The organism is Candidatus Parcubacteria bacterium (assembly GCA_023131895.1).
GTDB lineage: Bacteria > Patescibacteriota > Minisyncoccia > Minisyncoccales > JAGMDC01 > JAGLYZ01.
The window spans coordinates 1-56,959 of sequence record JAGLYZ010000002.1 but is presented as its reverse complement, the minus strand read 5'-3'; the positions used below and the strand labels follow the sequence as shown (position 1 = coordinate 56,959).

Here is a 56,959-nt window from a genome sequence, read left to right as displayed (position 1 = left end):
CAGTAAAGGGTTTAGCAAATAGAGCAGTAAGAGATGCTTTGGCTTCATATTTTAATATTTCACACTCAAAGATAAAATTGGTTAAAGGGTTTGAACAACGAAATAAAATTTTTGAAGTTAATCAATAATCTATTTTTATGGAAAAATCTATTTATGTAATTAATTTCAGAGGGGAAAGAAAGCCGTTTTCTTTAAGGAAAGTTTATCGGAGCGCCAGGAAAGCGGGCGCTTCAAAGAAATTGGCCCGAGAGATTAGCCAAGTTATTCAAATGGAAGCCTATCCTGGCATCAAAACATCAGAGATTTTTAAAAGAATAAAAGAACTTTTAAATCGAGAGTCTCTTAAATTAGGAATAAAATTTTCTTTGAAAGAAGGAATGAAAAAATTGGGGCCCAGCGGTTTTCCCTTTGAGAAATTTATTGGAGAAATTTTCTTCAGACAAGGATATAAGGTTAGATTAAATCAATATCTTCAGGGCGATTGCTTGAAATATGAAATCGATTTTTTGGCCAAAAAAGGAAATCTGGTTTATGTCGGCGAGTGTAAGTTTAGATCTTTATTAGAAGAAGGACGTATTCATTCAGAAACCGCTTTGGCTTATCGGGCTAAGACTTTAGATATAAGAAAAGGAAATGTATTTGAAAGAAAAGAGCTTAATGGCTTTAATGTAAGGCCTATTTTGGTTACTAATGCTAAATTTACCAAAGCAGCGGCTGAATATTCAAGATGCGCAGGGATTGAGCTTCTGGGCTGGAAATGCCCTAAATCAGGAGGTCTGGAATATATAATTGATAAAAACGGTTTTTATCCTATAACTATTTTGCCTTCTTTAAAGGAAGGCTTGGCTGAGGTTTTTATTAAAAGAAAGGTGATTTTAGCAAAAGATGTTCTAAAAATTAATCCTCGGAAATTCTCAAAGCAAACAGGAATTTCGGAAAAAAACTTAAATTCTTTAATAAAAGAAGCTAAAATTTTATTTGAAGTATAATTATGGAAGAGCAACAAAGAATTCAAAGGTTTTTACAGGAATTTTCTAAAAAATTAGCAGAGAGATTTAAGGAAGATTTGGATTTTATTTTGCTGTTTGGCAGTGCGGCAAGAGGGGAATGGAAAAGAGGAATAAGCGATGTAGATTTGATAATTCAGGTTAAAAGGCCGGAATTAGTGAAAGAGGTAAAAGAATATACAGACAAGATATTTTGGAGATTAGATGAGAAATATGATACAAAACTCAAAGAATCCTGCTCTGTTGGTGATAAAAAAGATGAAGTTAAAAAGGTTTTAGCCAAGACCAAACTTTATGTGCCCTATGAAGTTTTCGGACCAACAGACATAGATTGGGTAGAAGGCAAAATAAAGAGAAAGGATTTATTATTGGGAGCAATACTAGTGGCTTCCCAATCTATGCTCTTTAAGAAAATGAAATACGAGGGCAGGATTTTATGGGGAAGGGATATAAGAAAAACAATTCGGGCTAAAGCAAACTGGTGGGAGAAATTCAAAGCCATTTTAATACCATACTATATCGCTCTTTCTTCTGTTTTAGGAGCTTTGTTTGTTCCAAAAATTTGTTTGAAAATGGCTGATAAAGCAGCTATTTATTCTATAGAATCTGTTTTGTTCTTTTTAGATAAACCAATTGGAGGGGGCATAAAAAAAGCTACAGAAAAAATAAAAAAAGAAATAAAGAGAAAAGTTAGATATAAGCATAGTCTCTTAGGAACCATGGAAATTGATTTAGTATTAAATTTTGATTATCAAAAATTATTGAATTTTAATTTTGCAAAAGAAGCTATAAAACTTAAATATAATTGGGTAGAGCAATCCAGAAAATTTAGCAGATGGGAAACCTTGAAATTTTGTTGCCGGTCTTTGCTTTTCGTAAATGCTATGAACTGGTATGCTATATTCAAAGCAGATAGACATCGTATAACCTTAAAACTGTTATTTGTTTTTCGCACAATTTTATTGTTTTTAATAATCTGGTTATATTTTCATTATTTCGGATAATTTTTATGGAGTATAGCAAAGACAAAATTTTTTCTGTTTCTGAATACATTGATATTCTTAATACAGAATTAAAAAAATATAGAGCAAAAATTATAGGAGAAGTAAGCGAGATTAGTTTTGGACCAACAGGCCATGTCTATTTTTCTTTAAAAGACGAAAAAGATGGAAGTATAATAAAATGCATAATTTGGAAATCTATATATAGTATTTATGGCATTAAATTAAAGATAGGGGATAAAATTATTGCTTTTGGCTCTCCAAGCATGCATCCGTTATATGGATTTTCTTTTATAGCGGAAACAATTGAATATGCAGGAGAGGGGACTTTAGAAAAAGAGTATAAGAGATTAAAGAAAAAACTAACCGAGCAAGGCGCTTTTGCTGAAATTAGAAAGCGGCCGATCCTAAAGTATCCGCAGAAAATCGGTGTGATTACCTCGCGCCAAGGTGCTGTTTTAGCGGATTTTTTAAATAATTTAGGAAAATTTGGCTTTAAAATTAAGATGATTGATTCTCGCGTTGAGGGCCAAGTGGCAGTAGCAGATCTTTTATCGTCAATAAGGACATTCGTAAAACAGGATATTGACGTTCTTGTTATAATTCGCGGCGGAGGATCATTAGAGTCAATGATGGCATTTAATAATGAATTGTTAGTTATGGAAATAGTTAATTTCCCGGTTCCAGTAGTTCTTGGAATAGGGCACCATAAAAATGAACCGCTTGCTGCTTTAGCGGCAGATGTTTCAGTTTCTACTCCTACTGCTGCTGCGAATCTTCTTAATGAATCATGGAAGCATGCTATGCTTTTATTAGAAAAGCATGAAAGAGACACTATCGGCTTCTATGGAAATGTTTTGGAAAATGTTAATATTAGCATAAAGAACTCGTGGGAAAAATCCGTATTTGGATTTAAATCATTATTGTCAACAATCAGCCAGCGACTTGAACATTCTGTTAAAATCATTGAGCTTAATAATCCGGAGCGCCAGCTTCGTCTTGGTTACAGCATCGCCAGCCATTATGGAAAGATAATTAAGCGAGTAGATGACGCTAAAATAGGAGAAAACATAGATTTAAGAGTGATAGATGGAAAAATTATTTCAGAAGTTAAAAATATTCACCCTGTTAAATAATCGCTTTTGCGAATTTAATATGGTAAATAAAAATAACAAAAATAAAAATGACTAAAGAAAAGCTAGATGCTAAAAATTTAAACAATAATCTAAAAAATTTATCTGAAATTGCTGATTGGTTTGACAGCCAAAAGGAGATTGACATTGAGCAAGGGTTGAAAAAAGTAAAAGAGGCAATAGCGCTTATTAGGGCGAGCAAAGAGCGGCTTAAAGAGATTGAAAATGAATTTGAGGAAATAAAAAAAGAAGCGGATATTGAAGAAAACAATTAAAAACAGCTGCTTGAATCCAAGCAGCTGTTTTTTTTGCTTTAAATGACGGTTGTTTTTACCAACGGTCACTGCGGTTGTCTTTTCTAGAATCCCGATCGCCGCCACGGTTGAAATCTCTCCTTTGAGGACGAGCCTCCATAGGACGAGCTTCATTTACAGTGAGAGTGCGACCATCAAGTTCTTTTCCATTCAACATTTCCATTGCTTTTTGAGCATCTTCTTCAGAAGCCATCTCCACAAAGCCAAATCCTTTTGAACGGCCAGAAACCTTATCAATGATAATAGTTGCTGACTCAACAGTTCCGGCTTTAGAAAAAGCATCTTTTAACCCATCTTCGGTAGTATCGTAAGACAAACCGCCAATATATAATTTTTTGTTCATCTGTTTCCTTATATGAATATATGAATTTATTTATGTAAGACGACCTTTTCTCATTTTAATTTTTTTTCCTAAATATTCGTATAAGGAAAGAAAAAATTTATTGAGATAACTTACATCTAAATTGAATTATAAACTATTATAATAAAAAGTCAATCTGTGGACTGTATCCTACGGACATATTCACTTGTTTCAGTGTTTATTTCTATTATATCGTTTTCTTTGATAAATAAAGGAGTATTTATTCTTGCTTTGGTTTCTAAGACAACATTTTTTAATCCTGGTTGTGAGCGGTTGCCTTGGACTCCTGGCGGCGCCTCAATTACTTTTAAATTCAGTTTTATCGGCAAAGAGATATTAATAACTTTATCTTGAAACAATATGGCATCAACTATTAAATTTTGTTTTAAAAATTTACTGCTTGCTCCAATATTTTTTTCCAGCAGAGAAAACCTAAATGAAGGATCATTTGCTTTTGAAAAGAAAAATTGGCTACGATGAAAATACAAAAATTTTGCTTTAAATTTTTTAATCTCTGCTTCTTCAAAGCTATCGGAAGGATGAAATGTTTTTGAAACAACAGCTCCAGTAATTAGATTTTTTATTTTTACCTGCAGAACAGAATGGCCTCTTCCTTTAAATAGGCGGGAGGCCTCTAAAATTTCATACGGCTGCTTATCTATAATAATTGTTATCCCTTTGTCTAATTCTTTAAAATCAAGCATAGATAGATTACTTTACGATTTTCCACTCAATTTTTGATTCTTTGTCAGCAAATTCCAGCCATTGGCCGTTTTTGTCAATAACATACCATTTTCTTTTTGCCTTTGACCAAACCATTGGATCGTTTCTATAAAACGGTTTTTTAACAATCTCTTTTGGTTTTAACCTGTCTAATTCCAGCCATTTTTTAAAAACTGTTTCAATAGCATAATCCAGGTTTCTGGATTTTGCCCATTCAGCAACCGTAGACATGGCTTTTTTTGCTTTTTCTATTGAGCCAGCAAGTTCCAAAAGCTGTTTAGCCGGTTTGGTAAACCTGGAATAAACTATTTTTCTCTTTTTAGCATCTCTTTTTAAGTTTTCCAAACTCAAACCTTTTGTTTGAAAATAATAAGTAACAATCTGGCGGACAGCAGTTTCTTGTTTTAACTTCTCGTAATATTTAATCTTTCCCTTTTTCAGATATTCTTCAATTTTATCAGCAATGCTTTTTCCCACGCCTTGGATTTCCTTCAAGCCCTTAATGCCTCTTTCCTTATAAACATCAGCAATATCTTTCTCTAAATTGTCCAGAGTTAAAGCGGCTTTATGGTAAGCTCTTGGCTTAAAAGACACTCCTTTTATTTTCAACAATTCTTCTATTTCGTATAATATTTTAGCGATTTTTTTATTAGTCATGCTATTGCTCAAATTTATCTACTGTAAATTTGTAAATTATTATTTTTTCTGTTTCTGGATTTATGTTTCCTTTTTGGCAGGCAATAGAAATTTGTTTTTCTGAAGTATCCACGCCGTCTAATCCTGGTAAAAGTAATCCTGATTTATAATGAGCTCTTGGCGCAGGTTCAAAGATAACATCAGAGCCAGAAGAAAAGGACTGCGATTTTACAAGGATGCCGTATTTTTTCGGATCTAATTCATTTATGCTCTTGATTGGTTCTGGCTTGTTTAAAACATATACAGTATAAGAAAGCTCTGAAAGTTCTTCTTTCTGGATAGGGGAGAAGCGATAATCCTCAGTTGCAGCGGCAATGGCATTGTGAATCACTTCTTTAGCAATATTGTTTTTAGTTGGCAAATAAGTGCCAATACATCCTCGCAATTCATCTTTTTCCTCAATAGTAACAAAAACTCCAGCTTTTTTTGTGAAAAACTCTTTAATCAGATTTTCAGGAGCAGAAATAATCCTTGCTTCTTTAATATATATTTCCACCGCATTTTTGGCAAGTAAACTATATTGGTTCATAAAAAGTGTATTAAATGCCTATAAATTCTTGCCTCTGGTTTTATTCTACAATGATTTTAGTAAATAAAAAAGAGGAGTGATGTCTCCTCATAAGATTTCGTTTTGGTGATATTGGTGATACACAAATAAATGAATAATAGAAGGAACAATCATAACTGCCGTAGCTGCTATACAAAGATAGGGGTAAATTCCTGCTTTATCATCTAAAAAGATTGTTCCGATTACTCCTATTATTAAAAGTATCATTCCAACTACCAAACCCATTGTCCAATATTCTCTATCCATGTCCATTTTTTTATTTCACCTCCTAAATATTTTGTAAAACAGCTATAAAAAGATATACGATGCCCGAAGGAGGAATAATCCTCCGGCCTCTACCTGGTTGGGCAGCGTGCGCTTACACCATCGAGCGATATAAGGATAGCAATTTTTGTTATCTTTGTCAAACAAAATTAACCCAATTTGAAATTTACAACAAGATAGCCGACGCCGAATGGGTATTCATAAGAAAGAATTTCCGGCTGCCAAGCTTGCCCTGAGGCATCTAAAATTCCTAAAATAAAAGAAAAAGAGCGAAGACCGCATTCGCCGGCCTCTGGATACATTTCGTCTAGCTTTAAAAAGTTTTCAAGAGCTTTATTCTTTAAATATTCAATCAATGCTTTATCAAATTTAGGTCCGTCAGGATTCAAGCCATAAGGGCCGTCCTTTTTTAAGCAATGAGACATATCACCAGAGGCGATCAGGGCATATTTTTTTTCTTTTTCTAGTTTATTATAAAACTCTTTTCCTTGTTGATAATAAAAATCAGGAGTTTTGTCAGGAATAAATAATTGCCTGCTTGGAATATTTTGTTTAGGGTTTAAAAAATGAAGAGGAACATTAAAACCCCAATCAGGATGGGGAGAGGAAATAATAATAGTACTAGGATTAGATTCCTTTAATTTCTTTCCTAAAAACTTCAAATTTTCAATTGTTTTTTTAACTTTTTCTCTATCCTCTGATGAGCCAACTTCTGGCAAAAGTAGGGGAGGATGAGGAGAAAAGCAGGCAAAGGTAATCATAAAAATTTCTAAATTTTAATTTAAAATTAAATCTAATTCTCCTCTACATTTTGAGCATTTTCCATTTTTGTCAAAACGTTTTATGGCATAGCCGAGCCGCTCAATTGCCAAAGTTCCGCATTTTGGGCAATAAGTGTTTTCGCTTTCTAATCCCGGTACATTGCCAGTATAAACATACTTCAACCCAGCCCTTTTACCAATTTCATAAGCCATTTTTAATGTTTTAACCGGTGTATCAGGCAAGTGCTGCAATTTCCAGGAAATTGCTCCGGAAAATTGAGAAATATGCCAGGGCGTTTCAGCGTCTAATTCGTTTTTGATAAAATTAGCAATATTTTCAAACATTTCTTTAGAATCAGTTAAACTAGGAATTACTAAAGTAGTCACTTCCAGCCAGATTTTTTTCTTTTTTATGCGTTCTAAGGTATCTAAAACTGGCTGAACACGGCCGCCGCAGTATTTAATATAAAAATCGTCAGAAAAACCCTTCAAATCAATATTGGCAGCATCTAAAAAAGGAGAAATCATTTCGAATAATTCTTTTGACCAAAATCCATTGCTTATCCATATATTTTTTATTCCTTGTTCTTTGGCCAATTTCATTGTATTTAAGGCATATTCAGAAAAAATAGTGGGGGAGGTATATGTATAAGCAATAGAGGGCAAGTTATTCTCTTTGGCGATTTTAACAATTTCTCTTGGCGACAAATCTTCTCCTAAAATTGGTTTGTTTGGTTTTGGACCTTGGGATATATCCCAATTTTGGCAATTAGCACATCTAAAATTACATCCTACCGTAGCTATAGATAGTGATTGAGTGCCTGGTAAAAAATGAAATAAAGGTTTTTTCTCAATAGGGTCAATATTACAGGCAATTGCTTTGCCATAATTCAGGGCATAAAGTTTTCCATTAATATTTTCTCGGACACCGCAAATCCCTCGCTTTCCTTCTTCAATAACACAATAATGAGCGCAATTCTGGCATTTCACCCTGTTAAATTGCTTCGCACCACGACTTGTCGGGGATTTAACAGGGTAAACTCTTTTGTCCGCAAGTTTTTTGTATAATATTGCTTCTTTCATTATATTTTAATTTTATCACTTTTTAGATAAATAAAAAGAGGCTCGCATAAGCGAACCGAATTTTTAAAAGACCTTTACTATTATCCCCATTCTTTCTTCCATTATTCTCCGGAATTTTTCGAGTTGACTTTTTGTCTCTATTTTCGCGATTTGATTTAAAACCTCGTCTTTGTCGATTTCTGGTAATAATTTCTCGTTTTCTATTCTCTCTGTCAAAACTTCTATTTTTGGTTTTATACTAATCATCTCAAAAGTATTTTGGCAGTTCCTGAAAAACTTTTCAAAATAGTCATCTACATTTATTCCGAATTCATTTTTCAGATTTATCCTGACGCCTTTCATATTTCTTATATAAGAAATAGTGGTATTCAGTATTTTTTTCACTTTTCTTTCTATGTTTTTGTTGTTGCCAATAATCAGGTCAATTTTTTCTATCATCGCCAAATCTACCAATTCTTCCAATAATTCAATCAAAGTTTCTTCGCGGTGTTTGCTTATGTTAAATTTCTTTATTGTTTTCTCTAATTCTTCTTTTCTTGTAGATAATGCGTTTCTTAGTTTATATCTTATAAATCGATAGTACTGGGGACGATCCATTAAATATACTATACCTTCCTCGTAGAATCTCAATCTTTCTACTATTTCTTTTCTCTTTTCAAAGTCTACCATTTTTTTTACCTCTTTTCCGCCTTTTTAGAAAAGGACTATATTTACATATTACAACAAAAGAATAGCTTCGTCAAAAAAAATAAGGGAAATTAATCCCTATTCTTACTTTTGTCCAGAATATTGTCACAGGAATGTATCTATTTCCTCTATCGCTAATTCTTTTGACATTTCTTTGTATCTATTTCTTATTGTGACCTCGGTCACACCCGTAACATTCGATAACTCTTTTTGTGTACGATGCTTACCACTTATCATCGCAGCGATATAAATAGCAGCTCCTGCTATTCCTATAGGTCCTCTTCCATTGGTTAGTTCCACTTCTTCTGCTTTTTTGATTATCTCTACTGCTTTTGATCTTATATCGTCTCCCAAATCAAGCAAGGAACAGAAACGCGGCACAAAATCAGCAGGAGAGGCAGGCGAAACTTTCAAGTCCAGTTCTCGTAAAAGGAAGCGATATGCCCGGCTTATCTCTTTCTGCCCGACTTTTGATATTTCTGTAATCTCATCCAATGTTCGCGGCACACTATACTGTCTGCAGCTAATATATAGGAGAGCAGAAGTTATTGCTTCTATGCTACGCCCACGGATTAGCCGCTTCTTCATCGCTTTGCGGTATAACATAGACGTTGTCTCCCTGATATTCACCGGCAGTCTAAGCGCAGATGCCATCCGCTCAATCTCAGTTAGGGCGAAGATGAAACTCCTTTCGGTTGTATTCGCAACGTGAATTTGCCAGTCTCTCGGGCGATAGAGTCCCGGTATTTTATTTACAGATGTACTCGTACTCAATCCTTTATCATAAATTCTGTAAGTCATTGGCGCGCCAGTCCTCTCCCGTTTGGACTTCTGTTCTAAATCAAAAGCACGCCACTCAGGACCAAGGTCAACGATATTTTCTGTTATTACTAACCCGCAATCCTCGCAAAAAATTTCTGCTTTATCATAATTCCGTACCAGACCCTTAGAACCGCACTCAGGACATTTTTTTATTTGTTCAGCTTTTAATGGACAATCATTTTCTTCTTTATCTTCTTTTTCTTTCATTTTTCCCATTTCAAGTTTTTAAATAACTGTTAATCAATCTAATCAGTTTCTTGAGAAAAAGTCAATATTCTGCTATGCTAAAATTAATGAGGAAAAGAATTTTTATTGCTATAAATCTGCCTGAAGATATTAAAAGGAAACTTTCAGTTTATCAAGAAAAATGGCCAGATTTACCTATTAAATCGGTAAAGCCGGATAATCTTCATATTACTTTAGTTTTTATTGGTTCTATCCGCGATGAAGAACTGTTAGAAATTTGTAAAATTACAAAAGAAGCAGTTTCAGGAAATTCATCTTTTTCAATAAATTTGGATAGAATTTGCTACGCCCCTCCTAAAAAAATACCCCCAAGAATGGTCTGGGCAGAAGGACAAAAAGTAGAAGAATTAGCTAATCTAAAACAGGATTTGGAAAAATCTTTAATTCATACTGGAATAAATTTTATTTCAGAAAACAGGGAATTCAAGCCGCATATTACTTTAGGTAGAATTAAAGCTTGGGAATGGAGAAAAATGGAACCAGAAGAAAGACCGGAGATAGATGAGGAAATTTCTTTAAACTTTCTAGTAAATTCAATTGAAGTAATGGAAAGCGAATTAAAACGCGCAGGTCCTAAATATACTATATTAGAATCAATATCATTAAAATGAAAATTCATTTTATCGGAATTGGCGGAATTGGCGTTTCTGCTTTAGCTCAATATTGTTTAGCAAAAGGCGAGCAAGTTTCTGGCTCTGATTTAGCATCTTCTGAAATTACTAAATTACTGAAAAGAAAAGGGATTAAAATTATCATAGGTCAATACGCAAAAAATATAACCAAAAATCATGATTTAATTATTTATAGTCCGGCAGTAAAAGAAGATAATCCAGAATTAAAAGAAGCGAAAAATCTGGGCATTAAATGTTTGTCTTATCCAGAGGCATTAGGAGAATTAACAAAAAAGTATTCTACCATTGCCATAACTGGAACCCATGGCAAAAGCACAACCACAGCAATGGCTGCTTTGGTTTTAATAAAAGCCGGGTTTGACCCGACAGTAATTGTTGGAACAAAATTAAAAGAATTTGGGAATTCAAATTTTCGAATGGGCAAAAGCAAATACTTAATTATTGAGGCCTGCGAACATGAAGAATCATTTTTAAATTATTGGCCTAAGATTATTGTTATTACCAATATTGAAAAGGAGCATTTGGATTATTATAAAAACTTAAAGAATATCTTAAAAGCTTTTGACGAGTTTATATCACATTTGCCAAAAAATGGAGTATTAGTAATTAACAAAGATGATAAGAATATTGCTCAAATCTTGACATCCCAAGTCAAAAAATACACAGGTCAGACCTGTGTATTTTCATTAAATCAAAAAAAAGAAAAGGAGAAATTAAGAAAAATTCTGAAAATTCCAGGGGAGTATAATATTTATAATGCTTTAGCTGCTTTGACCATAGCTAGAGCTTTAAAAATTGCAGATAAAGTTAGCTATCAAGCATTGTCAGAATTTAAAGGAACATGGCGCCGTTTTGAGCTCACGCACGCGGAGTTACACAGAACTAAACGCGGAATTACGCAGAAAATAACAATTATATCTGATTACGCTCATCATCCAACAGAAGTAAAAGCAACTTTAAAAGCATGCAGGGAAAAGTTTTCCAAACAGAAAATTTGGTGTGTTTTTCAGCCGCATCAATATCAGCGAACTTATTATTTGTTTGATGATTTTGTTAAGGTTTTTAAAGAGGCATTGAATAAAGGCTGGATTGATAGATTGATTATTACCGACATTTATGATGTTGCCGGCAGAGAAGACAAGGCGATTAAAAGTAAAGTAGATTCGGAGAAATTAGTTAAAAAAATTAATAAAAACTTGAAAAAATATCCATATGGAGAAAAAGTCAAGTATGTCTCATCTATTAAAAAAGCAGAGAATTATTTGAAACAAAATCTAAAGAATAAAGAAATTCTAATCATAATGGGAGCAGGGGATATATATAAATTAAGTTATCCACAGATAGCTATTGTATAGTTGCTTTGTATAGTGATATAATATGATAATTCAATAAAGGTCGCGGCTTTTATTAATAATTTATTAATAATATGGAAATACTTACTTGGATAATTTTAATTCTTGTTGTAGTAGTAATCGCTGGAGTTGTTTTAATGAAAAAAAAGAAAGGAGAAAATCTGCCTCAAGGACCAACATCACAAGCGCCTCCAACTCCTGAAGTTTAGATTTGAATGTTTTGATTAAGAATCTTTAAAGCCCTTGTATGCCTTATTCAGGAACAGGGGCTTTATCTTTGGCATCTAATTTGATATAGTAAAAAATAATTCTAAAAAATATGGAAATTATACAGGAATTTAAAATCATTTGGGAATATTTAAGGAAATATAAAAAAGAGGTTAGAAGGCTCGCGGTTTTGGCTATTATCACTTCATCAATTACTGCAGTAATCCCTTATATTTATGGAAGGCTAGTTGATTTAGTATCAATACAGACAACAGAATTAAGTTTTATTTTCGCGCTTTTAGGAATTTGGCTTTTGATGAGTATTGTTACTGCTTTATTTAACAGGTTTGTAAGATTAAGAGGAAATTTTTTAGCGACTGATGCTTACAATAATTTAATGTGTGAGAGCTCTAATCATGTTATGGAGCTTCCATTAAAGTTTCATACAGAGAAAAAAATTGGAGCAATTTTTTCCAAGATTGAAAGAGCCGCAATGTATCTTCAAACAATTATAAGTAATGTTATTTTTTGGATTTTTCCAGAATTTTTAACTGTTTCTACAGGAATTTTAATTTTGTTTTTTATAGAATGGAAATTAGCAATAGGCATAATTTTTTTATGCTTGGGTTTTATTTTGATTACTCTTTATAAAACTACGCCGATTATTGAAAGCCAGAAAAAATTAAATAAGACCTCTGAAATGGTTTCAGGAAATCTTTACGATGCTTTTCTTAATATTCAAACAATTAAATCCTGCGCTGGGGAAAATTTCCAAAGGCAAAGAACAAATAAAGATTATAATCAAACATTAGGACCAGACTTTAAGGATTTTTTCAGGGCATGGAGTTCTTTGTCTCTTTGGCAGAATTTTTTCTTTTCTTTAGGTTTTATCTCTGTATTTGGATTTGCTCTCTTGCTTTTAAGAGAAAATTTAATTACCCCGGGAAAATTAGTAATGTGTTTGGGCTATTTAACTATTTTGCGCCATCCATTAATGAATTTAGCTTGGCTATGGCAAGATTTCAGAACAGGAATAACTACTATTAAAAGAGTAAGAAAATTATTAGAAATTAAGCCGGAAAATTATAATCCAGATGGTAAAATATTAGAGCAGGTTAAAGGAGAAATAAAATTCAAAGATGTTAGTTTTGGTTATAAAAGAAATCGTCTGATTTTAGCAGATATCAATCTTACTGCGCTAGCCGGTAAAAAAATCGCTATTGTTGGCGGAAGCGGCGAAGGAAAAACTACTTTAGTAGATTTAATTTCTCTTTATTTTATTCCTACACAGGGAAAAATTTTATTTGATGGTGTAGATACAAAAAAAATGAATCTCTCATTTTTGAGAAGTATTATTGCTTATGTTCCTCAAGAAATAATTTTATTTAATGATACTGTTAAAAATAATATTCTTTATGGAAAACCAAATGCCACGGATAAAGAAATTATAGAAGCAACAAAAGCTGCCAATGCCCATGGTTTCATTGAAACATTTCCTAAAAAATACGACCAAATTGTTGGAGAGCGGGGAATTAAGCTTTCTACTGGCCAAAAACAGCGACTGGCTATTGCTCGGGCCATAATTCGTGATCCTAAAATTTTGATTTTAGATGAAGCCACTTCTTCATTAGATATGGAATCAGAAAGATTAGTTCAGGGCGCATTGGAAAAATTGATTAAAAATCGAACAACTTTTATTATTGCCCATCGCTTGAGTACTGTCCGAAATGCTGACAAAATTTTGGTTTTGGAAAAAGGAAAAATTATTGAACAAGGAACTCATAAAGAACTTATAAGGAAAAAAGGCGCCTACTTTAAATTTTATTCGCTACAATTTAAAATTTAAGTTATAGCAAATCAAAGATTTGGTATATCAGACTAAAGTCTGTTATAATAAAAAAATGGAACGGATATTATCTGCTGAAACAACTGAATATCATAATAAGGAAGTTAAGCTTGCTGGTTGGATTAACTCGCGGAGAGACCACGGCAAGATTATTTTTATTGATTTAAGAGACAGCTCTGGCTTGATCCAGATGGTGTTTGGGCCAGAATTTGAAAAAAATACTGCAGCTCAAGAAATGAGGCCTGAATGGATAATTGAAATACAAGGAATAGTTAATAGAAGGCCAAAAGGAATGGTAAATCCTAAACTGGCTACCGGAAATATAGAAATAAAAGTAAAAAATTTAAAGATATTATCAAAGGCAAAAACCCTGCCTTTTTCTATTGAAGAATCTGGCTTTGAGATAAACGAAGAAAAACGGTTAAAATACCGTTATTTGGATTTAAGAAGAAAACGGTTGCAGAATAATTTGAAAATCCGCCAAAAGGTTATTCAGTTTATGAGAAACGCCTTAATAGAACAAGGATTTATTGAAATTGAGACGCCGATTTTAACAAAATCAACACCAGAAGGAGCCAGAGATTTTTTAGTGCCTTCGCGAAACCAATCAGGAAAATTTTATGCCTTGCCTCAAAGCCCACAGCAATATAAACAGCTTTTAATGGTGGCAGGCATTGAAAAATATTTTCAAATAGCTAGATGTTTAAGAGACGAAGATCCAAGAGGTGACAGACAGGCAGAACATACGCAATTAGACATTGAAATGTCTTTTACTTCTCAAGAAGAGATTTTGAATTTGATAGAAAAACTATATGTGTCTATAATAAAAAAGATATTTCCAGAAAAGAGAATTACAAAAATCCCTTTTCCAAGAATGACTTACAAAAAAGCAATGGAAAAGTATAAAACTGACAAGCCAGATATTAGAAGAAATAAAAAAGACCAAAATGAATTAGCATTCGCATTTATTACTGATTTTCCAATGTTTGAATGGCATGAAGATCCCGCCTCTGCCAAGGCTATGGCGGGCAAGTGGGGAGCCCAACATCATCCTTTTACCCTCCCAAATTTTGGTTCTCAAAATTTAGGCGGTCAAGCCAAACCTTTAAACGAATCCATTAAAGCAATGAAAAGACATCCAGAAAAGGTTTTAGCTTTTCAATATGATTTTGTTTTAAATGGTTATGAAATTGGCGGGGGAAGCGTTAGAACTACAGATTTAGAAATTTTAACTGCTGTTTTTGAAATTTTAGGCCACAAAAAAGCAGATATCAAAAAGAAGTTCAAAAACTATTTTGAGGCGTTCAGCTATGGAGTGCCGCCTCATGGAGGAATTGCTCCGGGAATTGACAGATTTTTAGCTATAGTTTTAAACGAACCGAATATAAGAGAAGTAATGGCTTTCCCAAAAACAGGGGACAATCGCGATTTAATGATGGACATTCCCGGCGATGTTACTGACGAACAATTAAAAGAACTACATATTAAAGTTGCAAAGAAAAAAATAAAATAATAAATATGAGGGGAATTAAAATCTTTTTCATTGTTTTTATAATCAGCTTGCCTTTTTGGTATGGAATAAATATTTTAGCAGAAAATTTAGAAAATGTTTTTTTCTTTGAAATCACTAAAAATAACCCTGAACTTTTTACTGCTCAAGTATATCAGCCAGATCAACTTTTCCCCAAGAAAATAAATAATTCTTTAGCAGAAACAGAATCAGAAAATTTAGAAATAAGCGCTAAATCAGCAATTTCAGTTTGGGTTGGTTCTCAAAAAAGGCAAAAAGTTCTTTTTCAAAAAAACGCTTCTGAAAAGCTGCCTATTGCTAGTTTGACTAAAATAATGACTGCTTTCATAACATTAAAAAACTATAGACCTGAACAGGAATTAATAATCACTAAAGAGGCTATTCAACAAGAAGAAGAAAAAGGCAATTTAAAACAAGGAGAGGTTCTTTCTGTAAAGAATCTTTTACACATTATTCTTATTGAGTCAAGTAATGACGCTGCATACGCTTTAGCTGAAGGAAAAATCGTCGGACAAGAAGAATGCATAGGAGAAGAAAAATTCGTGGAAATGATGAATCTCAAAGTAAAAGATTTAGACCTGGAAAGTACTCATTTTTTTAATCCCACTGGCGTAGACGAAGACAAGCCAGAGAATTTCTCAAAACATTATTCTACTAGCCAAGATCTGGCAAAGCTATCTAAATATATTTTAAACAATTATCCTGAAATTTTTGAGATAAGCTCTAAAACCTCATATGAGGTTTTTAACGTTGACGGTTCTCTTCACCATTTTATTCCAGCGAATACAAATGAACTTTTATCAGATTCTGAATGGCAGAGAAAAATTATTGGAAGCAAAACCGGCTGGACGCCTGAAGCCCAAGGTTGCCTTATTTTAGTTTTTAAAAAAGGACATGGTTATATGATAAATGTTATTTTGGGTTCAGAAGACAGATTTGAAGAAATGAAAAAATTAATAAACTGGGTAGAAAAAAATTATGACTTTATTTATTTTTAGTATAATCAAAATTTTTCTTATTTCATCTTTTACGGCAATTATTGCTATTGCTTTAGCGCCTTTGCTGATTAAATTTTTATACAAAATCAAATTCTGGAAAAAACAAGCGAGAACCAAAACTATTACTGGAGACAAAGCCGAAGTATTTTATTGTCTGCACAAGGACAGAGAAGTCACTGTGCCTAGGGCAGGAGGTTTGATAATTTGGTGTTCTGTTCTTATAGTTATTTTTCTATTTTATTTAATAAGTAAATTTTCAGATGTTTGGTGGTTAAAATCTTTAAATTTTTTGTCTCGTGGAGAAACCTGGCTGCCTTTGTTTACTTTAGTCACTGCATCTATAGTTGGACTATCCGATGATATTTTACAGGTTTTTGGCAAAGGAAGATATATTGCCGGCGGTATGGCTTTTAAAAGACGGATGCTAATGGTAATTATAATTGGAGTAATCGGCGCTTGGTGGTTCTATAGCAAGCTTGGCTGGGATTCTATGCATATTCCTTTAGTAGGCGATTTTTCTTTAGGTTGTTGGTATATTCTTTTATTTATTGTAACTATGCTTGCTTGTTGGAGCAGCGGGGTGGTTGACGGCATTGACGGCTTGGCTGGCGGAGTTTTCGCTTCTATTTTCGGCGCTTTTGCTATTATTGCTTTTTCCCAAGGAAAAATAGATTTAGCTGCTTTTTGTATTGCTATCACTGGGACTCTTTTTGCTTTTTTATGGTTTAATATCCCTCCAGCTAAATTTTATATGGGAGAAACAGGCATATTAGGACTAACCACTACATTAGCTGTAGTTGCTTTTTTAACTGATTCTTTAATTATCTTGCCTATAATTGGGGGCATATTAGTAATTGAAGTAAGTTCTGTTATATTACAGCTTTTATCCAAGAAATTTCGGAAAAAGAAAATTTGGCTCTGTACGCCGATCCATCATCACTTTGAAGCAAAGGGCTGGCCTCCTTATCAGGTGACAATGCGTTTCTGGATTATCGGAGTTGTCCTCGCCATAATCGGCACTGCCATCCGCTTACTGGGATAATTCTTCTTGACAAATTTTAAGATATAATAAAAAACATGAATAAGATTGATAGATTAAGGAAAAAATATCCGAGATTTGTTTACGAAAGTTATTCCTACAAAATCTTTAAAAATGATTTAAAGATTTTTTTTGATTTTAAAATCTCCCACTACGAGGACAGACCTCGCTCGATTTTCTTTAAACCGGAAATAATCATAAGAAATATTGATAAAAAACGATTAAATCAAATAGGGGACAAGGTATTAGATAATCTTGTTTTTCATTTGGGTTTAATGGAAATTCCCAGTTATTGGAAAGCGACTTGCTCACCGATAATTGAAATTAAAGCCGGCTATTTAAATAAGGACCAAATTAAATGGTGGAAAGATTTTATCCTTAATGGAATGGGACAATTTTTTTATGAAAACCAAATTGATTTTACAAAGCCTGATTTTATAAAAATATGTTGTCTAAGCGAAATAAACAAGAATCAAAGTAAACTCACGATCGTGAACTTACTTGAAGATAAGATTTTAATTCCAATGGGTGAAGGAAAGGATTCCATTATTACATTAGAATTACTTAAAAAATTTGAAAAATCTGGCAGGGACATAAAAAATCAAATAAATTGTTTTATTGTTAATCCGAAGAAGGGGCATTTTAAAATTTTGAAAATCGCTGGGGCGAAAAACCCTGTAATTGTAAGGCGAAAAGTAGACCTTGTTTTATCAAAGTTATATCAAAAAGGTTTTTTAAACGGTCATACTCCAATTACTGCATTAATTTCTAACTTAGCAGTTTTCGCGGCTGTTTTGTTTGGATATAAAAATATAGCAATGTCCTGTGAGAGAAGCGCTGATGAAGGCAATATAAAGTATCTTGGCAAAACGATCAATCATCAATGGTCTAAAACATTTGAATTTGAAAATAAATTTAGAAATTACTTAAAAAAATACTTAGTAAAAGATATAAATTATTTTAGTTTTTTGCGTCCTTTGTATGAAATCCAAATAGCAAAATTATTCTCTGAATTTCATGAATATTTTCCTGTATTTTTAAGCTGTAACGAAGCAAGAAAAACAAATTCCTGGACCAAAAAACCAACAGGCAAATGGTGCGGTAAGTGCTCAAAATGCTTGTTTGTTTTCTTAATTTTGTATCCTTTTATTAAAGAGGAAAAAGTTGTTGAAATTTTTAATAAAAACCTTTTTCAAGACCAGAAATTAATACCACTTATGAAAGAACTGGTAGGGGAGACCAAGTTCAAACCATTTGAATGCATAGGAACAAAAAAAGAATGTTTGATTGCTTTTTACCTTGCCCTCCGTAGCTTTAAGCAAAGGAGGGTTAATAAGAAATTGCCAGTGGTTTTGGATTATTTTGAGAAGAAAATTTTGCCGAAATACTCAAAATTGAAATTAGAAAATGACTCAAAAAAAATATTAAACTCATGGAATAAGCAAAACAGTTTGCCTAAAAAATTTGACAAAATTTTATTAAAAGGATATTATAAATAAAATAGTTCCTTTCAGTAAATAAAGGAGGTTTATAAAATGGACATACTAATAGGATATTTGATGGCAATATTTATCGCAGTAATAATAATGGAAGTGATGCTTGGAATTGCTGTACTCTTCGCTCTAAAAGAGGCATTGAAAGAGAAATTACTAAAACAAAAGGGGTGATAAAAATGGGAGAAGAAATAAAGATAGCAACAAAAGACCGGATAAGAAGGCGAATACTGCAAAATCTGAATTTGTTGGAAATATATGGAGCTAATAACATTGCTGAAGTTATAGAATGGGCTCACAGGGAAGACTTATTAAATCTTGAACTAAGAGTTGGTCTAATTGGCGAATTTCCAATGCTTACAGAAAAAGGCAGGAAGTGGCTAGAAAAACAAAAAATAAAAGAGTAAAAAATAAAAGATGGGAACGATTAGTTCCCTTATTTTTTTTGACGATTTGAGGATTTTAAGCTATGATAAAAAAAATGAAGCTAAACGAATTAGAAGACAAAACAATACTGGTTTTAGGTTTAGGAAAAGAGGGAATAGATAACTTCAAATTTTTGAGAAGGCTATTTCCGAATAAAATTTTGGGATTGGCAGACCAATTGGAAGTTAAAAGTTTAATTAAAAAAGATAAAAAAGTCAAATCATATTTTGGCAAAGGATACCTCAAAGCCATAAAAAATTACGATATTATAATTAAATCACCAGGTGTTCCAATCCTTTTGCCAGAGGTTGAAAGGGCTTTAAAACAAGGAAAGATAATTTCGCAGACCGAAATATTTTTTAAAAACTGCCCTGGAATAATTATCGGGGTTACTGGCACAAAAGGAAAAAGCACAACTGCTTCTTTAATCTATCAGATATTAAAGGAGGAATTTAACAGGGTAAATTTAATTGGCAACATTGGAAAACCAGTTTTATCTTATTTAGAAAAAGCAAAGGAAAATGATATTTTTGTTTATGAATTATCTTGCCATCAACTATATAATCTTAAAAAAAGTCCTCATATAGCTATTCTATTAAATATTTATCCAGAGCATCTTGATTATTATAAAAGTTTTAAAGAATATATTAAAACAAAAGAAAATATAACTCGCTGGCAGGCAAAAAATGATTATTTGATTTATAATGTCAAAAATAAAATAGTGAAAGGAATTGCCGCGAAATCCAAAGCCAAGAAAATTCCAATTCCTACGAATTACGAATTTATTACGAATATACAAATTAGAGATAAGATTTCTTTAATTGGTAAATTAAATCTCCAAAATGTAATGGCTGCTGTGGCTGTTGGAAAAATTTTGGGAATTTCTTCAAAAAACATTGCCAAGTCAATTAAAAATTTTAAACCTTTGCCACATCGATTAGAGTTTGTGGGCACCCATAAAGGAATTACTTTTTATAATGATTCTCTTTCTACTATTCCTGAAACAGCCATAGAGGCAATAAATGCTTTGGGCAAGAATGTTCAAACATTAATTTTAGGCGGTTATGACAGGGGATTGAATTTTAAAGAATTAGGAAAAGTAATATCAAGAAGTAAGGTGAAAACCTTAATCTTATTTCCAGAAACTGGCAAAAAAATTTGGACTTCTATTGTTTCCAAAAAACGGTTTAAAGCTTTTTTTGTTGATAACATGAAAGAAGCAGTAAAATTGGCTTATAAACATACTAAAAAAGGGAAAATCTGCTTATTGTCGCCAGCTTCGCCAAGTTTCAACATTTTTAAAGATTATCAAGAAAGAGGCGATTTATTTAAAAAATACATAAAAATGTTATAATACTAATAATGAAAAGAGATAGTTTCTTATATTCTAATTATGTCTTTTTAGGGACAATAATTACTTTAATAGGATTAGGGATTATAGTTTTAGCCGGCATTTCAGCGCCTATCTCTCAAGAAAAATTTGGTTATAGCTCTTATTATTTAATTCATCAAATCAAATATGGATTAATACCTGGAATTATTTTAGGTTTTTTGGCTTACAAAGTTCCTTTGTCTCTAATAAGAAAATGGTCTTTAGCCCTGCTTTTAGGAAATCTGGTTTTATTGGGCCTTGTTTTTATTCCTCAAATCAGCTTCCATGTTTACGGAGCTTCCAGATGGATAAATCTTGGTTTTGTTTCTTTCCAACCATCAGAATTTTTAAAAATCAGTTTTATCGTTTATTTAGCTGCTTGGTTAAGTAATTTCAGTCATGGAATTAAAAACAGCAAAGAAAAAATAAAATGGATAAAAAAATGGAATAAAGAGCAAATTACTGAAACAATATACAAAACATTGGCTCCTTTTTTAATAATTATTAGTTTAATCAGTTTGTTCTTAATCAAACAGCCAGATATCAGCACTTTGGGCATTATTCTCATAACAGCTCTTTTAATGTATTTTTCTGCTGGAACGCCTTTCTGGCATAGCATCTTTATGATTTTATTAGGAGTATCAGCTTTAATTATTTTAATAAAAACCGCTCCTTATAGGCTTAATCGAATATTAACTTTATTTGACCCGAGAATAGAACCAATGGGTATAAGCTATCAAATAAAACAGTCATTAATAGCTATTGGTTCTGGAGGCATATTTGGCGTAGGTTTAGGGATGTCATACCAAAAATTTGGATTTTTACCGCAATCAATGTCTGATTCAATTTTTTCTATATATGCTGAAGAGACCGGTTTTATTGGAGCTATGTTTTTAATTCTGCTTTTTCTATTTTTTTTCTGGCAGGGATATAAAATTTATAAAAAAACTGTTGATGAGTTTGCCAGGCTTCTAGTTTTAGGAATTTGCTCTTGGATTTCTATTCAGGCCTTAATCCATATTAGTTCTATGATTGGCATCTTTCCATTAACCGGCATACCTTTGCCATTTATAAGTTATGGCGGCTCGCATCTATTAGCAGAAATGATTGGAATCGGACTATTATTTAATATATCAAAAAACATTTAAAAATATGAAAATTTTATTCACAGGCGGCGGTACTGGAGGCCATATTTATCCAATTATCGCTATCACAAGAGAAATTAAAAAAATCTATAATAATCAGGAATTGATTTTTCATTATATTGGGCCAAAAGATGATTTTGGTTCTGCTTTGCTTTCTAAAGAAGGAATTAAGATTAAAACAATAATAGCTGGAAAAGTCAGAAGATATATAGGCATAAAAAGTTTTTTCCATAATATAATAGATGTTTTATTTAAAACGCCTATTGGAATTTGCCAGTCGTTCTGGCACATTTTTACTCTTGCACCTGAGATTATTTTCAGCAAAGGGGGATATGGCTCAATCCCAGCAGTTTTTTCCGGCTGGTTTTTGCGAGTACCAATCTTCCTGCATGAATCTGATACTGCAGCTGGGTTGGCCAACCGAATTTTAACTAAATTTTCCTTAGAAATTTTTGTTTCTTTTCCTGTCCAAAAAACTGAATTTTTTCCGCAAGAAAAATTAATTTCTATTGGAAACCCTATCAGAATTGAAATCCTGCAAGGAGATAAAAAAGAGGCGCAAAGGATGTTAAAATTAAGCGGGACAAAGCCAGTTATTTTGATTCTAGGCGGCTCTCAAGGAGCTCAAAGGATTAATGACAAAATCTTGCAAATTCTGCCAGATTTTCTAAGAGAGTTTGAAGTAATTCATCAAGTTGGTTTGAAAAATTTCAAAGGAGTTCAATCTGAAGCTAAAGTCGTTATTCCTAAGGGATTAGAAAATTTTTATCATGTCTTTCCAGTATTAGATGAAAAAACTTTAAAAAATGCTTATGCGGCTTCTGACCTTATTATCTCCAGGGCTGGCTCTGGCTCTATTTTTGAAATCGCTGCTTTGGGCAAACCATCTATTTTAATTCCTTTGCCAGAATCAGCACAAAACCATCAATTAAAAAACGCTTATTGTTTTGCCGGAACAGGCGCTTCTATAGTTATTGAGGAATCCAATTTTACGCCTCATTTCTTTTTAGAAAAACTGAAACACTTGTTTGCGCAAAGGCATGCAATGAAGGAAATGGCAGAAAAAGCAAAAAAATTCTCAAAGCCAAAAGCAGCAAATATAATTGCTGAATATATTGTTGAATACCTTAAACAATAAAATGACTAATCAAATTAGAACAAGAATTGCTCCATCGCCTACAGGACTCTTGCATATTGGAACTGCCAGGACAGCTCTTTTTAATTATATTTTTGCCAAACAAAACCAGGGGCAGTTTATTTTAAGAATTGAAGACACTGATTTAGAAAGATCAAAACCAGAATATGAAAAAAATATTATGGAAAGCCTGGAATGGCTTGGATTAAAATGTGATGAATTTTATAAACAAAGCGAAAGATTAGATATTTATGAAAAATATATCAGAAAACTTTTAGATGAAGACAAAGCATACTATTGTTTCTGCACAGAAGAAGAATTGGAAGCTCAAAAAGAATATCAAATTTCTGTAGGTCAAGCTCTTAATTATTCAGGCAAGTGCAGGGGGCTTTCTAAAAAAGAAGTTGAAAAGAAGTTAAAAGAAAAAAAACCTTTTGTTATCAGGTTTAAAGTTCCGGAAACAGCAAAAAAAATAGTTTTTGATGATTTAATCAGAGGGAAAATTGAATTTATATCCAAACTAATTGGTGATTTTATTATTAGCAAAGGATTGAAAAAACCTTTTTATAATTTTGCCGCAGCTATTGATGATTCTGAAATGGAAATTTCCAATGTTATTAGAGGAGAAGATCATATTTCTAATACGCCAAAACAAATTCTTATTCAACAAGCATTAGGTTTTTCTCATCCAAAATACGCGCATTTACCACTGATATTGGGTCCTGATAGAAGCAAACTAAGCAAGAGGCACGGCGCTTCCTCTATCACAGAATATCAAGAAAAAGGTTATCTTAAGGAAACTTTAATCAATTTTATGGCATTTTTAGGCTGGAATCCTGGAACAGAAAGAGAAATCTATGTCTTGCCTTCACTAATTAAAGAGTTCTCATTAGAAAAAATTCAAAAAGGAGGCGCGATTTTTAACATCAAACGGCTTGACTATTTAAACGGATTTTACATCCGTCAGAAATCAAATAAAAGGCTAGCTGAATTATGCATTCCTTATTTAATAAAAGCAGGTTTAATAGAACAATGGGTATCAACTATAGAGAACTGTTCTCCTAAGGAGAACAGTTCTCAAAAATTTGAATTATTCAAAGAAAAAAAACCAGAGTTTAAAATAAAAGAAACAGGCGAAATCATTGGCTGCGATTATTTAATAAAAGTCGTAAAAGCATACCATGAAAGATTAAGATATTTATCAGAGATTGCTGAATTTACGGATTTCTTTTTTAAGAAGAGATTAGAATATAATAAAGATTTGTTAAAATGGAAGGATATGACAGATAAAGAAGTTAATGATACTCTTGACAAATTAGAGAAAATATTGTCTAAAATAGAATCTAAAGATTTTAATAAAGAGAACTTAGAAAAGATTTTAATGTTTGAAGCAGGGAAGGCAGGGGATAGAGGAAAGCTTTTATGGCCATTAAGAGTGGCTCTGACAGGAAAAAAGGCGTCTGCCGGGCCTTTTGAAGTCGCTGACATTCTAGGAAAAGAGAAGTCTATTAAAAGAATTAAAGAAGCCAGAGAACTGTTCTCCAAAAATTAATTTATTGGTTTAAAATAAAAAAAAGACAGCTCTTAGAGAACTGTATATAAAAAGCTGTTTAAATTAAAACTTAGGTTTGGGGTATGTCATTTTTTTCTCGATCCTGTTTAGTATTATTCTTATGATTCCTGATAAAAATATTATAAAAGCAAGAATAATATTAAAGCAAATTTTTCGGCAACCATTACCAAGGAAGCAACACAAAATAACCCCAGTATTAATCCCATTATTAATATCAATCCTATCTTCGCCATTTTTTTTCACCTCCTATGATGAACTACTTAAAATTATACAAAAATATATTAATTTTGTCAATAGCTGGTTTAATTTTGCCGAGTTTTTGTTTTGCCCAGACAACTGTTGAAGCTCCGAGTACTTTTACAGAGGCAAAAGATTTTATAATAAGATTGGTTAAGCCATTGCCAAATATAATGAAGGATATCTGGCAAAACAAAGTTCTGCCTTTTTGGCAAAAAATGGCAGAAAAGGTTTCTAATTGGTGGAAAACATCGGTTTTGCCATGGCTAAAGAGTATCATGCCAACCCTTAGATTATGGTTTAACGAGGCAGTAGACTGGTTTTCAGGTATTTGGCATGAAACCATTAAGCCCTGGATCCAAAATATATTAGATAAAATTAAAAGTTTCATAAATGAAAAAATCATTGAAAGAAAACCAGTTATTGAGCAAGAATTTGAGAAAGAAAAACAAGAATTAAAACAAGAAATTCCTGAAGCCGGCAAAGGATTATGGCAAAAACTTAAAGACCTTATAAAATAGTGGCAGATACGGCAGAGAAGGGCTTGACACAGCCATTTGGCTGTTATATTATTAATATATATCGTGTCGTATAATGTACCTTAATGGCTATTAGCTATGAACAAAATTGACCAACCTATTAAAGTCCTCTTTTCTGACTATTTAGATTGGTTAGAGTTAGAAAAAGGTCTTTCTGATAAAAGTCAAGAAAACTATTCAAGATTTTTGAAAAAGTTTTTTGATTTTCTAAAGATAAATAAAATAGAAAATATAAAACCACATGAACTAACAACAGATCATATCTGGAAATATAGATTATTTCTTTCTCGCCAATATCTTCAGAAGGATAAAAAACCTTTAAAACGTTCAACACAAAATTATTATTTAATTGCTTTAAGGTCACTTTTAAGTTATTTCACTGAAAAAGATATTTTATCTCTTCCACCAGAAAAGATAAAACTACCTAAAGAAAAAGAAGAAAGAACTGTAAATTTTCTTACTTTAGAACAAGTCAAAAAGCTTTTAGACGCGTCTAAGACCTCAAATATAAGAGATCTGAGAGATAAAGCCATTTTAGAAACCTTTTTTTCTACAGGATTAAGAGTTGCAGAATTAGTAAATCTTAATCGAGACCAAATTAAAATAAAACCTGATACTAAGGAATTAGAGATTAGTATTATAGGCAAAGGAGGTCATCCTCGAACTGTTTATTTATCAGAAAGAACTATTAACTGGCTTAGAAAGTATTTAGAGATACGTAATGACAAAGAAAAAGCTCTATTTATAAACTATAGAGGGAAAAACCCTGGAACTCGTTTAAATGTAAGAAGCATGGAACGTACAGTTAAAAAATACGCTATTTTAGCCGGACTCCCTATAACCACTTCCTGCCACACACTTAGGCATAGTTTTGCAACCGATCTACTTATGAAAGGTGTTGATTTAAGAGTTGTACAAGAGTTTCTAGGCCATCGTAATATAGTTACTACTCAAATATATACCCACGTTACCAAGCCTCACCTAAAAGAAATACACCAAAAATATCATGGTATCAAAGATTAATTAATAAAAATAAGAAGTACCATCCTCTAAAAGAATAAAAAAAACAGAGGTTAAATCCCCTGTTTTTTTCGTAAATCAATATAAAATTTGACAAATTTATTAATTACTGTTATCATTTTGAATATAGGAGGTGTAATGAAAATGTTCTTTAAATTAAAGATGCATCTTGGAGAATTTCTTATGAAAATAGGTTATTTGGTAGAAATGACCATAATCTATTATCCAGAAATAGAACGCGGTGTGTATTTCGGAAGAACGATGAAACAGTGGCAATACGAACAAAAAATAGGCTGTAAATAAAGAGTTAAGCTCGTTTAAATCAAGATTTAAACGAGCCCCTTTTTTTCGTTTTAAACCCGGTCACAAATTAAAACGATCGTACTGATTTGTGATGAAACATTTACTCCCCGAAGCGGCGAAGGTGGCGAGAATATTCATTAATAGCTTTATCTAAATCCTTTTCAGTAAAATCAGGCCAATATTTATCAAAAAAGAAAATTTCAGAATAGGCTGCCTGCCAGATTAAAAAATTAGAAATCCGTTTCTCTTTGCCAGTCCTGATAATTAAATCAAGGTCGGATGTCCAAAGATTTTTGGAAATTATATTTTCATCAATTTTTTCTAAAGAAATTTTCTTTTTAATTATATTTTTTATTGCTTCAACGATTTCCGCCCTGCCTCCGTAGCTTAAGGCTATATTTAAAATCATTGCCTTGTTGTTCTTAGTAATTTTTTCAGCATTCTCTATCACCTTTTGAATGCCATTGGATAATTTCTCTTTCTGACCAATTACTACAACCTTAATTCCTTGTTTGTCAAGCTCTTTAAGACCTATAATGCCTTTAATCAGTTCCATTAAATAATCAACTTCTTTTTTTGGTCTTTTCCAATTTTCAGTAGAAAAAACAAATAATGTTAGAATTTTTATTCCTTTGTTTTTACAAGCCTTTATAATTTTTTTCACCTTTTCCCTGCCCTTTTTATGACCCTCAAAAACAGGCAAGTTCCTTTCTTTTGCCCATCTTCTATTGCCATCTAAAATAATGCCTAAATGATGAGGTGTCTTCTTTTTCATTTGACTAAATGATTAAAACAAAAAATCTCCTTCTATGTTAACTTCTTTTGGCAGAAGCCATGGAAAATTTCTTCCGGAAAAATAAACTGTTTTTTTTACTATTTTTGAAAAAATAATTTTAGGAAGAAAAAACTTATTGACTTCCTTTTTATATTTTATAAAATCTGGGAAATTCTTCAAGAGGAGATCAGCGCATATCAAAGACCATATTACTCCCCCGCCTGACCAGGGCTTGGTAAGGCCAATGGCATCGCCGCAAAGAGTGATTTTAGAATTTTTAGGAATAATTGGCTTGAATGTCTGCGGAATTATTCCTGCTTTTTTTCTTATTAAATAAACTTTCTTTTCTTTTAAAAAGTTATCAAAATAATTCTTTGCTTTTTTTATATCTTCTATTATACCATATTCTATTGTTTCTCCTCTAGGAATTTTCCAAATAAAACCAGAATTAGTTGCCCAAGTTTCAACACAATTAGAATCATCTTTTTTTTCTAAAAATCCTTGGATAGACAGAAAAAATTGCGGTTCTGAAAGATTGAGTTCTTTCCTAATAATGGAATTAGGACCATCGCATCCAATTATTTTGTCAAATTCTTGAGGAATATGGTCTACTTTATGATTTAAAAAAATCTCTGCGCCTGCATGCTTAGCTAATTCAGCAGCCATATTGTCTAATTTGTAATGATCCATTGCAAAAAAACTTTGCTTAAAAACCAATCTTACGGTTTTTCTTGGAAAATGGACTAATACTTCTCTTATTTCGTTTTGGATTAGTTTTCTGCTTTCTGGAATAAAATTAAGTATTCTATGGCTGAAAAGTCCTGAACAGGCCTCCTTTCCAATTTTATTCCTTTTTTCAAAAACACTTACTTTGTGACCTTTTTTCGAAAGCTTCCATGCCAGATACAATCCAGAAATACCTGCTCCGACAATAGCGATTCTCATAAAAAATTAATAATTCTTGCTCTGAAAACAAATTTTTCAAATTAGGTTAGTGAGGATTCTGAATTTTCCGAAGACGCGTCGGAGCCCTTTAGGGTAAAGCGCAAGGAAAATTTGGAATCCGAGCAAACCGTAAAAATTTGAAAAATTTGGTTCATAAAGCGATAAATTAATTGGAAATTAGAAATTGGTCATTAGTCATTTCAAACTGAATTGGTTCTTTATTTTCTTGCTTAGCCACGATATAGCCCATAGCAAAAGAAAACAAAGAAATTAAAATAACTCCAATAACTAATATAATATCTTCTCTATTTTGTTTGACAAATTGAAATAATTTTGATAACATAAAGATAGTTTAAAGTTCAAAATTAAAAGTTAAAAGTCATAGTTAAAAGTTTAAAGTTAATTTTTAATTTTTCACTTTTAATTTTTAACTTGACTGAACGAAGTGAAGGAACATGTCTAAGACAAAAGCAACTGGTGCAACAAAATTAGGAAGAGATTCTAGGCCCAAATATTTAGGGGTTAAGCTTTATAGCGGCCAGAAAGCAAATGCAGGCAGTATTATTATTCGCCAGCGCGGAACAAAGTTTCTTCCTGGAACAAATGTCAGACGAGGAAACGATGACACCCTTTATGCTGTTAAAGAAGGCATTGTTAAGTTTATTACTAAAAGAAAAATAAAGTTTGATAAAAGCCAGCGGATAGTTAAAAAGGTCAATGTAGAGACGCCTTAATAAATTCTTTGAATAATGGATGGGGATTCAAAAATCTTGATTTAAATTCTGGATGAAACTGCACACCGATAAAGAAAGGGTGTTTTTTTAATTCTATAATTTCTACCAAGTCCTTTTCTGGATTTATACCAGCCATAAGCATACCGTTGCTTTCTAAAACGTTCTTAAACTCATTATTTAGCTCGTAACGGTGCCTATGGCGCTCAGAAATGTATTTCACCATCTTGTAACTCTTCCAGCTCTTAGTGCCTGTTTTTAGCTCGCAGTTATAAGCGCCTAACCGCATAGTCCCGCCATATTTTTTTTCTTTCAAAAGAACTTTTTGTTCAGGCATTACATCAATTATTGATTTTTGGCAATGAGATGTAAATTCAGTAGATCCTGCTTTTTTTAGACCGCAGACATTCCGCGCAAATTCAATTACTGCTAACTGCATTCCTAAACAAAGCCCTAAAAAAGGGATTTTTTCTTTTCTGCAAAACTCAATGGCTTTTATCTTACCTTCTATTCCCCTACTGCCAAAACCTCCTGGAACAATAATCCCGTCATATTTTTTTAATTCTTTTAAAGATTTTGAATTTCTTTCAAAGCTTCCAGCTGCTATCCAATGAATCTCCGGCTCCCTGTTATAAAACCACGAAGCATGCTTTACTGCCTCAATTACTGAAATATAAGAGTCCATTAACGTAAACTTCCCTGTTTCAAAATACTTGCCAACTATTCCTATCTTAACTGGTTTTTTCTTTCTATTTATGATTTTTACTATTTTCTCCCATTTTTCCAAATTACTTTTTCTTGGCTTCAAATTAAACTTTTTCAAAATCTGATTGCCTAACTTCTCTTTTTCAAAATTCATTGGCACCTCGTAAATTGATTTAATATCAGGCGCAGAAATTACATCTTTAATATTTACATTGCAAAAAATTGAAATTTTTCTTTTCCTCGGTTCATCTAATGGAAATTGGGAACGGCCTAAAATAATATCTGGCTGTATGCCGGCCTCATTTAATAATCTTACTGCGTTCTGTGTTGGCTTTGTTTTCATTTCGCCGATCATTTTTGGAATTGGCAAATAACTTACCAAAATAAAAAGAACATTTTTTGGATAGCGAAGCTTTGTCAATCTTGCTGCTTCTAAAAACAACATATTTTGGTACTCGCCTACTGTTCCTCCAATCTCAACCAAAACAAAATCAGCCTTGTTCTTTTTGGCTGATTTTAATATTCTGGAAATGGCTTCATTGGGAATATCTGGGACAACTTCAACACATCTACCTCCATATTCTAAATTTCTCTCTCTGTTTATTACTGCCTGATAAACTCTGCCAGTAGTAATATAATTAATAGTTGATAAATCTGCGTTGAAAAATCTTTCGTAATTTCCAATATCCTGATCGCATTCCACGCCATCATCAGTTACAAAAACCTCTCCATGTTCAATAGGGTTCATTGTACCCGCATCAATATTAATATATGGATCAATTTTAACCGCTGTTACTCTAAATCCTTTACTTTGTAAAATTTTTCCTATTGATGCTGTAGCTATCCCTTTGCCAATGCCTGACATTACACCGCCGGCAATAAAAATAAGTCTTGGCATATTATCTCTCTTCAATGACTATTACTCTTATTTCTGCTTCTAAATTATGCTCAAGTTTTATTTTAATTGGATACTCGCCAATTTCTTTAATTGGTTCTTTCAAGTCAATTTGAGATTTTTTAATTTCAAAACCCAGTTCTTTTAATTTATCAGAAATTTTTTGAGCGGTTATTGATTCAAATAGCTGCTTCTCTTTTCCAGTTTTAACTGTAATGGTTATTTCTAATCCGTCTATTTTTGTAGCTGTATCCTGAATATTTTTAAGCTCTTCTTCTGATTTCTTTTCTAATGTCTCTTTCTGCACTGACAGCCACTTAAGATTTTTTTCTGTTGCCAGCTTAACCAATCCCTTGGGCATAAGGAAATTCCTGGCATAGCCGTCTGCCACCTCCTTAATTTCATATTTCTTTCCTATTTTTTCTATATCTTGTAGAAGAATTACTCGCATAATCGTAATAGCGAAGAAAACAGATTTTTCAAATTCTGGGGTTTGGGCGCGGCGAAGCCCGAAGGGCAAAGCCCAAAGGGCGAAGGGGGGCTGAATTTGAAAAATTTTGTTTTCGGAGCTAGAAAAAATCTCGTTTTAACTTTTTAGTTATTTTACTACATTTCTTTTAAAATTTCAACTGCCTTTTCTAATTGCGGGTCTTTTCCCTGTTCATAATCCTCTAATGTCATTTCCACTTTTATATCCGGCTTTAATCCTTTATCAGTTAAAACCTCGCCCTTTGGAGTAAGCCAACTAGCTATAGTAATCTTTAAGCTCCCCTCACTCAAATATTCTAAGGATTGAACCGTTCCTTTTCCAAATGTTTTTTCTCCAATCAGCTTTACTTGTCTATTGTCTCTTAAAGCGCCAGCCAAAATTTCAGAACCAGAAGCTGAACCCTCATTAATTAAAACTACTATTGGATATGATAAAAACTTCTCTGGACCCTTTGCTTTGTATAGTTTCTGCTCTTTTTCTTCGCCAAAATCTTCAATAGTTACAATTTGTCCTTTTTCCAAAAACCATCCAGTAATATCCTGGGCTACGGTTAAATAACCGCCTGGATTATTTCTTAAGTCCAAAATAATTCTTTCAGCAGATGAATCTAAAATCTCTCTGGCAGCTGTTTTAAAATCATAAGCAGCTTTTTCAGAAAACTGATAAAGCTTAATATGGGCAATGTCATCCTGCCTTTCATCGCTGGAAGATATTAATTCCCAAGCCAAAGACGGTATCTTTATAACGCCTCTTACAATTTTGATTTCTTTTGTCTCCCCCCAATCTTCTCTGTAAATAGTTAAAGATACTTCAGTCCCTTTTTGCCCTCTAATAAGTTTTACTGCCTCATCTATGGCTATATTAATAGTAGAAATATCATCTATTTTTATAATTTTATCGCCTGGCCTTAATCCAGCTTTTTGCGCAGGAGTTCCTTCTAATGGCGCAATTACAGTTAAACCTTTCTCTCTTATTCCTATCTCCATGCCAACGCCTTCAAATACTCCTTTCACATCTTCTTCAAATATCTTTGCTTCTTCAGGGTTGAAAAAAACCGTATAAGGATCTCCTAAGCTTTCTACCATGCCTGAAATCGCTCCGTAAATTATTTTTTCATTGTTAAAATCTTCTGGATGCGCGTATTTCTCTTTCAAAGTATTATAAACCTCCCAAAATAGAGAAAAATTCAATTCATCAGAAGGAGAAATCATCCTTTTTCCTTCAATTTCGCCAAAATAATATCCAAACCCAAAACTAAACAAAACTGCAATAATTATCAAAAATGCAATTATAATTTTTTTAAATTTTCCAATTAAAAAAGACATAATTTATATTTAGTATATCAAAATTCAGGCGAAAAATCCACTCTATTGCTTGAATTTGAACTTTTTCCGTATAGCTAATATAACAAACCCATATTTACCTATCTCTTTCTTTGTATAAAACTTATTCATTCACTTAAATACATTTTCTAAACTTTTATCAAGATTAAAAACTACATCAAACTTTTTTAATTCTTCTGGTTTAATCCATTTATATTCGGTGTGTTCCCAATCTAATTTTATATTTGGTTCATTCCTTAATTCCACCGAAACAGGACAAACAATCCAAATTTTATTTACTTCAGCATCTGTAAATTCATAAGGTTCTCCTATGTGAATTGATGAAATATTATCTTCGCTAATTCCTATCTCTTCTTTAATCTCCTCTACGATTTTTTCACGAACAGGTTTTATTTCATCAAGATATCCAGCAATTGTATTCCATTTTTCTTGATATACACGGACTTTATTACTTCGCTTCAGTAAAAGAATCTTATCTTTATATTTTATAAAAACAGTTATTACCGGAGCAATATCAGAATTTGAGTAATCAATTCTCCCATCTGGAAATTTTGGTAATTTTTTAGCAAATTCTTTTATGGTTTTTAATATTTTCTCTTCTGTTTTATCCATATTAAGTAAAATATTTCATTTCAATTCTCTTTTATCTTATTCAAATCCCCACAAAGAATAAGAGGGCTCATAGCTTCTATTTCTTCCTTGTAATTTATGCCAGGAATGGGATTTAGTAAAAATATCTTTTTACCTAAAACATAAGCAAATCCCATTTCTAAAAAAGTATTGCCTCCGATATAGTTTTTAATCCCATTTTTATCAAAATTCAAAACTAAAACCGCATCACTGTCTTTTATTCTTTCTATATGCTCATCAATCAATGATTTTTTTAGTTTCAATAAATCTTCTGTGAGATTGTTTTTCCTCATTGCGTGAAAATCCTTCATAGATACAGTATTACCGTTCACCCCAATTTCTGGCGACCAGATAAAAACAAGATGGTTATTTTTTTCTAATTCTTTCTTAATGTCATAACACTCTTTTGTAAAAAATGCTGATGAGCAAATTGTTATTTTCATAATTAAAATTTAAACTTGATTAAATTTATAACCGACTTCGGGAAGCATTTCCACTATTGTTTCCAAAGGAATGCCTCCTAAAAGATTGTAATAACTTCCTTCTATTCTTTTAACAAATGCCGAGCTGCAATGCCTTAAAGCATCATAACCTAAGGCAAAAGTATTAAAATGAGAATCTTCATTAAGATATTTTTCAATCTCTTTATCTGAAAGTTTTCTCATAAATACCTCTGTTTTAACAACTCTTGAAATTACTTTGTCCAAAGCTGTATTAATCATATAAATTCCTGTATAAAATTGATGGTTATTTCCAGACAGAGATTGTAGCCGCTGAAATTCCTCTTCTTTTGACTTTGGTTTTTCCAGAATTTTATCATTGAAATACCCGACTGAATCCATTCCAATTACAATAGCGTCTGAATGATTTTTAGCCACTGCTTCAGCTTTTAATTTTGATAATGTTTTTACTAATTCTTCAGGATTATTTCTCTTTGCTTGAGATTCATCAACATTACTCCCTTCCATTTCAAAATCAATTCCTAAATATCCAAATGCTTCTTTGCGGTGCGGAGAAGTTGTAGCTAAAATTAGTTTGGTCATATTTTATTATTTCTGAAAATATCAACAAATTTTTGAATAGCTGCTCCTAATCTTTCTGCCAAAGTTTTTATTTCAAAGTGGACTAGCAAAAGAATTCCCAATCCTGCCATAATTAAACTAAAGCATCTTACTATTAAACTAAAAGCGATACCCATATTTAAATTTAAACCAAAAATATCAAAGATTAATGCCTGGCTCCATTCAAAACTTCCCAATGCGGCTGGAATAGGAATAAAATAAACCAAATCTATTAAAGCATTAACAGATAGTAATTCTTTAAAATTTAAGATACTTCCTAAAAATAATATTATCAGCCAATAAGATAAAATTAAAAGTAAAATTTCTATCAGGGTTAAAAAAGAAACTATTATCAATTTAGCTTTTTGGTGCTTAAAAAAATAAAATATATCTCTCTCAATATCAGCAATTTTTGTTTTCATTCCATTTATTAAGCCTACTCTATCTAAACGAAGAAACTCAATAAAGAATGTGAAAAATCCTTTTTTATCTGGAGATTTTCTAATTATGCGGGAATAAAAAAGACAAAATATAAGGAAGAAAAAAAGTGTTATTCCAGAAATTATAATTTCAAAAATAAAAGGTAAATTAAAAGAAAGAAATAAAAACAATACTCCTAAAACAATGAAGAAAAACAATATACTTAGAAAAACAGCTTCGCTTATAATAATGGAAACGATAATTTTATCTAAAGAGGCCTTTGTTTTTTCCTTAATAATATATGCCTTAAACGGCTGGCCTCCAGCAAAAATAACCGGGGTGAGATAATTAATAGTAAAACCAACAGTCCTGGCTATTAAAACATCTAAAAAGGAAATTTTTTCAGATAATTGAGTTTTTAATATAATTTTCAGCCGCAGAGTTCCAACTAAAAAACTAAAGATAATAACCCCAAACACAAAAAAGAACTGGCTTATTGAAATATTGGAAAGAGCGGAAACTATATTTTCAAGCCCTATTTCCTTAAACGCAATAAAAAAAAGGATTAAACCTATTAATAGAGTGAAGGAGAAAAATATGAACTTTTTCATAAAGGTGAGAGGATCTATTCAAAGAATATTCTCTTTATTTTATTTTGATAGGGTTTTATTTTATTCTCATAAATTATATTCGGTAAAAGCAATCCCTCCATTAATGTATCTTTGATTCTCTCTTTGCCAAGCTGCCTGATTAACTTAAACGGAAGCCACCAAAATATTAAAAGCAATAAAGCAAAATAAAAAAACCACCATTCAATACCTGAATAATATTTCAATATTATTATTTCAAATAAAAATATGGAAACTATTAAAAAAAGAAAAAGGAAGAGATAGCTTCTTCCCTTGCCAATTTTAATGGCAGTAGTTTGTGTATTCCCTAAATCCTCTTCATAATCCATTATTTGATGCGCTAAAAGGACATTGGCGCTCAATATAGTGAACAGAAATGAAATTGCCAGCAAAGACATATTAATAATTCCTTGAGCTAAAAATACTCCAGCCAAAAAAAGAAAAAGTCCTAACGCAAAACCATGGCTGACTATATCAATAATATTTCTTTCCTTAAGGCGGATATAAGACATTGAATAAAGGGTAGCGCCGAAAATAGATAATAAAACAAAAATAAATCCAATAAAATTTATAAAAAGAGATAGACAAATAGAAATCATTAATAATATTCCAGACAGAGTTAAAACGCCTTTCTTGGTCACAAATCCTTGAGCTAATGGATTGCTTTTTGACTTGATTTTCTTTGGATTTTTTTTGTCTATTTCTACATCAAAATAATTATTTATTACAAAAGCGTAAGAAACAGTGCAGAAAGAGATAATTGCAATAAGAATAATGTTATTAAAAGAAACATTCGCTAATATTGCTCCAACAATAGGAATCCAGAAAAAGAATTTAACCGTATCCTTAACTCTTAACATTTTAAAATAATAATGATAGTTTCTCATTTTTGGCTTATAATCTGATCAAACTTAAAATTTGTAAACTTGTCTTTGATCAAATCAAGGCTTTTATTTTTTGATTTACGATTTTCTTTTTTCTGAATTATTAATTTTTTATAAAGATTAATGAGTTTTTCCGCGGCTTTCTCTGAAGAAAAACTATTAGCCATTTTTTCTGCTCTCTCTGAAATCCTCTTTCTTAATTCTCCTTGCTCTACTAACCTTAAAACAGCTTGGCTGAATTCATTAACATTATTAGAGGTTAAAATACCATTTTTTCCATCTATGACAGCATCTTTTATTCCGTTAGCGTTTATAGCTATAATAGGAAGGCCGGAAGCCATAGCCTCAGTGATAACAGTTGGCTGAACCTCTGAAAAAGAGCTAAAAAGGAAAATATCAGCTGCCTTGTAAAAAGAAGGGATTTTCTGCCAATCTACTTTGCCTGTAAATATAATCTTATTTTTTAATCCTATTTTATCGCTTTCAGATATTAACGCTTTTTTAGAAGGACCATCCCCTATTATTATAAAATAAACATCTGGATTTTTTAAGCTAATCTGCTTAAATGATTTTAACAAAAAAGAAATGTTTTTTTCTGGAGCTAATCTACAAACTGTTAATAACACGCATTTATCCTCGCCTATATTATATTTTTCTCTTATTGCTTTGCCATTTGCTTGAATAAATCTGTTTAAATCAATTCCGGATGGAAGAATAGTTATTGGCGTCCTTACTTTGTATTTTAAAAGAGAATTCTTAATGTCTTCAGTCGGAGCAATCACAGAATCGCAGGAATTAGCATACACAGCGCAAAGAGACAATGCAAGCGGCTTGCTTATTTCTTTGGGTAGATAAGGAACATAGTGCGTGTAATATTCATAACGGGTATGCTGTGTAAAAACCAAAGGAATATTAAACTTTTTAGCATGATACCATGCAATCTGCCCGCAAATAAAAAAATGCTGCGTATGGGCAATATCTAAATTTATTTTTTTGATTATTCTACTAATGCGAGGAGAAGAAATTATAGGCAATGGATAAGAAATTTTGTAATTAAGGTCTATTGATTTAAAACGGAAAACTCGCGGATTTTCATCTTTATAACCGCGATTTTCAGCCGCAAAAATAAAAACCTGATGGCCCTGCCTTTCCAACTCTTGCCGGTAATTCTCTATTATCGTAACAACCCCGCTAACAATCGGCAAATATATATTAGTAAAAATCCCTATCCGCATATATTACTTTTCTATTATTCTCCAAACTTTTTCTAAAAATTTATTTTTTCTAATTCTCCACTCGTATTTCATTATAAGAAGCCAAACACCGATTAAAATCAAAATACAAGGCCATGTGATACCCCAAGTTTGAGTAGTAATAATTCCCAAGTTTTTTGCAAGGAATATCACTCCTAAAAGTATAAAAATTAAAGCAAATAACATAATAAATTATATTATTATAACAAAGATAAAAATAAAAAAGAAGTATAGAAAATTCACTTTATTTTTATTATAATTTATCCATTTTCCTTGGCGGCAAATTCTTTAATTCTTTTTTATAGAAATCAATTTTATAACGAAATACGGTCGGTTTAGTTTTTTTCAAATAACTGCCAATAGTATCTGCAAATGCCAATAAAATTAGCTCTAAATAGATACTATCTAAAAATTTTTTCCTAAAATTTTTGTATTCTTTTTGGAAATTTGAATTTTCGGGGGTGATTATCTCATGAGCTAAACTGTGATTTTTGATTATATCTGCAACAATTTTAGACTCTTTTTTGGATAGATTAAATCTTTTTAATATTTTTACTGCTTTTTCCGCCCCTTTTTGCTCATGGCCAGGAAAATCCATAAAACCGTTAAAATCAATCATTGTTTCTTTTTTGCCAATATCATGAAACAATGCCGCAACTCTTAATAAATCTTTCCTTGATTTTTTTTCAACAATTTCATTTAAAACTTGCTTAGTTTCTTCTCTTAAATTGCGGATGATTTTTTCTAAATTATCTAAAACAGAAAGTATGTGATTAAAAACTGTTTCTTTATTATGCCAATAGTTGCTTTCAACAAGCTCCTTGAGTTCATAAAATTCCGGCATTAAATCAATCAATCTCCCTTTTTTTATATTATTTTTATTCAATAATGAGATATCTGCTTTATTCATATTAAAACTTATGTGCGCCCAGCAGGAATCGGACCTGCAACCACCGGCTTAAAAGGCCGTTGCTCTACCTAGTTGAGCTATGGGCGCAACGCTTCGCTAAATTAAAAACTAAAAATGAAAAACTAAAAACTATTTCTGCGAAGAAAACAAATTTTTAAATCGCAGGTGTGGGCGAGCAAAATTTGCAAAGCAAATTTTAGGGATAAGCGATTCTAAAAATTTTGTTTTCGCAGCAGGAAATTTATCCTTACTTTTTACTTTTACATTCCTTCTTCCTTCAATTTTTTTAATAATTCTTTTTGTGTTCTTGTTAATTTCTTTGGCGTTTCTATTTCTAATTCTACATACATATTTCCCCTGCCAAAGCCAGCAAAACGAGGAATGCCTTTTCCAGAAATTCGCAAGACCTTTCCTGATTCAGTGCCGCTTGGCACTTTTAATAAAATCTTTTTGCCTTCTAGGGTTGGCGCTTCTTTTTCATCTCCTAAAACTGCCTGTGAAAAAGAAATAGGAATTAAAATGTATAAATCATCGCCTCTTCTTATAAAAAGATGGTGTTTTTTCACAAGAATTCTGACATATAAATCACCTGCTTGTCCTCCCTTTTCGCCAGCATCGCCTTTTCCTTCAATTTTTATCACTTGATTGGTATCAACGCCAGCAGGAATATAGAGAATAATTTCTTCCTCTTTTTTGATCCTTCCTTGGCCTTTGCAAACATTACAAGGTTTTTCCGGCTTTGTTCCTTCTCCTCCGCATTCAGGGCAGATAACATAACGGGTTACAGAGCCAAAAATCGTTCTTTTTATCTGCTGAACCTGTCCTGTGCCGCGGCAGGTAAAACATTCTTTTACAGAAGTTCCTGGTTCAGCTCCAATTCCATTACAGCGGGAACAAACAACCATTTTATAAAGTGTAATTTTTTTCTCTTGGCTTTTTAAAACTGCTTCTAATGGAATCTCAATGTCAATTTCAATATCTTTTCCTCTTTTTAGGTCTTTCTTTCTCCTGTCTGCAGAACCTGTCCCAAAAAATTCTTCGAATATCTCCCCTATATCGCCAAAATCTCCAAATTCTTCACCACCAAACCCGGCGCCAAAATCAAAACCCGGGTCAAAACCTTGACCAGCGCCATCAAATGTTCTGCCAAAACGGTCATACTGGGCTCGCTTATCTTTATTAGAAAGAACCTGATATGCCTCGTTTATCTCTTTAAACTTTGCCTCACTTCCTCCCTTATCCGGATGGTGTTTATGAGCCAGCTTTCTATATGCTTTTTTTATTTCTTCTTGATTGGCATTCCTAGCAATGCCAAGTATTTGATAATAATCTTCAGGCATCATATAAACATATTAACATTTAAACATATTAACAAAATTCAAATTCAGAATGTTAAAATGTTTGTATGTTAGAATGTTAAAATGGATTTATTTCTCTTTATATTCTCCTTCTTCCGGCTTCTTTTCATCCTTGCCTTCTTCTTTTGGCGGTTCCTGTCCAGGCTGTTGTCCCTGCCCTGGCTGCTGTCCATACATTTGCGCTCCGATTTTCTGAATCGCCTGTGATAAATCAGATGTTTTTGCTTTAATTTCATCTATATTATCACTATCCTTAACTTTTTTCAATTCATTGGCTTTCTCCTCAATTTCTTTTTTTATATCCGCTGACACCTTATCACCAGCGTCTCTTAAGGTCTTTTCTGTAGTATAAACTAAATTATCAGCGATATTACGGGCCTCAATCAGTTCTTTTTTCTTTGCATCTTCTTGGGAATGTATCTCTGCTTCTTTTTTCATTTTTTCCACTTCCTCTTTAGATACACCGCAGGAACCCTCTATTCTGATTGACTGGCTTTTCCCAGTGGCTTTATCCTTTGCTGACACAGCTAAAATGCCATTGGCATCAATATCAAAACTCACTTCAATTTGAGGAATCCCTCTTGGCGCTGGCGGAATTCCGTCTAGAATAAACCTGCCTAAGCTTTTATTATCACCAGCCATTGGCCTTTCTCCCTGTAAAACATGAATTTCTACTGATGGCTGGTTCTCAGCAGCAGTGGAAAAAACCTGTGTTTTAGAAGTTGGAACAGTTGTATTTTTAGAAATTAAAACAGTGTTAACATTACCCATGGTTTCAATCCCCAAAGATAAAGGAGTAACATCTAAAAGCAAAACATCTTTTACTTCACCCTGCAGAATACCCGCTTGAACCGCAGCGCCTGTAGCAACTACTTCATCAGGGTTGATCTCTTTATTCGCTTCCTTGCCAAGAAGATTTTTGATTTCTTCCTGGATTTTTGGAGTTCTTGTCTGCCCGCCGACTAAAATAACCTCGTCTATATCTTTTGCCTCAAAACCGACTTCTTTCAAGGTTTGCTTAGTCAGCTCAATGGATTTGTCAATATATTCTTTAACTAGGTTTTCAAATTCTGCCCTATTCAATTTAAAAAGCAGATGTTTTGGTCCGGCGGAATCAGAAGTAATAAAAGGAAGATTAATTTCTGTTTCCATTGTGGTAGATAATTCTATCTTTGCCTTTTCTGCTGCTTCCTTTAAGCGCTGAAGGGCTAATTGGTCTTTTGATAAATCAATGCCCTGGTCTTTTTTGAATTTATCTACTAACCACTCAATAATTTTTTGGTCAAAATCATCTCCGCCCAAATGAGTATCGCCGCCAGTCCCCTTTACTTCAACTGTGTCTTCACTTACGTCTAAAATTGAAATGTCAAAGGTGCCGCCGCCAAAATCATAAACAACTATTTTTTTCTCGCCTTTCTTTGTCAGGCCATAAGCTAAAGCAGCAGCTGTTGGCTCGTTAATAACTCTTTTAACTTTAAAGCCAGCTACCTCGCCAGCCACTTTTGTCGCTTTTCTTTGGGAATCGTCAAAATACGCGGGACAAGTAATTATCGCTTCTTCTATTTTTTCTCCTAACTTTTCTTCAGCGTCCGCTTTTAATTTCTGCAAAATCATTGCTGAAATTTCCAATGGCTTATACCATTTATCACCCATTTTTATTTCTACTCCGCCATCACCCGCCTCTCTAATCTCATAAGGCATAAGTTTTTTATCTTTTTGCACCTCTTTGTCAGAAAATTTTCTTCCAATCAATCTTTTTGTGGAAAAAATCGTATTTTGAGGATTAGTAACCTGCTGGCGTCTAGCCAAAATTCCAACCAATCGTTCCTGATTTTTTGCCAATGCCACAATAGAAGGCGTTGTTCTCGCCCCTTCTTTATTTTCAATAATCTTGGGCTCGCCTGCTTCAATTACTGCCATTGCCGAAAATGTTGTGCCTAAATCAATACCTAATATCTTTGCCATAGTAAAAATAATTAATAACTAACTCCCAACAACTGATTAGGTTAATTAGAAATTAGAAATTATGAGTTAGAAATTTTTTAAAATATATTGGACCCGAGCGGATTCGAACCGCTGATCTCCTCATTGCAAATGAGATATTCTAACCAACTGAACTACGGGCCCTTAAAATTTTTGGTGGGCGTGGAAGGAATCGGACCTTCGACCTCATTCTTATCAGGAATGCGCTCTACCACTGAGCCACACGCCCCAATCAGTCATCTACCTGATATTTCTACACTGTAAAGCCGATTTTGCTTTCGCCTTCTTCTTTTGTGTCTGGCGCTTTTGCCTCTTCAATCTTGCCGAATTTATCTTCGTATTTCTTCAAGTTTTCTTCAAAAGCCTTAAGCATTCTTTTAACATGGCCTGGGCTCATTATTACTCTTGAAGAAAGAACTCCTTGCGGAGGCGAGGCTAAAAAGAAGTCAAGAATAAATTCTTCTTTTGTATGGACTACCTGCATTAGATTGGAATAAACGCCTTTTATATCCTCGTCTTTGGCTTTAATTTGAATTTGTTTTTGTTGCTGTTCCATATGTTTATATGTTTAAATGTTAATATGTTAGAATGATTCTTACTTTGCGACCTTTACCTTTGCTGCTCTTAAAACTTTGTTTTGAATTAAGTAGCCCTTTTGGATTTCTTCTACAATAATGCCTTTTTCTTTGCCTTTTGCTTCTATTTGCTCAACCGCTTCATGGAAATTCGGATCAAACTTTTCTCCAAGCACTTTCATTACTTCTATGCCATAATTTTTCAAGAAATCATGAAAATGATTTTTTATTTGGAGCATACCTTCTACATTAGTATCGTCTTTTAATTCCTGCGGCAGTTTTTTTTCCACCAAATCAAAATTATCTAAAATTGGTAAAATTTTCAGAATCATTCCCTCTTGAGAATAAAACACTATCCCGGCAATTCTTTCCATCTCCTCTTTTTTGTAATTCAAAAAATCGGCCCGGGCTCTCTGCCACCCGGCTAAATATTCCTCTTTTTGCTTTTCACATTTTTCTAACTCCTTTTTTTCAATATTTTCGGTCTTATCTTTTTCTTCAGTATCCTTTTTTTCTTCCATAAATTTATTATATCAAACTAAAAACCGAAGGTCAAGAATTCGTTGTTTCTTTTTTGCGCAATATGATAGAATATAGTAATGTTGCCAAAAAGTTCAAAACTTTTAATTTTGCTTTTATTGATTATTGCCCTAGCTGTTTTTTTCCGGTTATGGCAGATAGAGACAATTCCGCCTGGAATTTATCCTGATGAAGCTATCAACGCCAATCAAGCAATTACTGAACCTGGAAAAATATTTTACCCGGAAAACAATGGCAGAGAAGGATTATTCATTAATCTAATCGCTCTGTCTTTTTCTGTTTTTGGCATAAGTATTTGGTCATTTAAGGTTGTTTCTGCTTTTTTCGGCATTCTCACTGTTCTCGGCCTTTATCTTTTAACAAAGGAATTGTTTTCTCAATACACCGAGAACCGTTCTCGGTGTATTGCTCTTTTTGCTTCTTTCTTTTTAGCGACAAGCTTATGGCATATTAATTTCTCTCATATCGGCTTTAGGGCTATTTTAGTTCCTTTTGTCCTAACCTTTTCTTTTTATTTTTTATTTAAAGGTTTTAGAACAAAGAAGATCTCTTATTTTATAATTGCCGGCATAATCTTTGGCTTGGGCTTCCATACTTATATTGCTTTTAGATTAGCTGTTCTAATTATCCCTGTAATTCTTATTTTGTGGTGGTTGATTTACAGAAAGCAAAACCTGCAAAAAGAATTCCTGGTTTTTACTTCTTCATTTTTACTTTTTACTTTTATTATTGCCGCGCCTATTGGATTTTATTTCCTTGAAAACCCTGAAAATTTTGTAAGCAGGACTACTGGAATTTCAATTTTTTCCCAACCAGAGCCGATTAAGGAATTAGGAAAGAGCTTTATTATCCATTCAGCAATGTTTAATATTGCGGGCGATTATAATTGGCGCCATAATATTTCCGGCTCCCCTGTTTTATTCTGGCCAGTGGGAATATTATTTTTAATCGGCTTGATTTTAAGCTTTAAAAAAATCCTAAAAAAATCATTTTTTCCTTTCTCATTTCTAGTCTTTAGTTTTTTTATAATGCTGGTTCCAGGCATCTTAACCTATGAAGGCATCCCACATTCTCTAAGATGCATTGGAGCTATTCCTTTCGCTTTTATCTTTGTTGGTATAGGAGGAGAGTTTGTTTATAGAAAATCTAAGAATCTTTTAAAAGATAAAAAGAAAGATTGGGTTTATTATTTAATAATCCTAGCTTCTGTTTTATTAGTAATTTCTTTTGTCTTTACACAATATTACAGATATTTTATTTTCTGGGGGAAAAATCCAGAAGTAGAAAGATCCTTTTCAAAAGAATGCGTAGAAATTGGAATGTATTTAAATTCTGTTTCAGAAGAAACGCAAAAATATGTTATTGTAAATGAATCAGGCCCGCATCTTCCATTGCCTGTTGAGACTATTGTTTTTATTGAAAAAACAAAGAATAAAGAGATAAGGACAGGCTATGTCTTTCAAGATAATTTAAACGCGATAAAACCGGATAAAAGGCAGACAGTTATAGTTTTGATGGATAATAATGAAAAAACAATTCAAGAGCTTCAAACTGCTTTTCCTAAAGGAGAGTTAGCAAACGAGGATTCAGTTTGGGTTTATAAAATCAATGATGAATAAACAAAAACTATTATTACTTATTTTGATAGCTGTTATCAGCGTTATAGCTTTCTCAATATTTTGGGAATTAGCTTTTGGTCTTATTTTAAACTTACTATCTAATTTATTCTGAATATAAATATGTCTAATAAAATTACTTACATTATTGCCGGCATACTGTTATTTGTAATGTTTTTTACTGCTTTTTTAAGCATCAAAGATGATACATTAACCTTTGATGAAGTTTCTCATATTCCTTCCGGCTATTCATACTTAACTCAAAAAGATTACCGTTTAAACGCTGAACATCCGCCTTTAATAAAGGACTTAGCCGCTTTCCCGCTTCTCTTTTTAGATCTTAATTTTCCCAAAGACCACAGTTCCTGGATACAGGAAGGAAATCCTGTTTGGTGGCTTCAATTTGACTTCGGAAACCAATTCCTATACCATTCTGAAAATGATCCTGACAAAATCTTGTTTTGGTCCCGCCTGCCAATGATTTTACTTTTAGTTCTTTTGGGATTATTGATTTTTTTATGGACAAAAAACAGCTTTGGAAACAAAGCAGCTTTATTGGCTCTATTTCTATTTTCTTTCTCGCCTACCTTCTTGGCCCATGGAAGATTAGTAACTACTGATGTTGGAGCTGCTTTTGGAGTTGTTTTAGCAACTTGTTTCTGGTTAAAATTCTTGAAAGAACCAGTAAAAAAGAACATAGTTTTAGCCGGCTTGGCATTTGGTGTTTCAATGCTTTTAAAATTTTCTTTAATTTTATTGCTTCCTTTTTTTGGGATTATAACTTTAATTTATGCCTTATATGAAAAGAAGCTGCTTAAATATATTGCTTTATCTTTTCTTGTCTTAATAATTGGAATGATTTTTATTGTCTGGCCTGTCTATCAATACCACATTCTAAATTACCCGATTGAAAAACAGATAAGAGATACTGAATTTCTTCTTTCCACAACAACTGTTCCTAAACCATTAGCAGATTTAAACATAGCAATGATCTCCAATCCGGCAACAAGGCCGTTTTCCCAATACTTTTTAGGCATAATAATGGTTCTTAATAGAAGCACTACTGGAAATACAACTTATTTTCTTGGAGAGATTTCAGCTGCTGGATGGAAAACCTATTTCCCTGTTGTTTATTCAATTAAAGAACCCCTAACTCTTCATATTTTATCCATTATCGCTCTCTTAGGCCTGGCTTGGCATATCAGGGAACCATTTTGGAAAAAACCATTTCAAAGAATCAAAGAATGGATAAAATCTCATTTTGCTGAATTTTCAATGCTTTTATTTATTATTATTTATTGGGCAACAAGCTTAACATCTAATTTAAATATTGGAGTGCGCCATTTGCTGCCAACTTTTCCTTTTATTTTTATTTTAATAAGCATAGCAATAACAAAATATTTAAAAGAACCATTTTTAAAAATAAAATATGGCATATTGGCTGTTTTAATTTTCTGGCAGGCAGGTTCAGTAATGGCTGTTTCTCCTCATTTTCTTGCTTACTTTAATGAATTAGCTAGCGGACCTGATAATGGATATTTATATGTTACTGATTCAAATCTTGATTGGGGTCAGGACTTAAAGCGCTTGAAAAAATGGTGTGATGATAATAATGTAAATAAAATTTACCTTGATTATTTTGGCGGAGGCAATCCTGAATACTATCTAAAAGAAAAATACGTCCCATGGCATGGCACGCAAGATCTTAATGATATGTTAAAAACAAATTATTTAGCTGTTTCAGTGAACTCTTTGCAAGGCGGCAGAGCTGAACCAGTTAAGGGCTTTGACCAGCCCTCAAACCATTATCGCTGGCTTGACAAATACCAGCCTATTACCAAAATCGGCTATTCCATCTTTGTATACTACATTGAATAAATAAAATCACTTGTAATAAACTTTTTCAAATCTTAAATCAATATATTCTAATCCCTCTCTTTTTTCTTGAGGGATTTTTTTTTCTAAAACCAGTTTTAATTCAGTGAGCTGCCAATCAAGAGCTCTTTGAGTATTAAAATAAATCTGCCATCCTTCAGATATCTGAATATTTAATCTTGAAGCAGAGACAATCTCAGCTAATTCAATTTGGATTTCTAAATCATCTTCTATCCTTGATTGTATATATAAAATCTGTTTTAATTCATTTTCCGCTAAAACTTCATTGCCTAATTCTAATTCTCTATCAAACGTTAAATTTTTTATTTTAAGCATACTGTTTGATTCTGCTTTTTCATAAACAATCCCTTTTTTATCAATAAAAAAATACTCTTGGTTTTGACAAAAAACAGCTACTGGTTTTCTTTCTTCAACCTGAATTTTGATGCTTCTTGGAAAATCTTTTTCTATATAAATTTCTACAACTTCAGGAAAATTTTCTAAAATTTTATTTTTATTTTTTTCTGTATTAAACAAAAAAATATTTTTATTTTTTTCTATTAAGTTTTCAATTTGTTCTGTTTTTAATTTCTCATTGCCGGAAATCTCTATCTTGTCTATTTTAAAAAATGAATGAAAAAATAAAAAGTAAGAAAGCAAAACAACTATTGCCAGAACCAAAATTCCAATCCAAAAAAACTTGTTTTTTAGCAAAGATTTTTTTCTTTTTATCCTATGCGGTTCTCTAAAGTATTGACTTTTTTTCATATAATGAAAAATTTTTTAATGAGATTTAAGAAAACCCCTCTTCTCCTAAAATTTAAGATTAAATTTCGTCCAAAATCTCACGATCGTGAAAAAATGGATACATTTCAAAGTCCGCGTTTTGTTTTTCTTATTTTTTCAATAATATAAGTGAGCCAATATTTCGGCGATAAAACCAAATCCTGGGTTTTGACATATTCATACGCTTTTCCTCCAAATCCCATTTTAAATAATGTTGGCCCTGCCCACGGATGCCTGGGCTGGTCTTTTGGATTAACATAGCCCCAAAAATCATATAAAACACATCCTCTCTTTTTTGCTTCTTTTATCGCTTCCCATTGTAAAAGATATGCAGCCGGGATTTTGTGATATTTCGGAGATAAAGCCGCGTGATGATAAAAACCAATCTTTGACCAAAAAAGCACAAATGCTGAAGCAATTATTTCTTTATTATATTTTACAAAAAACAAAGATATTTGATTATCCTGCTGAAATGACAAAAACTCCTGCTTTAAATAATCTAAAGAAAAAGGGATAAAATGCTGGGATTTAACCACTTTTTGATAAAGTTTGTTAAAAATTTCAATATCTTTTATGTTGCTGCTTTGAATTATTTCAAGATCTTTATTTTTTTGGGCCTGTTTAATTAAATAACGGGTTGTTTTCCGCATATTCATTAAAAGTTCTTGTTCTGACTCTGAAATATCTAATTTCCAGCTCGCTTCAGGATGCATATGTATTGGCGCTTGTCTAAAACCTAAATCTTTAAAAACTTTAATATTTTCTTGATTTTTCTGAAACACCGGACTTATCCTAATAAAACTGCATTTTTCTTGTTTGGCAATCTCTTTTAATTTGTCTAATAAAGCTTTCAAAGGACGGGCTTCTGTAATTACAGAAGCCCGTCCTTTATTAATCTTAATTACGGGTCCGTGCGGCACAAGCAAAAATGATCCTCTTTTTGCCTGAATTTTAATCACCAAAGCTACTGTAAGGAGATTAGATACTTCATCCTCCTTCGCTAAAGCTTCGGCGGACAAGTAAATTCCAAAGCGCCAAATTTTTTGGCCCATTTTTTTTTGAAACTCTCCCCAATTCCAAGAATCCAGAAATGTCTTTTCATCACATCCTAAAAGAAAATCCTCCCAAATTTCTTTTTGAATAATTTCTTTGACTTTTAACATACTATTCATATATTTAATAATTCAAGCAACTCTTTTGGCACTCGGCTTTCTAAAAGTATTATATCTTCTTTTTTATCAAAATCTTTTATTTTTTCAAAAATCTTTTTCGAATCTTCTAAAAATAAAATTTGACTTTTACTGCCTACGCTAATTTTTTCAAATTTTTTAATATCATCAAAACATTCTTTTGTAGTAATAATTGCTAAATTGCAGACCTCTGCGATTTTTTTGCCAATTCTTTGATGGACTTGTTTAGACGCTTTTCCTAACTCAATTAAACAAGGCATCACTAAAACTTTTCGTCCATCCCAAGTTTTCAAATATTCTAAATGGGAAATTACACTATCAGGATTAGCGGAATATGTGGCATCAATAATATTCAAGCCATTTGTTCCCTTTTTTAGTTCTATTCCTGCAATCTTATCTTTAATTTTTCCACAGACGCTTAAAATATCTTTTTTGTTCATTCCTATTTCTTTTGCTACAGCCATAGCTCCTAAAATGTTTTCCTGTCCAGAAAAAACAGCTTCCTTGCCATAGAGTATTTTTTTAATCCGGGTTTTTTCATAAAGCTCAACACAATATTCATTTTTAGCGTTAAAAAATGCTATCCCATCTTTTGGCAAACTCTCAATCAGCTCAAATTTAGCGCGAATAATATTCTCTTGGGAGCCAAAAGTTGCTAAATGCTGTTCATTAATGCCGGTTAAAACTCCTATTTTTGGTTTGGCAATATCACATAAAAGTTTTATTCCTCCCCTATTATAAGCGCCCATTTCACAGATGAAAATCTGATGTTCTGGCTTTAAATCATTTAAAATACAATTAGAGATTCCAATCTCTGAATTCTGATGCTCTTTGGTTTTCAAGACCCTATATTTTTTAGATAAAATTGTGTATAAAAATTCTTTTGTTGAGGTTTTACCATAACTGCCAGTAATCCCAATGACTAAAAGCTTTTTAAAACTTTCTTTTTTTTTCTTTGCCTTTTCTAAAATCCTGTTTCTCAATAAAACTGTAAATGGCTGGAAAACAAAAACGATTAAAGAAACAATTACTGGAACAAGAACGTCAATCAGTAAAAGCCAGAAACAAAACCTATGTAAAGGAGGATAGTCATAAATAACCTGACTCAATGTTACTTTCTGCCATAAAAAAATAGGAATGAAAGTAAATAAGATAAAAGTGAAAACTAAAATTGGTATAGTTTTTTTAGTAAGAACTGGCTTTTTTAATTTCTTTTGAAAAAAATCTTTCAGAGTTTTAACCGCCTCAAGTAAATACAAGAAAAAAAGAATCAAAGGAAGCAATACCACAAAATTAAGCAATTGAATGCCAACGAGGACGCTGGAAAAGAGAAAACTAAGTAATAAAATAATTTTTAGAAGTAAAAGCTTGTTAAATATGAGGTGTTTTCCTTTATATGTTTGAAAATGAGCTTTAAATCTGTGAATATGATATTCTTTTAATTGCCAAAGATAAAACCAAAACAAAACAGCCTTGGTTGTCCGAATAAACCAAAGAAATGGTATTAAAAAAAATAATAAAATAAATACAGAAAACATTATTTTTTAATGAAATTCATGATTTTTTGAGCTAAAATTTCTGGTTTTTCTAAATGCGGAGTGTGGGCAACATTTTTTATAATTTCTAATTCTGAACCTTTTATTTTTTCTTTCATCAAATAAGCGTCTTTTAAGAGGGTCATTCTGTCTTTATCGCCCCAGATAATTAAAGTCGGGATTTTAATTTTAGAAAAATACTCTCTTAAATCTTCTTTAATGATATTCTTAAAAGTTTCTTGGAGATATGGCAATTTTTCTGCTTTTAAATAATCAGTTTTTCTTAAAATATATTTATAAAAAATATTTCTAAAAAAGGGAAAAGAATTTTTCAATATAGGAATTTTTAAAAATATAGATTTGACAAATTTTGCGACCGCAAGAAACGTCAAGTAGAAAATGTTTTGTTTTGGTTTTATGCCGGCAGAAGAAACTAAAATCAGGCCCTTTAGTTTTTCTGGATGCTTGACAGCGAATTTTATTGCCATTCTGCCGCCAAATGAGTGACCTAATAAATAAAACCCTTCGGCAAGCTCAGGGCAAGAGGTTTTCGAATTTTCAGAAATAAAATTCTCTAACCATTTAATATAATCATCTAAATCCCAAACTCTGTCTAATTGTGTCTCTTTCTTAAAACCCGGCAAATCAGGAATAATTACCTTAATTTCAACACACCGAGAACCGTTCTCGGTGCGTTTTTGGAGTTCTTGTTTTACGGTTTGCCATTTCTCTTTTGAACTCTGCCAGCCGTGAAGGATAACTAAAGTTTTCATTTTTTAGAAATAATTTTACAATCTAAGTATTTCTGTAAAACTTTTGGGATTAAAACAGAGCCATCTTTTTGTTGGAAGTTTTCTAAAATGGCAATTAAAATTCTTCCAATAGCAAAAGCAGTACCATTAACAGTATGAATAAACTCTAATTTTTGAGTTTTAGAATTGCGATAACGGATATTTAATCGTCTGCTCTGAAAATCTGTGCAATTTGAAGTAGAATGAGTTTCTCTATATCTATCTTCAGAAGGAATCCATGTTTCAATATCGTATTGAATAGCAGTAGGAAATGCCATATCACCACTACAATTTTTGACTACCTGATAAGGAAGATTTAATGCCTTCATTAATTTTTCTTCTAAGCTCAGAAAAAATTCATGTTCTCTCTTTGAAATGTCAGGTTTGCAAAAACTAAACATTTCAACCTTATCAAACTGATGAACCCGAAGTATTCCCTTGGTATCCTTACCATAAGAACCTGCTTCTTCTCTGAAACAAGTTGAAAAAGCTAAATATCTTTTTGGTAAGTCATTTTCTTCAAAAATCTCATCTTTATGCATTGGTCCAACTGACTGCTCTGCTGTTCCCACTAAAAATAAATTATCTTTTTCAAAAAAATATCTTTCGGCTAAATCCTCTTTTGTGGCAATATAACCCATTGCCTCCATTGTTTCTGATTTTATCATCACCGGAGGAATAATTGGAATAAAACCCTCCTTTGTTAATGTCTCAAAAGCGAAATTTATTAATGCAAACTCAAGCAAAACTGCTTCGTTTTTTAGATAACCAAATCTTGTACCAGAAACTTTGGCTGCTCTTTTGATATCAATTAAATCCAAATCTTGAGCAATTTCTAAATAATCCTTGTTTTTAAAGTCAAATTTCGGCTTCTTGCCCCCTTCTCTTAAAACTTTATTTTCTGATTCATCTTTTCCTTCTGGCACATCATCAAAAGGTAAATTCGGAACTTGGAGCATCAAAGCGTTAAACTCTTGATAAGTTTTTTTAAATTCCTTTTCTAATTTTTTAATCTGATTTTTTAATTCTTTTGCTTTCTCAATTTGGGCTTTATCTTTTCCTCCTCCTTCGCTAATCTTGTTTTGGGCAGCACGTAAAGAATCTATTTTTTGAAGGAATCCTCTTCTTTTTTTATCCAAAAGCAAAATCTGATCAATATCAACCTTGACCTGCTTTTTTTGACAACCTTGTTTAACTTTTTCTGGATTTTCTCTGATAAATTTTATGTCAAGCATAATTTTATTTTAGCGAGGGAAATGTAACTTTTATGAGCACCCGGAGCCGAGCGGGCATGGTTCGAGCGGAGCGAGAGAGCGAGGCGAGGATAGAGTGAGCGAGCCGGATGGGGTGAGCGAACGTATCCTAAAAGTTATATTTCTGAGCGTTTTTTCATCGTTGGGAATAAAATTACTTCTCGCAATGAATGCGAATTAGTAAGTAATGCAACCAAGCGGTCAATGCCCATTCCAAAACCAGCAGCTGGTGGCATACCGTATTCCAACGCCCCTAAAAAATCCTCATCTATTCTCTGCGCTTCCTCAAATCCTTTCTTAAACATTCTTTCCTGTTCCTCAAATCTTTTTCTCTGCTCTAAAGGATTATTAAGTTCAGAAAAACCCAGAGCTATTTCCCAACCAGCAATTACTAATTGAAAATTGGCTAATTTTTCTTTCCCAGAAATTTCATCTCTAATGTGCGCTGAACTACTTTTTCCAAGTTCTTTTGCCAAGGGAAAACTTCCTAATGGATGATGAATTACAAATGTTGGTTGCCAAATTTTTGGACGGCAAAACTTTTTATAAATTTCATCAGCGATTTCTGCTTTTCCTATCCCCTTATCTAATTTAATTCCCAATTGCTTTGCTTTTTTTGCCAATGCCTTTTCATTTATTTCCGACAAATTAATCTTCGCATATTTCCTAAGAAGCTGTGAAAATTCAATTCGCTGCCAAGGCGTTTTAAAGTTAATTTTTTTATTTTCATACTCAATCTCCAATTTACCAAATGTCTTTTTTAGGAAATATCCAAACATTTCTTCAAAAAATTTCATCATATCTTTATAATCAGCATAAGCCCAATAAAGTTCAAATGAAGTATATTCTGGATTATGCTCCCTATCCATGCCTTCGTTTCTAAATAATCTGCCTATTTCATAAAGTTTTTCAAAACCACCTACTAAAAGTTTTTTTAATTGAAGCTCTGGGGCAATTCTTAAAAATAAATCCATATTAAGAGCATTCAAATGGGTCTTAAACGGCTTTGCTTTGGCCCCGCCATAGATTGGCTGTAAAATAGGTGTTTCCACTTCTAAAAATCCTTTTTTATCTAAAAAACTGCGAATTTCCTTGATAATCCTTGTGCGTAAAATAAATCTTTCTTTCACTTCCTGGTTGAATATTAAATCCAAGTATCTTTTTCTATATCTTTCTTCAATATCTTTTAAGCCATGCCATTTTTCCGGCAGAGGAAGCAATGCCTTTGCCAGTATTTTATAATCACTCACTTCAAGAGTTTTTTCTTCTCTTTTTGTTTTAAATAAAATCCCTCTTGTTTCAATAAAATCACCAATGTCAAAATTTTCCAAAAAGAATTTATAGCTTTTTTCACCCAATCTGTCTTTTTTAAAATAAATCTGGATTATGCCAGTACCGTCTTTAATATGTAAAAAAGTTGAACCGCCGTGCTCACGAATAGAGCGGATTCTGCCCACTACAATTATCTCTTTTTGAGAACGGGATAATTTGGCAAAATCTTTAATTGCCGCTAAACAAGTATGAGTTCTTTTTGTTTCTAATGGATAAGCAGAAAAACCTGCTTTTTCAATAGCTTTAAGTTTTTTCAAACGTATTTTTCTAATTTCTTCTATTGTTGACATATTCGCTTCGCTCAAGTTAAAAATGAAAAGTGAAAAATTAAAAATTGACCTAATTATAGGTTATCCTATTTTTTGCTTTAAGTCAAAAAAATTGAAAAATCTATCTTGATCTTTTTATTCTTGCGGGCGAAAATACCAATCAAGTATGGCGCGGGCAGTTGGCAGTGCAGCGACCATCTCGCCTTTAACATCCTCAATGACAAGAGTTAAAACAATTTTTGGGTCATCATAAGGTGCAAAAACAGTCACCCAATTATGATAATAATCCTTTCTGCCTGTTTCAGTAGTACCTGTTTTTGCCGCTGCTTTTACTGGTAAAGAATCCAGCCAGCCAGTAGCTGAACCATTGGTAACTGCCTGCCGCATTCCTTGTCTAACAACTTCAATAGTTTCTTGGCTTATAAAATCCTGACGAATAATTTTTGGCTCAATTTCTTCTTTAATATTTTTATTTTTATCTATAATTTCTTTAACCACCCTTGGTTCATAAAGAGTGCCTCTATTAGCAATACTTACAAAAGCACTAGCTACCTGTAATGGAGTAACTTCCAAATATCCCTGGCCAATAGCAAGATTATAATTATCACCGGGCATCCACATTTGATCTATTTTATTCTTAAAATACCTTTTCTTCCATTCTTTATCTGGAATAAATCCTTTTTTTTCTTCAGGAAGATCAATATTTGTTTTTTGCGCCCAGCCAAAAAGCTCAAGATACTTTTTCATTTTATCTACTCCCAATCCTTTAATATCTTTATATCCTCCGCCAACTGTATAAAAAAAGATATTACAAGATTCAGCAATAGCTTTCCTTATATTCGTCCAATGATGGACCTTCCAATCATTAAATTGCCAAAACACTTCCTCATCCCATGGACTATTAATAATAATTTTTCCCTCACAAAAAATCTTTTTTTCTGGAGTGACTATGTTTTCCTCCAAAGCAGCAGCAGCGATTAAGGGTTTAATAGTAGAACCAGTTGGATAAGTAGCTGAAACCGCTCTATTAAATAATGGTTTATCTATGTTCTTACTCATTTCTTCCCATTGTTCAGCAGACATTCCCTGGCTGAAAAGATTATTGTCAAAACTAGGAATACTAACCATTGCTAAAACACCGCCTGTTTCAGCGTCTAAAACAACAGCTGCTCCTTTTTTAGAACCGACCTCTTCAATTATTGCTTCTAATTCTGTTTTAACTTTTTCTTGTAATTGAGAATCCAGCCAAAGCTTTAAACTGTTGCCTGGTTCCGGCTGAGAAATAATTTTTTCTGATATTATATTGCCCTGAGCATCTCTTTCAATATCAACTTTCCCTAAGTTCTCTTCTAAAAATTGGTTATAAGAATCTTCTAATCCTGTTTTTTCTCCTGTTTTTCTTTCATAACCAATAATGTGAGAAAAGATTTCTCCATCCTTATATCCTCTGACTATATTATTAACAATTTCAAATCCAGAAAATTCTTTTTTTCTTGCTTCAAGTACAATTAATTCTTCATAAGCAAGATTCTCGCTAATTAAAACTGGAGAATCATGAGATTGATTTATTTCTTGATCAAGAACAGCGATATCTTTTTCAATAACTGCAGAAATTTCCCTAAAAACTTGTTTTCTTTTTTCTCCATTCTTAGGAAGATTCTCTTTATTGCAAACTAAATCAAAACTCGCTTTGTTAAAAACGAGCTGAATAAAATCTTTATCATAGATTACTCCTCTTTGAGCTTCAATTTGTTGAACAATAAATTTGTTTGCATTAGACAACTTAGAAAAATCTTCTCCTTGAACTATTTGAAGCTGGAATGTCTTTCCAAAAAGAACAAGAATTAAGATTAAAAAAATCAAATAAATTCCCTGAAGGATTCTTTTTGAAAGAGGAACCTCAAGTTTTTTTTCAGAAACACCGCCATCTTCATATTTGCTTTTAGACAGCTTATCTAAAAAAATTTCTTGAGGTTCAATCTCTTCCTTAAACTTTATTTTTACTCTTCGGTTTTTATAGCTTTCCAAACGTAGGAATTTGAACATATTTTTTAACAATTAATTTTATAAAAATCGCTGTTAATACTAATAATAGAATTTCTGTCCCAAAAAACTGGCTTGACCAAACATCTAAAAAAAATCCAGCGACCAAAGCGCTGTAAATGCCGAGTTTCTTGTCTTGAGATTCAAAAAGATTTATAAAAATTACTAAAGCCAAGACAATATTTATAGTAAATCCCTTTATATCAAAAAAAGGCATAAAGCTTGCTTGAAATAAAGTTAAAAAATAAAAAATTAAAATGACGAGCAATATTTTTTTTAACATATCTCTTAATTTTTAAAATTCCGAAATAACAAATAAATAATTACATTCTTTAATGTCAAAAAAGAGCGATATCTCTACTTTTTGAAATGGCTCAACATCGTTTTTTTCAACTTTTTGAATTTCACCAATCAAAAGATCTTTTGGAAAAATTCCTCCTAAAATATCAGTTCTCACAATCTCTCCCCTTAAAAGCTCTTGATCTTTAGGAACCATTTCCAGAGATAATTTAGAACCCCCTTTGCCTTTCGCTTTGATAGAAATATCAAGGGAATGAATTTTAACATAAAAAGAATTTTCCTTAGCTTTATTAGAAAGCAGTATTACTTTTGAAAAACTCTCATAAACTTCTTTAATTCTTCCGACTAAAATCTTGTTTGAAGTAATAACAGGCATGCCTTCCAGAACCCCGTCTTTTGCGCCTTTGTTTATTAAAATAAAATCTTCACCTATATCTTTTCCAATTATTTCTGAAAATACTAATTTAAATTCTTTTTGTAAATTAATTTCTAACGCTTGTCTTAGTGTTTTGTTTTCTTCTTCTAATCCTTGTAAAAAAATAAGTTGTTGAATAAACTCTTGGTTTTTATATTTTAATTCGTAATTTTCTTTATTTAAATTTTTTGCATTGAAAATAGGGCTAAAGAAATTAGACACAACACTCCCCTTTTCCCAAAAAACTTTTTGAACAGGATAAGAAATATTATAAAAAACCTCTCTCACTTCTTTTGAAAGACCAGATAGATTTAAAAATAAAAAAAGTAAAAATACTAAGGCTATTATTATAACTTTTCTTTTTCCAATATTAAACCTCATTATTTCTATTATATACATTTATATACATTTTTCAAAATAAAAAAACTCCTGATATAGAATCAGGGGTTTTTAAATAGAGTTCTGCTATTTGGCGGCGACCTACTTTCGCCCAAAGGACTATCATCGGCCCTGAAGAATTTCACTTCCGAGTTCGATATGGAATCGGGTGGAACATCTCCGGTATTACCACCAAATAGCAGAACTCTATACTAAATAAAGTTTATGGTCATTAATTACTAGCCAAGAAATATTTTAATAAATCATTAGTAACACTTGGCTTAACGCCTTACGGCGCTTACACCTGTGTCCTATCAAGGTCGTGTTCTTCGACCGATTTAAAAGTCCTGATCTTGGAGCCTGCTTCGTGCTTAGATGCTTTCAGCACTTATCAGTTCCCAACTTAGCTACCCAGCTATGCTCCTGGCGGAACAACTGGTACACCAGAGGTTAGTTCAGTCCGATCCTCTCGTACAAGGACCAACCCTCCTCAAGACTCGACGCCTGCGGTAGATAGGGACCAACCTGTCTCACG

General features: G+C 32.4%; 59 protein-coding genes, 3 tRNA genes and 2 rRNA genes (1 of these 64 cut by a window edge). 23 read left to right on the top strand and 41 right to left on the bottom strand.

The genetic code is table 11. The features are described from left to right. The 5 genes in view from KAT95_00975 to KAT95_00955 are tightly spaced (at most 47 nt apart) and all read left to right on the top strand, a layout consistent with a single transcriptional unit that may run on beyond the window. Positions 1 to 128 carry the 3' portion of a DUF167 domain-containing protein gene (locus KAT95_00975; GenBank protein MCK4520426.1) on the top strand. Its footprint begins 94 nt before the window's first position, so the window shows 128 of its 222 coding nt (coding positions 95-222); the start codon falls outside the window, past its left edge; it ends in the stop codon at positions 126 to 128. Between the two features lie 9 nt (positions 129 to 137). Next, positions 138 to 989, top strand: coding sequence for a restriction endonuclease (locus KAT95_00970; protein MCK4520425.1), 852 nt, complete (start codon positions 138 to 140; stop codon positions 987 to 989). A gap of 2 nt (positions 990 to 991) precedes the next feature. Further along, entirely contained in the window at positions 992 to 2,011 is a 1,020-nt protein-coding gene (locus tag KAT95_00965) for a nucleotidyltransferase domain-containing protein (GenBank protein ID MCK4520424.1), read from the top strand. 5 nt (positions 2,012 to 2,016) lie between these two features. After that, positions 2,017 to 3,144 carry an exodeoxyribonuclease VII large subunit gene (gene xseA, locus KAT95_00960; GenBank protein ID MCK4520423.1) on the top strand — a complete coding sequence of 376 codons (1,128 nt, stop codon included), beginning with the start codon at positions 2,017 to 2,019 and terminating at the stop codon, positions 3,142 to 3,144. Between the two features lie 47 nt (positions 3,145 to 3,191). Then, positions 3,192 to 3,416 (top strand): exodeoxyribonuclease VII small subunit, encoded by a 225-nt coding sequence (locus KAT95_00955; GenBank protein ID MCK4520422.1) that lies wholly within the window; start codon positions 3,192 to 3,194, stop codon positions 3,414 to 3,416. Between the two features lie 55 nt (positions 3,417 to 3,471). Here the strand turns inward: KAT95_00955 and KAT95_00950 are convergent, their stop codons facing one another. From KAT95_00950 to KAT95_00910, 9 genes are all read right to left on the bottom strand, one after another. Beyond that, a complete protein-coding gene (locus KAT95_00950; protein MCK4520421.1) occupies positions 3,472 to 3,798 on the bottom strand; it encodes an RNA-binding protein in 327 nt (108 codons plus the stop codon). 149 nt (positions 3,799 to 3,947) lie between these two features. After that, positions 3,948 to 4,520 (bottom strand): hypothetical protein, encoded by a 573-nt coding sequence (locus KAT95_00945; protein MCK4520420.1) that lies wholly within the window; start codon positions 4,518 to 4,520, stop codon positions 3,948 to 3,950. A 7-nt stretch (positions 4,521 to 4,527) separates the two neighbouring features. Next, positions 4,528 to 5,196 (bottom strand): hypothetical protein, encoded by a 669-nt coding sequence (locus KAT95_00940; GenBank protein MCK4520419.1) that lies wholly within the window; start codon positions 5,194 to 5,196, stop codon positions 4,528 to 4,530. Between the two features lies 1 nt (position 5,197). Then, the gene (gene amrA / locus KAT95_00935; GenBank protein ID MCK4520418.1) at positions 5,198 to 5,764 is read right to left on the bottom strand and encodes an AmmeMemoRadiSam system protein A; all 567 of its coding nucleotides are present in this window, start codon (positions 5,762 to 5,764) and stop codon (positions 5,198 to 5,200) included. An 87-nt stretch (positions 5,765 to 5,851) separates the two neighbouring features. Continuing rightward, positions 5,852 to 6,049, bottom strand: coding sequence for a hypothetical protein (locus KAT95_00930; GenBank protein ID MCK4520417.1), 198 nt, complete (start codon positions 6,047 to 6,049; stop codon positions 5,852 to 5,854). A gap of 167 nt (positions 6,050 to 6,216) precedes the next feature. Beyond that, positions 6,217 to 6,828, bottom strand: a complete 612-nt coding sequence (locus KAT95_00925) for a hypothetical protein (GenBank protein MCK4520416.1) — start codon at positions 6,826 to 6,828, stop codon at positions 6,217 to 6,219. 15 nt (positions 6,829 to 6,843) lie between these two features. Beyond that, entirely contained in the window at positions 6,844 to 7,911 is a 1,068-nt protein-coding gene (gene amrS / locus KAT95_00920) for an AmmeMemoRadiSam system radical SAM enzyme (protein MCK4520415.1), read from the bottom strand. Between the two features lie 63 nt (positions 7,912 to 7,974). After that, on the bottom strand, positions 7,975 to 8,580 hold the full coding sequence (locus KAT95_00915; GenBank protein ID MCK4520414.1) for a hypothetical protein: 606 nt from the start codon (positions 8,578 to 8,580) through the stop codon (positions 7,975 to 7,977). Positions 8,581 to 8,703: 123 nt separating this feature from the next. Continuing rightward, positions 8,704 to 9,636 (bottom strand): transcription initiation factor IIB, encoded by a 933-nt coding sequence (locus tag KAT95_00910; protein ID MCK4520413.1) that lies wholly within the window; start codon positions 9,634 to 9,636, stop codon positions 8,704 to 8,706. 77 nt (positions 9,637 to 9,713) lie between these two features. On the opposite strand from KAT95_00910, the gene thpR reads away from it, so the two are divergent. The 15 genes from thpR to KAT95_00835 all read left to right on the top strand — a co-directional run bounded on the left by thpR (position 9,714) and on the right by KAT95_00835 (position 26,514). Beyond that, on the top strand, positions 9,714 to 10,277 hold the full coding sequence (gene thpR, locus KAT95_00905; GenBank protein ID MCK4520412.1) for an RNA 2',3'-cyclic phosphodiesterase: 564 nt from the start codon (positions 9,714 to 9,716) through the stop codon (positions 10,275 to 10,277). Then, entirely contained in the window at positions 10,274 to 11,653 is a 1,380-nt protein-coding gene (gene murC, locus KAT95_00900) for a UDP-N-acetylmuramate--L-alanine ligase (protein ID MCK4520411.1), read from the top strand. The genes thpR and murC overlap by 4 nt, the downstream gene beginning before the upstream one ends. A gap of 316 nt (positions 11,654 to 11,969) precedes the next feature. Further along, entirely contained in the window at positions 11,970 to 13,703 is a 1,734-nt protein-coding gene (locus tag KAT95_00895) for an ABC transporter ATP-binding protein (GenBank protein ID MCK4520410.1), read from the top strand. Between the two features lie 55 nt (positions 13,704 to 13,758). Then, a complete protein-coding gene (gene aspS / locus KAT95_00890; GenBank protein ID MCK4520409.1) occupies positions 13,759 to 15,216 on the top strand; it encodes an aspartate--tRNA ligase in 1,458 nt (485 codons plus the stop codon). 5 nt (positions 15,217 to 15,221) lie between these two features. Further along, positions 15,222 to 16,232 carry a D-alanyl-D-alanine carboxypeptidase gene (locus KAT95_00885; protein MCK4520408.1) on the top strand — a complete coding sequence of 337 codons (1,011 nt, stop codon included), beginning with the start codon at positions 15,222 to 15,224 and terminating at the stop codon, positions 16,230 to 16,232. Continuing rightward, positions 16,213 to 17,274: a hypothetical protein gene (locus tag KAT95_00880; GenBank protein ID MCK4520407.1), complete on the top strand. Its 1,062-nt coding sequence runs from the start codon at positions 16,213 to 16,215 to the stop codon at positions 17,272 to 17,274. Before KAT95_00885 ends, KAT95_00880 begins: the two co-directional genes overlap by 20 nt. 35 nt (positions 17,275 to 17,309) lie before the next feature. After that, positions 17,310 to 18,770, top strand: a complete 1,461-nt coding sequence (locus tag KAT95_00875; GenBank protein MCK4520406.1) for a hypothetical protein — start codon at positions 17,310 to 17,312, stop codon at positions 18,768 to 18,770. A gap of 173 nt (positions 18,771 to 18,943) precedes the next feature. After that, complete coding sequence (locus KAT95_00870; GenBank protein ID MCK4520405.1) at positions 18,944 to 19,171, top strand: hypothetical protein; 228 nt, start codon at positions 18,944 to 18,946, stop codon at positions 19,169 to 19,171. 62 nt (positions 19,172 to 19,233) lie between these two features. Then, positions 19,234 to 20,544, top strand: a complete 1,311-nt coding sequence (gene murD, locus KAT95_00865) for a UDP-N-acetylmuramoyl-L-alanine--D-glutamate ligase (GenBank protein ID MCK4520404.1) — start codon at positions 19,234 to 19,236, stop codon at positions 20,542 to 20,544. Between the two features lie 8 nt (positions 20,545 to 20,552). Then, on the top strand, positions 20,553 to 21,710 hold the full coding sequence (locus KAT95_00860; protein ID MCK4520403.1) for a cell division protein FtsW: 1,158 nt from the start codon (positions 20,553 to 20,555) through the stop codon (positions 21,708 to 21,710). A gap of 4 nt (positions 21,711 to 21,714) precedes the next feature. Beyond that, the gene (locus KAT95_00855; GenBank protein ID MCK4520402.1) at positions 21,715 to 22,845 is read left to right on the top strand and encodes a UDP-N-acetylglucosamine--N-acetylmuramyl-(pentapeptide) pyrophosphoryl-undecaprenol N-acetylglucosamine transferase; all 1,131 of its coding nucleotides are present in this window, start codon (positions 21,715 to 21,717) and stop codon (positions 22,843 to 22,845) included. Position 22,846: 1 nt separating this feature from the next. Next, a complete protein-coding gene (locus tag KAT95_00850; protein MCK4520401.1) occupies positions 22,847 to 24,394 on the top strand; it encodes a glutamate--tRNA ligase in 1,548 nt (515 codons plus the stop codon). A 272-nt stretch (positions 24,395 to 24,666) separates the two neighbouring features. After that, positions 24,667 to 25,173 carry a hypothetical protein gene (locus tag KAT95_00845; protein ID MCK4520400.1) on the top strand — a complete coding sequence of 169 codons (507 nt, stop codon included), beginning with the start codon at positions 24,667 to 24,669 and terminating at the stop codon, positions 25,171 to 25,173. Positions 25,174 to 25,269: 96 nt separating this feature from the next. After that, positions 25,270 to 26,214 carry a tyrosine-type recombinase/integrase gene (locus tag KAT95_00840; protein MCK4520399.1) on the top strand — a complete coding sequence of 315 codons (945 nt, stop codon included), beginning with the start codon at positions 25,270 to 25,272 and terminating at the stop codon, positions 26,212 to 26,214. Positions 26,215 to 26,301: 87 nt separating this feature from the next. After that, the gene (locus KAT95_00835; protein MCK4520398.1) at positions 26,302 to 26,514 is read left to right on the top strand and encodes a hypothetical protein; all 213 of its coding nucleotides are present in this window, start codon (positions 26,302 to 26,304) and stop codon (positions 26,512 to 26,514) included. Between the two features lie 100 nt (positions 26,515 to 26,614). On the opposite strand, the gene uppS is transcribed toward KAT95_00835, so the two are convergent. The 3 genes from uppS to KAT95_00820 all read right to left on the bottom strand — a co-directional run bounded on the left by uppS (position 26,615) and on the right by KAT95_00820 (position 28,577). After that, on the bottom strand, positions 26,615 to 27,289 hold the full coding sequence (uppS, locus tag KAT95_00830) for a di-trans,poly-cis-decaprenylcistransferase (GenBank protein ID MCK4520397.1): 675 nt from the start codon (positions 27,287 to 27,289) through the stop codon (positions 26,615 to 26,617). A 12-nt stretch (positions 27,290 to 27,301) separates the two neighbouring features. Beyond that, positions 27,302 to 28,234: an FAD-dependent oxidoreductase gene (locus KAT95_00825; GenBank protein MCK4520396.1), complete on the bottom strand. Its 933-nt coding sequence runs from the start codon at positions 28,232 to 28,234 to the stop codon at positions 27,302 to 27,304. Positions 28,235 to 28,400: 166 nt separating this feature from the next. Then, positions 28,401 to 28,577: a hypothetical protein gene (locus KAT95_00820; GenBank protein ID MCK4520395.1), complete on the bottom strand. Its 177-nt coding sequence runs from the start codon at positions 28,575 to 28,577 to the stop codon at positions 28,401 to 28,403. Between the two features lie 112 nt (positions 28,578 to 28,689). On the opposite strand from KAT95_00820, the gene rpmA reads away from it, so the two are divergent. Next, on the top strand, positions 28,690 to 28,968 hold the full coding sequence (gene rpmA / locus KAT95_00815; protein MCK4520394.1) for a 50S ribosomal protein L27: 279 nt from the start codon (positions 28,690 to 28,692) through the stop codon (positions 28,966 to 28,968). Here the strand turns inward: rpmA and KAT95_00810 are convergent. The 18 genes from KAT95_00810 to KAT95_00725 all read right to left on the bottom strand — a co-directional run bounded on the left by KAT95_00810 (position 28,949) and on the right by KAT95_00725 (position 42,622). Further along, positions 28,949 to 30,568 (bottom strand): CTP synthase, encoded by a 1,620-nt coding sequence (locus KAT95_00810; GenBank protein MCK4520393.1) that lies wholly within the window; start codon positions 30,566 to 30,568, stop codon positions 28,949 to 28,951. The two genes, rpmA and KAT95_00810, sit on opposite strands and share 20 nt — an antisense overlap. Before the next feature lies 1 nt (position 30,569). Beyond that, positions 30,570 to 31,016, bottom strand: a complete 447-nt coding sequence (gene rplI, locus KAT95_00805) for a 50S ribosomal protein L9 (protein MCK4520392.1) — start codon at positions 31,014 to 31,016, stop codon at positions 30,570 to 30,572. A 155-nt stretch (positions 31,017 to 31,171) separates the two neighbouring features. Then, a complete protein-coding gene (locus KAT95_00800) occupies positions 31,172 to 32,380 on the bottom strand; it encodes a S41 family peptidase (protein ID MCK4520391.1) in 1,209 nt (402 codons plus the stop codon). A gap of 129 nt (positions 32,381 to 32,509) precedes the next feature. After that, positions 32,510 to 33,010: an NUDIX domain-containing protein gene (locus tag KAT95_00795; GenBank protein MCK4520390.1), complete on the bottom strand. Its 501-nt coding sequence runs from the start codon at positions 33,008 to 33,010 to the stop codon at positions 32,510 to 32,512. Positions 33,011 to 33,030: 20 nt separating this feature from the next. After that, positions 33,031 to 33,471 (bottom strand): hypothetical protein, encoded by a 441-nt coding sequence (locus KAT95_00790; GenBank protein MCK4520389.1) that lies wholly within the window; start codon positions 33,469 to 33,471, stop codon positions 33,031 to 33,033. 9 nt (positions 33,472 to 33,480) lie between these two features. Further along, positions 33,481 to 34,071, bottom strand: coding sequence for a septum formation protein Maf (maf, locus tag KAT95_00785; GenBank protein ID MCK4520388.1), 591 nt, complete (start codon positions 34,069 to 34,071; stop codon positions 33,481 to 33,483). Further along, entirely contained in the window at positions 34,068 to 35,120 is a 1,053-nt protein-coding gene (locus tag KAT95_00780; protein ID MCK4520387.1) for a flippase-like domain-containing protein, read from the bottom strand. The genes maf and KAT95_00780 overlap by 4 nt, the downstream gene beginning before the upstream one ends. 14 nt (positions 35,121 to 35,134) lie before the next feature. Continuing rightward, positions 35,135 to 36,025, bottom strand: coding sequence for a UbiA prenyltransferase family protein (locus tag KAT95_00775; protein ID MCK4520386.1), 891 nt, complete (start codon positions 36,023 to 36,025; stop codon positions 35,135 to 35,137). Next, positions 36,022 to 37,257 (bottom strand): glycosyltransferase, encoded by a 1,236-nt coding sequence (locus KAT95_00770; GenBank protein MCK4520385.1) that lies wholly within the window; start codon positions 37,255 to 37,257, stop codon positions 36,022 to 36,024. Before KAT95_00770 ends, KAT95_00775 begins: the two co-directional genes overlap by 4 nt. Positions 37,258 to 37,260: 3 nt before the next feature. Next, the gene (locus KAT95_00765; GenBank protein ID MCK4520384.1) at positions 37,261 to 37,461 is read right to left on the bottom strand and encodes a hypothetical protein; all 201 of its coding nucleotides are present in this window, start codon (positions 37,459 to 37,461) and stop codon (positions 37,261 to 37,263) included. Between the two features lie 67 nt (positions 37,462 to 37,528). Beyond that, complete coding sequence (locus KAT95_00760; GenBank protein ID MCK4520383.1) at positions 37,529 to 38,185, bottom strand: HD domain-containing protein; 657 nt, start codon at positions 38,183 to 38,185, stop codon at positions 37,529 to 37,531. Positions 38,186 to 38,198: 13 nt separating this feature from the next. Beyond that, a tRNA-Lys gene (locus tag KAT95_00755) sits at positions 38,199 to 38,272 on the bottom strand. A gap of 173 nt (positions 38,273 to 38,445) precedes the next feature. Continuing rightward, positions 38,446 to 39,528, bottom strand: a complete 1,083-nt coding sequence (gene dnaJ, locus KAT95_00750) for a molecular chaperone DnaJ (GenBank protein MCK4520382.1) — start codon at positions 39,526 to 39,528, stop codon at positions 38,446 to 38,448. Between the two features lie 84 nt (positions 39,529 to 39,612). Continuing rightward, positions 39,613 to 41,508: a molecular chaperone DnaK gene (dnaK, locus tag KAT95_00745; GenBank protein ID MCK4520381.1), complete on the bottom strand. Its 1,896-nt coding sequence runs from the start codon at positions 41,506 to 41,508 to the stop codon at positions 39,613 to 39,615. An 88-nt stretch (positions 41,509 to 41,596) separates the two neighbouring features. Next, positions 41,597 to 41,670, bottom strand: a tRNA-Ala gene (locus tag KAT95_00740). A 10-nt stretch (positions 41,671 to 41,680) separates the two neighbouring features. Further along, positions 41,681 to 41,755, bottom strand: a tRNA-Ile gene (locus KAT95_00735). 24 nt (positions 41,756 to 41,779) lie between these two features. Beyond that, a complete protein-coding gene (locus tag KAT95_00730; GenBank protein MCK4520380.1) occupies positions 41,780 to 42,082 on the bottom strand; it encodes a DUF3467 domain-containing protein in 303 nt (100 codons plus the stop codon). 39 nt (positions 42,083 to 42,121) lie between these two features. Next, positions 42,122 to 42,622 carry a nucleotide exchange factor GrpE gene (locus KAT95_00725; protein MCK4520379.1) on the bottom strand — a complete coding sequence of 167 codons (501 nt, stop codon included), beginning with the start codon at positions 42,620 to 42,622 and terminating at the stop codon, positions 42,122 to 42,124. A gap of 78 nt (positions 42,623 to 42,700) precedes the next feature. Between KAT95_00725 and KAT95_00720 the strand changes: the two genes are divergently transcribed. Then, complete coding sequence (locus KAT95_00720; protein ID MCK4520378.1) at positions 42,701 to 44,260, top strand: glycosyltransferase family 39 protein; 1,560 nt, start codon at positions 42,701 to 42,703, stop codon at positions 44,258 to 44,260. Between the two features lie 114 nt (positions 44,261 to 44,374). Further along, positions 44,375 to 46,135 carry a glycosyltransferase family 39 protein gene (locus tag KAT95_00715; GenBank protein MCK4520377.1) on the top strand — a complete coding sequence of 587 codons (1,761 nt, stop codon included), beginning with the start codon at positions 44,375 to 44,377 and terminating at the stop codon, positions 46,133 to 46,135. A 6-nt stretch (positions 46,136 to 46,141) separates the two neighbouring features. On the opposite strand, the gene KAT95_00710 is transcribed toward KAT95_00715, so the two are convergent. The 11 genes from KAT95_00710 to KAT95_00660 all read right to left on the bottom strand — a co-directional run. Then, on the bottom strand, positions 46,142 to 46,900 hold the full coding sequence (locus KAT95_00710) for an FtsQ-type POTRA domain-containing protein (GenBank protein ID MCK4520376.1): 759 nt from the start codon (positions 46,898 to 46,900) through the stop codon (positions 46,142 to 46,144). A 104-nt stretch (positions 46,901 to 47,004) separates the two neighbouring features. Next, positions 47,005 to 48,090: a peptidoglycan bridge formation glycyltransferase FemA/FemB family protein gene (locus KAT95_00705; GenBank protein MCK4520375.1), complete on the bottom strand. Its 1,086-nt coding sequence runs from the start codon at positions 48,088 to 48,090 to the stop codon at positions 47,005 to 47,007. After that, positions 48,087 to 49,646: a hypothetical protein gene (locus KAT95_00700; GenBank protein MCK4520374.1), complete on the bottom strand. Its 1,560-nt coding sequence runs from the start codon at positions 49,644 to 49,646 to the stop codon at positions 48,087 to 48,089. The genes KAT95_00705 and KAT95_00700 overlap by 4 nt, the downstream gene beginning before the upstream one ends. Further along, a complete protein-coding gene (locus tag KAT95_00695; protein ID MCK4520373.1) occupies positions 49,646 to 50,416 on the bottom strand; it encodes an alpha/beta hydrolase in 771 nt (256 codons plus the stop codon). The genes KAT95_00700 and KAT95_00695 overlap by 1 nt, the downstream gene beginning before the upstream one ends. Then, positions 50,413 to 51,669, bottom strand: a complete 1,257-nt coding sequence (gene serS, locus KAT95_00690) for a serine--tRNA ligase (protein MCK4520372.1) — start codon at positions 51,667 to 51,669, stop codon at positions 50,413 to 50,415. Before serS ends, KAT95_00695 begins: the two co-directional genes overlap by 4 nt. A gap of 134 nt (positions 51,670 to 51,803) precedes the next feature. Continuing rightward, the gene (gene lysS, locus KAT95_00685; protein MCK4520371.1) at positions 51,804 to 53,309 is read right to left on the bottom strand and encodes a lysine--tRNA ligase; all 1,506 of its coding nucleotides are present in this window, start codon (positions 53,307 to 53,309) and stop codon (positions 51,804 to 51,806) included. A 114-nt stretch (positions 53,310 to 53,423) separates the two neighbouring features. Then, positions 53,424 to 55,334, bottom strand: a complete 1,911-nt coding sequence (gene mrdA, locus KAT95_00680; GenBank protein ID MCK4520370.1) for a penicillin-binding protein 2 — start codon at positions 55,332 to 55,334, stop codon at positions 53,424 to 53,426. Beyond that, positions 55,303 to 55,614, bottom strand: a complete 312-nt coding sequence (mreD, locus tag KAT95_00675) for a rod shape-determining protein MreD (GenBank protein MCK4520369.1) — start codon at positions 55,612 to 55,614, stop codon at positions 55,303 to 55,305. Before mreD ends, mrdA begins: the two co-directional genes overlap by 32 nt. Positions 55,615 to 55,626: 12 nt before the next feature. Next, positions 55,627 to 56,445, bottom strand: coding sequence for a rod shape-determining protein MreC (mreC, locus tag KAT95_00670; GenBank protein MCK4520368.1), 819 nt, complete (start codon positions 56,443 to 56,445; stop codon positions 55,627 to 55,629). 68 nt (positions 56,446 to 56,513) lie between these two features. After that, positions 56,514 to 56,621 (bottom strand): 5S ribosomal RNA (rrf, locus tag KAT95_00665). Positions 56,622 to 56,670: 49 nt separating this feature from the next. Further along, positions 56,671 to 56,959, bottom strand: a 23S ribosomal RNA gene (locus KAT95_00660); the annotation flags it as partial.

What these genes read in the sequence shown, in the direction of transcription:
- KAT95_00970 (MCK4520425.1), top strand. Translation starts at nt 138, where the DNA reads ATGGAAAAATCTATTTATGTAATTAATTTCAGAGGGGAAAGAAAGCCG.
- KAT95_00965 (MCK4520424.1), top strand. Translation starts at nt 992, where the DNA reads ATGGAAGAGCAACAAAGAATTCAAAGGTTTTTACAGGAATTTTCTAAA.
- xseA (MCK4520423.1), top strand. Translation starts at nt 2,017, where the DNA reads ATGGAGTATAGCAAAGACAAAATTTTTTCTGTTTCTGAATACATTGAT.
- KAT95_00955 (MCK4520422.1), top strand. Translation starts at nt 3,192, where the DNA reads ATGACTAAAGAAAAGCTAGATGCTAAAAATTTAAACAATAATCTAAAA.
- KAT95_00950 (MCK4520421.1), bottom strand. Translation starts at nt 3,798, where the DNA reads ATGAACAAAAAATTATATATTGGCGGTTTGTCTTACGATACTACCGAA.
- KAT95_00945 (MCK4520420.1), bottom strand. Translation starts at nt 4,520, where the DNA reads ATGCTTGATTTTAAAGAATTAGACAAAGGGATAACAATTATTATAGAT.
- KAT95_00940 (MCK4520419.1), bottom strand. Translation starts at nt 5,196, where the DNA reads ATGACTAATAAAAAAATCGCTAAAATATTATACGAAATAGAAGAATTG.
- amrA (MCK4520418.1), bottom strand. Translation starts at nt 5,764, where the DNA reads ATGAACCAATATAGTTTACTTGCCAAAAATGCGGTGGAAATATATATT.
- KAT95_00930 (MCK4520417.1), bottom strand. Translation starts at nt 6,049, where the DNA reads ATGGATAGAGAATATTGGACAATGGGTTTGGTAGTTGGAATGATACTT.
- KAT95_00925 (MCK4520416.1), bottom strand. Translation starts at nt 6,828, where the DNA reads ATGATTACCTTTGCCTGCTTTTCTCCTCATCCTCCCCTACTTTTGCCA.
- amrS (MCK4520415.1), bottom strand. Translation starts at nt 7,911, where the DNA reads ATGAAAGAAGCAATATTATACAAAAAACTTGCGGACAAAAGAGTTTAC.
- KAT95_00915 (MCK4520414.1), bottom strand. Translation starts at nt 8,580, where the DNA reads ATGGTAGACTTTGAAAAGAGAAAAGAAATAGTAGAAAGATTGAGATTC.
- KAT95_00910 (MCK4520413.1), bottom strand. Translation starts at nt 9,636, where the DNA reads ATGGGAAAAATGAAAGAAAAAGAAGATAAAGAAGAAAATGATTGTCCA.
- thpR (MCK4520412.1), top strand. Translation starts at nt 9,714, where the DNA reads ATGAGGAAAAGAATTTTTATTGCTATAAATCTGCCTGAAGATATTAAA.
- murC (MCK4520411.1), top strand. Translation starts at nt 10,274, where the DNA reads ATGAAAATTCATTTTATCGGAATTGGCGGAATTGGCGTTTCTGCTTTA.
- KAT95_00895 (MCK4520410.1), top strand. Translation starts at nt 11,970, where the DNA reads ATGGAAATTATACAGGAATTTAAAATCATTTGGGAATATTTAAGGAAA.
- aspS (MCK4520409.1), top strand. Translation starts at nt 13,759, where the DNA reads ATGGAACGGATATTATCTGCTGAAACAACTGAATATCATAATAAGGAA.
- KAT95_00885 (MCK4520408.1), top strand. Translation starts at nt 15,222, where the DNA reads ATGAGGGGAATTAAAATCTTTTTCATTGTTTTTATAATCAGCTTGCCT.
- KAT95_00880 (MCK4520407.1), top strand. Translation starts at nt 16,213, where the DNA reads ATGACTTTATTTATTTTTAGTATAATCAAAATTTTTCTTATTTCATCT.
- KAT95_00875 (MCK4520406.1), top strand. Translation starts at nt 17,310, where the DNA reads ATGAATAAGATTGATAGATTAAGGAAAAAATATCCGAGATTTGTTTAC.
- KAT95_00870 (MCK4520405.1), top strand. Translation starts at nt 18,944, where the DNA reads ATGGGAGAAGAAATAAAGATAGCAACAAAAGACCGGATAAGAAGGCGA.
- murD (MCK4520404.1), top strand. Translation starts at nt 19,234, where the DNA reads ATGATAAAAAAAATGAAGCTAAACGAATTAGAAGACAAAACAATACTG.
- KAT95_00860 (MCK4520403.1), top strand. Translation starts at nt 20,553, where the DNA reads ATGAAAAGAGATAGTTTCTTATATTCTAATTATGTCTTTTTAGGGACA.
- KAT95_00855 (MCK4520402.1), top strand. Translation starts at nt 21,715, where the DNA reads ATGAAAATTTTATTCACAGGCGGCGGTACTGGAGGCCATATTTATCCA.
- KAT95_00850 (MCK4520401.1), top strand. Translation starts at nt 22,847, where the DNA reads ATGACTAATCAAATTAGAACAAGAATTGCTCCATCGCCTACAGGACTC.
- KAT95_00845 (MCK4520400.1), top strand. Translation starts at nt 24,667, where the DNA reads ATGAACTACTTAAAATTATACAAAAATATATTAATTTTGTCAATAGCT.
- KAT95_00840 (MCK4520399.1), top strand. Translation starts at nt 25,270, where the DNA reads ATGAACAAAATTGACCAACCTATTAAAGTCCTCTTTTCTGACTATTTA.
- uppS (MCK4520397.1), bottom strand. Translation starts at nt 27,289, where the DNA reads ATGAAAAAGAAGACACCTCATCATTTAGGCATTATTTTAGATGGCAAT.
- KAT95_00825 (MCK4520396.1), bottom strand. Translation starts at nt 28,234, where the DNA reads ATGAGAATCGCTATTGTCGGAGCAGGTATTTCTGGATTGTATCTGGCA.
- KAT95_00820 (MCK4520395.1), bottom strand. Translation starts at nt 28,577, where the DNA reads ATGTTATCAAAATTATTTCAATTTGTCAAACAAAATAGAGAAGATATT.
- rpmA (MCK4520394.1), top strand. Translation starts at nt 28,690, where the DNA reads ATGTCTAAGACAAAAGCAACTGGTGCAACAAAATTAGGAAGAGATTCT.
- KAT95_00810 (MCK4520393.1), bottom strand. Translation starts at nt 30,568, where the DNA reads ATGCCAAGACTTATTTTTATTGCCGGCGGTGTAATGTCAGGCATTGGC.
- rplI (MCK4520392.1), bottom strand. Translation starts at nt 31,016, where the DNA reads ATGCGAGTAATTCTTCTACAAGATATAGAAAAAATAGGAAAGAAATAT.
- KAT95_00800 (MCK4520391.1), bottom strand. Translation starts at nt 32,380, where the DNA reads ATGTCTTTTTTAATTGGAAAATTTAAAAAAATTATAATTGCATTTTTG.
- KAT95_00795 (MCK4520390.1), bottom strand. Translation starts at nt 33,010, where the DNA reads ATGGATAAAACAGAAGAGAAAATATTAAAAACCATAAAAGAATTTGCT.
- KAT95_00790 (MCK4520389.1), bottom strand. Translation starts at nt 33,471, where the DNA reads ATGAAAATAACAATTTGCTCATCAGCATTTTTTACAAAAGAGTGTTAT.
- maf (MCK4520388.1), bottom strand. Translation starts at nt 34,071, where the DNA reads ATGACCAAACTAATTTTAGCTACAACTTCTCCGCACCGCAAAGAAGCA.
- KAT95_00780 (MCK4520387.1), bottom strand. Translation starts at nt 35,120, where the DNA reads ATGAAAAAGTTCATATTTTTCTCCTTCACTCTATTAATAGGTTTAATC.
- KAT95_00775 (MCK4520386.1), bottom strand. Translation starts at nt 36,025, where the DNA reads ATGAGAAACTATCATTATTATTTTAAAATGTTAAGAGTTAAGGATACG.
- KAT95_00770 (MCK4520385.1), bottom strand. Translation starts at nt 37,257, where the DNA reads ATGCGGATAGGGATTTTTACTAATATATATTTGCCGATTGTTAGCGGG.
- KAT95_00765 (MCK4520384.1), bottom strand. Translation starts at nt 37,461, where the DNA reads ATGTTATTTGCTTTAATTTTTATACTTTTAGGAGTGATATTCCTTGCA.
- KAT95_00760 (MCK4520383.1), bottom strand. Translation starts at nt 38,185, where the DNA reads ATGAATAAAGCAGATATCTCATTATTGAATAAAAATAATATAAAAAAA.
- dnaJ (MCK4520382.1), bottom strand. Translation starts at nt 39,528, where the DNA reads ATGATGCCTGAAGATTATTATCAAATACTTGGCATTGCTAGGAATGCC.
- dnaK (MCK4520381.1), bottom strand. Translation starts at nt 41,508, where the DNA reads ATGGCAAAGATATTAGGTATTGATTTAGGCACAACATTTTCGGCAATG.
- KAT95_00730 (MCK4520380.1), bottom strand. Translation starts at nt 42,082, where the DNA reads ATGGAACAGCAACAAAAACAAATTCAAATTAAAGCCAAAGACGAGGAT.
- KAT95_00725 (MCK4520379.1), bottom strand. Translation starts at nt 42,622, where the DNA reads ATGGAAGAAAAAAAGGATACTGAAGAAAAAGATAAGACCGAAAATATT.
- KAT95_00720 (MCK4520378.1), top strand. Translation starts at nt 42,701, where the DNA reads ATGTTGCCAAAAAGTTCAAAACTTTTAATTTTGCTTTTATTGATTATT.
- KAT95_00710 (MCK4520376.1), bottom strand. Translation starts at nt 46,900, where the DNA reads ATGAAAAAAAGTCAATACTTTAGAGAACCGCATAGGATAAAAAGAAAA.
- KAT95_00705 (MCK4520375.1), bottom strand. Translation starts at nt 48,090, where the DNA reads ATGAATAGTATGTTAAAAGTCAAAGAAATTATTCAAAAAGAAATTTGG.
- KAT95_00700 (MCK4520374.1), bottom strand. Translation starts at nt 49,646, where the DNA reads ATGTTTTCTGTATTTATTTTATTATTTTTTTTAATACCATTTCTTTGG.
- KAT95_00695 (MCK4520373.1), bottom strand. Translation starts at nt 50,416, where the DNA reads ATGAAAACTTTAGTTATCCTTCACGGCTGGCAGAGTTCAAAAGAGAAA.
- serS (MCK4520372.1), bottom strand. Translation starts at nt 51,669, where the DNA reads ATGCTTGACATAAAATTTATCAGAGAAAATCCAGAAAAAGTTAAACAA.
- lysS (MCK4520371.1), bottom strand. Translation starts at nt 53,309, where the DNA reads ATGTCAACAATAGAAGAAATTAGAAAAATACGTTTGAAAAAACTTAAA.
- mrdA (MCK4520370.1), bottom strand. Translation starts at nt 55,334, where the DNA reads ATGTTCAAATTCCTACGTTTGGAAAGCTATAAAAACCGAAGAGTAAAA.
- mreD (MCK4520369.1), bottom strand. Translation starts at nt 55,614, where the DNA reads ATGTTAAAAAAAATATTGCTCGTCATTTTAATTTTTTATTTTTTAACT.
- mreC (MCK4520368.1), bottom strand. Translation starts at nt 56,445, where the DNA reads ATGTATATAATAGAAATAATGAGGTTTAATATTGGAAAAAGAAAAGTT.